Annotated in this window: 51 protein-coding genes, 2 tRNA genes and 1 pseudogene (1 of these 54 running past the window's edge); 25 read left to right on the top strand and 29 right to left on the bottom strand. The window is 65.7% G+C overall.

Annotated features, from left to right (window positions below):
* The first annotated feature begins 17 nt into the window (after positions 1-17).
* Both DB032_RS01715 and DB032_RS01710 read left to right on the top strand, forming a co-directional pair.
* Positions 18-1,196, top strand: a complete 1,179-nt coding sequence (locus DB032_RS01715; RefSeq protein ID WP_227106673.1) for a diguanylate cyclase — start codon at positions 18-20, stop codon at positions 1,194-1,196.
* 39 nt (positions 1,197-1,235) lie between these two features.
* A complete protein-coding gene (locus DB032_RS01710) occupies positions 1,236-1,784 on the top strand; it encodes a hypothetical protein (protein WP_146176553.1) in 549 nt (182 codons plus the stop codon).
* Between the two features lie 16 nt (positions 1,785-1,800).
* Here the strand turns inward: DB032_RS01710 and DB032_RS01705 are convergent, their stop codons facing one another.
* The 18 genes from DB032_RS01705 to DB032_RS01620 form a co-directional block, all read right to left on the bottom strand.
* The gene (locus tag DB032_RS01705; protein WP_107798001.1) at positions 1,801-3,690 is read right to left on the bottom strand and encodes a nucleoside-diphosphate sugar epimerase/dehydratase; all 1,890 of its coding nucleotides are present in this window, start codon (positions 3,688-3,690) and stop codon (positions 1,801-1,803) included.
* 2 nt (positions 3,691-3,692) lie between these two features.
* Positions 3,693-4,160 carry a GNAT family N-acetyltransferase gene (locus DB032_RS01700; protein WP_107798000.1) on the bottom strand — a complete coding sequence of 156 codons (468 nt, stop codon included), beginning with the start codon at positions 4,158-4,160 and terminating at the stop codon, positions 3,693-3,695.
* Positions 4,157-4,822, bottom strand: coding sequence for a sugar transferase (locus tag DB032_RS01695; protein WP_304529376.1), 666 nt, complete (start codon positions 4,820-4,822; stop codon positions 4,157-4,159). The genes DB032_RS01700 and DB032_RS01695 overlap by 4 nt, the downstream gene beginning before the upstream one ends.
* The gene (locus DB032_RS01690) at positions 4,819-5,982 is read right to left on the bottom strand and encodes a DegT/DnrJ/EryC1/StrS aminotransferase family protein (RefSeq protein ID WP_107797999.1); all 1,164 of its coding nucleotides are present in this window, start codon (positions 5,980-5,982) and stop codon (positions 4,819-4,821) included. The genes DB032_RS01695 and DB032_RS01690 overlap by 4 nt, the downstream gene beginning before the upstream one ends.
* 198 nt (positions 5,983-6,180) lie before the next feature.
* Positions 6,181-7,416, bottom strand: coding sequence for a glycosyltransferase family 4 protein (locus DB032_RS01685; protein ID WP_107797998.1), 1,236 nt, complete (start codon positions 7,414-7,416; stop codon positions 6,181-6,183).
* Positions 7,417-7,419: 3 nt separating this feature from the next.
* Complete coding sequence (locus tag DB032_RS01680; RefSeq protein ID WP_107797997.1) at positions 7,420-8,514, bottom strand: glycosyltransferase family 4 protein; 1,095 nt, start codon at positions 8,512-8,514, stop codon at positions 7,420-7,422.
* 148 nt (positions 8,515-8,662) lie between these two features.
* Entirely contained in the window at positions 8,663-9,745 is a 1,083-nt protein-coding gene (locus tag DB032_RS01675; RefSeq protein WP_107797996.1) for a glycosyltransferase family 4 protein, read from the bottom strand.
* Positions 9,738-10,319 (bottom strand): acyltransferase, encoded by a 582-nt coding sequence (locus tag DB032_RS01670; RefSeq protein ID WP_107797995.1) that lies wholly within the window; start codon positions 10,317-10,319, stop codon positions 9,738-9,740. Before DB032_RS01670 ends, DB032_RS01675 begins: the two co-directional genes overlap by 8 nt.
* Positions 10,316-11,584, bottom strand: a complete 1,269-nt coding sequence (locus tag DB032_RS01665; protein WP_107797994.1) for a lipopolysaccharide biosynthesis protein — start codon at positions 11,582-11,584, stop codon at positions 10,316-10,318. Before DB032_RS01665 ends, DB032_RS01670 begins: the two co-directional genes overlap by 4 nt.
* Before the next feature lie 4 nt (positions 11,585-11,588).
* Complete coding sequence (locus DB032_RS01660) at positions 11,589-12,686, bottom strand: DegT/DnrJ/EryC1/StrS aminotransferase family protein (RefSeq protein ID WP_107797993.1); 1,098 nt, start codon at positions 12,684-12,686, stop codon at positions 11,589-11,591.
* A gap of 102 nt (positions 12,687-12,788) precedes the next feature.
* Positions 12,789-13,364, bottom strand: coding sequence for an acyltransferase (locus DB032_RS01655; RefSeq protein WP_107797992.1), 576 nt, complete (start codon positions 13,362-13,364; stop codon positions 12,789-12,791).
* A 59-nt stretch (positions 13,365-13,423) separates the two neighbouring features.
* Entirely contained in the window at positions 13,424-13,795 is a 372-nt protein-coding gene (locus tag DB032_RS01650) for a GxxExxY protein (RefSeq protein ID WP_107797991.1), read from the bottom strand.
* 83 nt (positions 13,796-13,878) lie between these two features.
* Positions 13,879-14,943: a Gfo/Idh/MocA family protein gene (locus DB032_RS01645; RefSeq protein WP_107797990.1), complete on the bottom strand. Its 1,065-nt coding sequence runs from the start codon at positions 14,941-14,943 to the stop codon at positions 13,879-13,881.
* A 154-nt stretch (positions 14,944-15,097) separates the two neighbouring features.
* Entirely contained in the window at positions 15,098-16,402 is a 1,305-nt protein-coding gene (locus DB032_RS01640) for a nucleotide sugar dehydrogenase (protein WP_107801603.1), read from the bottom strand.
* Between the two features lie 313 nt (positions 16,403-16,715).
* Entirely contained in the window at positions 16,716-17,459 is a 744-nt protein-coding gene (locus DB032_RS01635) for a polyamine aminopropyltransferase (protein WP_233246777.1), read from the bottom strand.
* A 46-nt stretch (positions 17,460-17,505) separates the two neighbouring features.
* Positions 17,506-18,483, bottom strand: coding sequence for a tRNA 2-thiocytidine(32) synthetase TtcA (ttcA, locus tag DB032_RS01630; protein WP_107797988.1), 978 nt, complete (start codon positions 18,481-18,483; stop codon positions 17,506-17,508).
* Positions 18,484-18,585: 102 nt separating this feature from the next.
* On the bottom strand, positions 18,586-19,347 hold the full coding sequence (locus tag DB032_RS01625; RefSeq protein ID WP_107797987.1) for a pteridine reductase: 762 nt from the start codon (positions 19,345-19,347) through the stop codon (positions 18,586-18,588).
* Positions 19,348-19,425: 78 nt separating this feature from the next.
* Complete coding sequence (locus tag DB032_RS01620) at positions 19,426-19,974, bottom strand: hypothetical protein (protein ID WP_146176552.1); 549 nt, start codon at positions 19,972-19,974, stop codon at positions 19,426-19,428.
* Positions 19,975-20,035: 61 nt separating this feature from the next.
* Between DB032_RS01620 and DB032_RS01615 the strand changes: the two genes are divergently transcribed.
* The 4 genes from DB032_RS01615 to DB032_RS01600 all read left to right on the top strand — a co-directional run bounded on the left by DB032_RS01615 (position 20,036) and on the right by DB032_RS01600 (position 22,431).
* Positions 20,036-21,187 carry a class I SAM-dependent methyltransferase gene (locus DB032_RS01615; protein WP_107797985.1) on the top strand — a complete coding sequence of 384 codons (1,152 nt, stop codon included), beginning with the start codon at positions 20,036-20,038 and terminating at the stop codon, positions 21,185-21,187.
* 85 nt (positions 21,188-21,272) lie between these two features.
* Positions 21,273-21,349 (top strand) — tRNA-Met (locus tag DB032_RS01610).
* 35 nt (positions 21,350-21,384) lie between these two features.
* Positions 21,385-21,461, top strand: a tRNA-Met gene (locus tag DB032_RS01605).
* A 148-nt stretch (positions 21,462-21,609) separates the two neighbouring features.
* Entirely contained in the window at positions 21,610-22,431 is an 822-nt protein-coding gene (locus DB032_RS01600) for an ABC transporter substrate-binding protein (protein WP_107797984.1), read from the top strand.
* A 16-nt stretch (positions 22,432-22,447) separates the two neighbouring features.
* Here DB032_RS01600 and recC read toward each other — a convergent pair whose 3' ends face one another.
* Positions 22,448-25,657 (bottom strand): exodeoxyribonuclease V subunit gamma, encoded by a 3,210-nt coding sequence (recC, locus tag DB032_RS01595; RefSeq protein ID WP_107797983.1) that lies wholly within the window; start codon positions 25,655-25,657, stop codon positions 22,448-22,450.
* Between the two features lie 212 nt (positions 25,658-25,869).
* On the opposite strand from recC, the gene DB032_RS01590 reads away from it, so the two are divergent.
* The 10 genes from DB032_RS01590 (at position 25,870) to DB032_RS01545 (ending at position 33,859) form a co-directional block, all read left to right on the top strand.
* Positions 25,870-26,301: a type IV pilin protein gene (locus DB032_RS01590; protein WP_107797982.1), complete on the top strand. Its 432-nt coding sequence runs from the start codon at positions 25,870-25,872 to the stop codon at positions 26,299-26,301.
* Positions 26,298-26,798, top strand: a complete 501-nt coding sequence (locus DB032_RS01585) for a prepilin-type N-terminal cleavage/methylation domain-containing protein (RefSeq protein WP_146176551.1) — start codon at positions 26,298-26,300, stop codon at positions 26,796-26,798. The genes DB032_RS01590 and DB032_RS01585 overlap by 4 nt, the downstream gene beginning before the upstream one ends.
* A complete protein-coding gene (locus tag DB032_RS01580; protein WP_107797980.1) occupies positions 26,788-27,177 on the top strand; it encodes a hypothetical protein in 390 nt (129 codons plus the stop codon). Before DB032_RS01585 ends, DB032_RS01580 begins: the two co-directional genes overlap by 11 nt.
* Entirely contained in the window at positions 27,170-27,865 is a 696-nt protein-coding gene (locus tag DB032_RS01575) for a hypothetical protein (RefSeq protein ID WP_107797979.1), read from the top strand. Before DB032_RS01580 ends, DB032_RS01575 begins: the two co-directional genes overlap by 8 nt.
* On the top strand, positions 27,862-29,865 hold the full coding sequence (locus DB032_RS01570; RefSeq protein WP_107797978.1) for a hypothetical protein: 2,004 nt from the start codon (positions 27,862-27,864) through the stop codon (positions 29,863-29,865). Before DB032_RS01575 ends, DB032_RS01570 begins: the two co-directional genes overlap by 4 nt.
* A gap of 81 nt (positions 29,866-29,946) precedes the next feature.
* Positions 29,947-30,333 carry a SirB2 family protein gene (locus DB032_RS01565; RefSeq protein ID WP_107797977.1) on the top strand — a complete coding sequence of 129 codons (387 nt, stop codon included), beginning with the start codon at positions 29,947-29,949 and terminating at the stop codon, positions 30,331-30,333.
* An 85-nt stretch (positions 30,334-30,418) separates the two neighbouring features.
* Complete coding sequence (locus DB032_RS01560; RefSeq protein WP_107797976.1) at positions 30,419-31,435, top strand: peptidase U32 family protein; 1,017 nt, start codon at positions 30,419-30,421, stop codon at positions 31,433-31,435.
* Between the two features lie 26 nt (positions 31,436-31,461).
* Positions 31,462-32,391 (top strand): U32 family peptidase, encoded by a 930-nt coding sequence (locus tag DB032_RS01555; RefSeq protein ID WP_107797975.1) that lies wholly within the window; start codon positions 31,462-31,464, stop codon positions 32,389-32,391.
* Entirely contained in the window at positions 32,378-32,812 is a 435-nt protein-coding gene (locus DB032_RS01550; RefSeq protein WP_107797974.1) for an SCP2 domain-containing protein, read from the top strand. Before DB032_RS01555 ends, DB032_RS01550 begins: the two co-directional genes overlap by 14 nt.
* 273 nt (positions 32,813-33,085) lie before the next feature.
* Positions 33,086-33,859: a GGDEF domain-containing protein gene (locus DB032_RS01545; RefSeq protein WP_107797973.1), complete on the top strand. Its 774-nt coding sequence runs from the start codon at positions 33,086-33,088 to the stop codon at positions 33,857-33,859.
* A 1-nt stretch (position 33,860) separates the two neighbouring features.
* On the opposite strand, the gene DB032_RS01540 is transcribed toward DB032_RS01545, so the two are convergent.
* On the bottom strand, positions 33,861-35,153 hold the full coding sequence (locus DB032_RS01540) for an FAD-binding oxidoreductase (protein ID WP_107797972.1): 1,293 nt from the start codon (positions 35,151-35,153) through the stop codon (positions 33,861-33,863).
* Positions 35,154-35,326: 173 nt separating this feature from the next.
* A complete protein-coding gene (locus DB032_RS01535) occupies positions 35,327-36,292 on the bottom strand; it encodes a LysR family transcriptional regulator (RefSeq protein WP_048413744.1) in 966 nt (321 codons plus the stop codon).
* Between the two features lie 451 nt (positions 36,293-36,743).
* Between DB032_RS01535 and DB032_RS01530 the strand changes: the two are divergent.
* The 3 genes and pseudogenes from DB032_RS01530 to DB032_RS01515 all read left to right on the top strand — a co-directional run bounded on the left by DB032_RS01530 (position 36,744) and on the right by DB032_RS01515 (position 40,586).
* Positions 36,744-38,822: pseudogene (locus tag DB032_RS01530) on the top strand (ribonucleoside triphosphate reductase).
* Positions 38,803-39,510, top strand: a complete 708-nt coding sequence (locus tag DB032_RS01520) for an anaerobic ribonucleoside-triphosphate reductase activating protein (RefSeq protein WP_107797969.1) — start codon at positions 38,803-38,805, stop codon at positions 39,508-39,510. The pseudogene DB032_RS01530 and the gene DB032_RS01520 overlap by 20 nt, the downstream one beginning before the upstream one ends.
* 278 nt (positions 39,511-39,788) lie before the next feature.
* Complete coding sequence (locus DB032_RS01515) at positions 39,789-40,586, top strand: LuxR family transcriptional regulator (RefSeq protein ID WP_107797968.1); 798 nt, start codon at positions 39,789-39,791, stop codon at positions 40,584-40,586.
* Between the two features lie 16 nt (positions 40,587-40,602).
* Here the strand turns inward: DB032_RS01515 and DB032_RS01510 are convergent, their stop codons facing one another.
* Positions 40,603-41,268, bottom strand: a complete 666-nt coding sequence (locus DB032_RS01510; protein WP_158274208.1) for an acyl-homoserine-lactone synthase — start codon at positions 41,266-41,268, stop codon at positions 40,603-40,605.
* Between the two features lie 411 nt (positions 41,269-41,679).
* On the opposite strand from DB032_RS01510, the gene DB032_RS01505 reads away from it, so the two are divergent.
* A complete protein-coding gene (locus DB032_RS01505) occupies positions 41,680-42,861 on the top strand; it encodes a nitronate monooxygenase family protein (protein ID WP_107797966.1) in 1,182 nt (393 codons plus the stop codon).
* A 93-nt stretch (positions 42,862-42,954) separates the two neighbouring features.
* Here DB032_RS01505 and DB032_RS01500 read toward each other — a convergent pair whose 3' ends face one another.
* From DB032_RS01500 to DB032_RS01490, 3 genes are all read right to left on the bottom strand, one after another.
* Complete coding sequence (locus tag DB032_RS01500) at positions 42,955-43,749, bottom strand: MetQ/NlpA family ABC transporter substrate-binding protein (protein WP_107797965.1); 795 nt, start codon at positions 43,747-43,749, stop codon at positions 42,955-42,957.
* Positions 43,750-43,970: 221 nt separating this feature from the next.
* Entirely contained in the window at positions 43,971-44,648 is a 678-nt protein-coding gene (locus DB032_RS01495; RefSeq protein ID WP_107797964.1) for a methionine ABC transporter permease, read from the bottom strand.
* The gene (locus tag DB032_RS01490) at positions 44,648-45,658 is read right to left on the bottom strand and encodes a methionine ABC transporter ATP-binding protein (RefSeq protein WP_107797963.1); all 1,011 of its coding nucleotides are present in this window, start codon (positions 45,656-45,658) and stop codon (positions 44,648-44,650) included. The genes DB032_RS01495 and DB032_RS01490 overlap by 1 nt, the downstream gene beginning before the upstream one ends.
* Before the next feature lie 218 nt (positions 45,659-45,876).
* Here DB032_RS01490 and DB032_RS01485 point away from each other — a divergent pair, with 218 nt between their 5' ends.
* A complete protein-coding gene (locus DB032_RS01485; RefSeq protein WP_107797962.1) occupies positions 45,877-47,232 on the top strand; it encodes an aldehyde dehydrogenase family protein in 1,356 nt (451 codons plus the stop codon).
* 23 nt (positions 47,233-47,255) lie between these two features.
* Here the strand turns inward: DB032_RS01485 and DB032_RS01480 are convergent, their stop codons facing one another.
* Complete coding sequence (locus DB032_RS01480) at positions 47,256-49,562, bottom strand: N-6 DNA methylase (RefSeq protein WP_107797961.1); 2,307 nt, start codon at positions 49,560-49,562, stop codon at positions 47,256-47,258.
* Positions 49,563-49,742: 180 nt separating this feature from the next.
* On the opposite strand from DB032_RS01480, the gene DB032_RS01475 reads away from it, so the two are divergent.
* Together DB032_RS01475 and DB032_RS01470 are read left to right on the top strand one after the other, a co-directional pair.
* Entirely contained in the window at positions 49,743-51,386 is a 1,644-nt protein-coding gene (locus DB032_RS01475) for a methyl-accepting chemotaxis protein (protein ID WP_158274207.1), read from the top strand.
* A gap of 549 nt (positions 51,387-51,935) precedes the next feature.
* The gene (locus tag DB032_RS01470; protein WP_199225790.1) at positions 51,936-53,573 is read left to right on the top strand and encodes an APC family permease; all 1,638 of its coding nucleotides are present in this window, start codon (positions 51,936-51,938) and stop codon (positions 53,571-53,573) included.
* A gap of 61 nt (positions 53,574-53,634) precedes the next feature.
* Here the strand turns inward: DB032_RS01470 and cynR are convergent, their stop codons facing one another.
* Entirely contained in the window at positions 53,635-54,537 is a 903-nt protein-coding gene (gene cynR, locus DB032_RS01465; protein WP_107797959.1) for a transcriptional regulator CynR, read from the bottom strand.
* 109 nt (positions 54,538-54,646) lie between these two features.
* On the opposite strand from cynR, the gene DB032_RS01460 reads away from it, so the two are divergent.
* Both DB032_RS01460 and cynS read left to right on the top strand, forming a co-directional pair.
* Complete coding sequence (locus tag DB032_RS01460) at positions 54,647-55,282, top strand: carbonic anhydrase (protein ID WP_107801599.1); 636 nt, start codon at positions 54,647-54,649, stop codon at positions 55,280-55,282.
* Positions 55,283-55,321: 39 nt separating this feature from the next.
* Positions 55,322-55,792 (top strand): cyanase, encoded by a 471-nt coding sequence (cynS, locus tag DB032_RS01455; protein WP_107797958.1) that lies wholly within the window; start codon positions 55,322-55,324, stop codon positions 55,790-55,792.
* An 808-nt stretch (positions 55,793-56,600) separates the two neighbouring features.
* On the opposite strand, the gene DB032_RS01450 is transcribed toward cynS, so the two are convergent.
* Entirely contained in the window at positions 56,601-56,990 is a 390-nt protein-coding gene (locus DB032_RS01450; RefSeq protein ID WP_146176550.1) for a hypothetical protein, read from the bottom strand.
* A gap of 24 nt (positions 56,991-57,014) precedes the next feature.
* Positions 57,015-57,032 carry the final stretch of a hypothetical protein gene (locus DB032_RS01445; protein WP_146176549.1) on the bottom strand. Its footprint extends 363 nt past the window's final position, so only the last 18 of its 381 coding nucleotides appear in the window; the start codon falls outside the window, past its right edge; its stop codon occupies positions 57,015-57,017.

Here is a 57,032-nt window from a genome sequence, read left to right as displayed (position 1 = left end):
TCATAAACCGCGGTAGAATGACGCAACTACCTGGCACCATCCGCATGCATATTACTCACTTCATCTGGCAGAAGCTGCTGGGCATGGCGCCCGGCGAGATCCAGAGCGGCGATACGCTCTGGCTGCTGAGCCCTCGCCAGCACATGCCCTTGCTGGCGCAGCGACGCGCGCTGATGCTGGTCAACCGCTGCCGGCTGTTCGCCATCCTGTTTTCCGCGCTGACGCCGGCCTGGGCCTTGATCGACTTGCTGACCCTGCCCTATCCGCTGTCCCTGCAATTGGCGGCCCTGCGCCTGCTGGTGTCCGTCGCCTTCGTCGCGCTGGCGGTCTGGCAGCCTATGGACGGCCGCCTGCGCTCGGCCTATCGCGGCATCGCGCTCTTGTTCGCCATCCCCACCCTGTTCTACATCGCCTCCCACCTCTTGCTGCGTCGCTACCATCTGGAAGGCTTGTCCGCCGCCATCGGCGCCGGTTACGCCTTCCTGCCCTTCGTGCTGCTGGCCGGGCTGGCCATTTTCCCGCTGACCCTGCTGGAAAGCCTGGCTTTCGCCAGCCCGGCGCTGTTCGGCTTCGTGCTGACCAGCCTGCTGGACCTGAACGGCGACAATCTGCCCGGCTTCGGCGGGGAATTCTGGCTGCTGTCCTTGCTGGCCGGCGTCTCCGCCATTGCCGGCATCAGCCAGCTGGCCTTCATCATCGTGCTGGTCCACCAAGCGATACGCGATCCGTTGACCGGGGTCTTCTCGCGCCGCAGCGGCGAGGAAATGCTGGGCCTGCTGGAGTTGCAGGCTCAGCGCAGCCGGCAGCCGCTGAGCCTGGCCTTCATCGACCTGGACCACTTCAAGGCGATCAACGACCACTACGGCCACCTGGCCGGCGATCAGGTCTTGCGTCATTTCGCCGAGCTGATGGAAGGCAGGCTGCGACGCAGCGACGTGCTGGTGCGCTGGGGCGGCGAGGAGTTCGTGCTGCTGATGCCCGGCGCGCAGTTGGCCCACGCCGCCCAGGTCATCGCCCGGCTGCGCGCCCAGGGCCTGGGCGAGCGGCCGGAAGGCCATGCGCTGACCGCCAGCATCGGCGTGGCGGAGTTGTTTCAAGACGGCAGCGCCGACTGGCGAGCCTTGGTGGATTTGGCCGATACCCGCATGTACCGCGCCAAGCAGACCGGGCGCAATCGGGTAGTGATCTCCGGCTGAAGCTTTACCCGCCGGGCGACTTTCCTTATCGTGGGCGGCATGACCGTTCTGACCGCCCCGCTCCTTCCCCGCTCCCGCGGCGTCGCCGCCGCGCTGCTGTTCAGCCTGTTGGCCCATGGCGCGCTGCTGTGGCTGAGCAAACCCGGCGGCCGCCCGGACGCCGCCGCGGCCCCGCCGCTGCGGATACAGCTGCGTCCGCCGGCGCCGGCCGTCGTCCCGCCGCCGACGCGCCCCGCCGCGCCCGAACCCTCTGCCCGAAAATCGGCCGCGGCCCCGCGGCATTCAAACGCGGCGACGCACATCGCGGCCGCCGGCCCCGGCAAACGCAGCGTCCCAAGCGGGCGCGACGCTTCGGCGCCCGCCACGGCCTTGACCTTGGGCGGCCTGCGGCAGCAAGTGCGCGAGCAAGCCGCCGCCGCGCCGGAAAAAATCGCCCCGCTGCCGGCCGACCCCGCCAAAACGAAATTGGCCCGCTCGATCGAGCGGGCCGAAAAACCGGACTGCAAAACGCGTTACGCCGGGCTGGGCCTCTTGGCCATCCCGGTGCTGGCGGTGCAGAGCGCGCGCGAGGACGGCTGCAAATGGTGAGCCGCCCCCCGCCTCCTCAAGACGCCGCGTTCGCCCGCGTCACCCAGTCCTGAGTGGCGTCGGCGGCGCGGAACTCGCGCACGGCCTGTTGCAGCAAAGCAAACGCCGTCGGCGCGTCCAGCCGCCCGCAGGCCTCGTCCATGCTCGCCAACAGATCCCGCATCTCCGCGTCCGACAAGCAGTATTCCTGAGCGCGCATGATGCGTTCGTGATCGGTGGCCAGCACGTTGTCGCCGATCAGCAACTCCTCGTACAGCTTTTCCCCCGGCCGCAGGCCGGTGATGCGGATTTCGATGTCGCCGCCGGGACGGGCCGCGTCCTTCAGCTCCAGACCGGACAGATGCACCATGCGCCGCGCCAGATCGATGATGCGCACCGGCTGCCCCATGTCCAACACGAACACGTCGCCGCCGTCGCCCATCGCGCCGGCCTGGATCACCAGTTGCGCCGCCTCCGGAATGGTCATGAAGTAGCGGGTGATGTCGGCGTGGGTCAGCGTGATCGGCCCTCCGGCCTTGATCTGGGCGCGGAACAGCGGCACCACCGAGCCGGAGCTGCCCAGCACATTGCCGAAGCGCACCATCACGAAGCGGGTGGCGCTGCCGCGCGCATGCCGGGTCTGCAGCGTCAGTTCCGCCATGCGCTTGGTGGCGCCCATCACATTGGTGGGGCGCACCGCCTTGTCGGTGGAGATCAGCACGAAGGTGTCCACGCCGCAATCCTCGGCCGCGCGCGCGGTGGTGTCGGTGCCGAACACATTGTTGACGATGCCGGCCACCGGATTGTGCTCCACCATGGGCACATGCTTGTAGGCGGCGGCGTGATAGACGGTGTCCACCTTGAAGGCCCGCATCACCTGGACCAGCCGCTGGTAGTCGGTGACCGAGCCCAGCACCGGGGTGCGCGCCGGCGCCGCGGCGGCGCGGCCCAGTTCCTGGTCTATCGCGTACAGCGCGTATTCGGACTGCTCGAACAGGATGATACGCGCCGGCTGGTTCTTGGCGATCTGGCGCACCAGTTCCGAGCCGATGGAACCGCCGGCACCGGTGACCATCACCACCTTGCCGCGGATATTGCGCGCCAGCAGTTCGGGCTTGGGCGGCACCGGGTCGCGGCCCAGCAGGTCTTCGATCTCGACCTCTTTCAGCTCCTCCACCCGCGCCTCGCCGGACACCAGGTCCGCCATGCCCGGCAGCCGCTTGATCGGCACCCGCAGCAGTTCCAGGGTTTCCAGTATCTCGCGCTGGCGGCTGCGGCTGACCGAGGGCATGGCCAAGAGAATGCATTTAGCCTCCAGGTCCTTGACCAGCTGCGGCAGATCCCGCGGCGGATGCACCGCCACGCCGCGGAAGGTGCGGCGATGCAGTTCGGGGCTGTCGTCGACGAAGGCCATCGGCCGATATTCGCGGCCGGCCTGCAGGGCCAGCATCAGTTGCACGCCGGCATGGCCGGCGCCGTAGATGATCACGTGCTCGCGCGGCGCGTCCACCGCGTCGATGCGGCGCACCAGGCCACGCAGCAGAAAGCGGCTGCCGCCGATATAGGCCATGGCGAACACCCAGAAGATGATCACCGAGGTGCGCGGCATCGCCCAGATGTGAGCCATCTGCAGCACCGCCTGCAACACCAGCACCGACAAGGTCACGCCGGAGAACACGGTCAGGATGATCTTGTCGTCCAGATATTTGAGCACTGCGCGGTACAGGCCCAGCTTGATGAAGATGGGGATGGCCCACAGCGGCGGCACAATGAAGATCCACAAATGCGGGTTGAGCTTGGGATCCCAGTATCCGCCCAGGCGCAGGAAGACCGCGCTCCACAGCGCCAGCGGCAGCAGCAGCGCGTCCATCAGCGCCAGCATCGCCATCTTGTTGTGGCGGGAGAAGGCGAGCAGTTTTTCAAACATGGTCATTCTTTCGCGTCCGACGGCCGTTGATACAGCGCGTCCGGACAACATTCCTCATTATCTTGGCCGTCGCCCAGGCTCAGCAGCGCGAAGCCGTGCGCCTCGTAGAAGCGGCGCGCGCCCGCATTGGCCTGGAACACCCACAGCCGGCAGGCCGGCGCCGGCGGCGTCAGCACCCGATCCAGCAAAGCCGCGCCCACTCCGACACCGCGATGCTCGGCGCCGACATAAAGCTGATCCAGCCATAACACGCCGTCTTGCAGCGATGCGGCGGCGAAGCCGGCGATATCGCCATGCCGCTCCGCCAGCCAGACATCGCCCGCCGGCAGCAGCGCATTGGCGAACCAGGCCTGCACCGCCGCATCACTATGCGCCAGCGGCGCGTAGCTCATCTCACGGCGGCAGGCCAGATAAATGTCCGTTAAAGCGACGGCATCGCCGGGTTCGGTCAAGCGGATGGAAATCGTCATCGGCTGACGATCTTCATCAGCGTGGCGACGATGATGCGGATATCCTCCGCCAGGCTGTGGCTTTCGGCATAGCGCACGTAATAGGCCAGTTTTTCCGGCAACACCTGCTCGATGTAGGCGCGCTCCGGGTCCTCGGCCCGACCCAGGATTTCGTTCTCGTCTATCATCTTGATCGACGCCCAATCGGTGATGCCGGGGCGCACCGACAATACGATGTCGCGGACTTCGTCCGGGTAGTGGGCGACGTATTTGGGCACCTCCGGCCGCGGGCCGACCAAGCTCATATCGCCGAACAACACATCGATCAACTGCGGCAGTTCGTCCAGCTTGGTCTTGCGCAGCAAGCGCCCGGCGCCAGTGACGCGCGCGTCGGCGCCCACGGTCAGCTGGCCGTGGCGCTCGGTGTCCACTTGCATGGTGCGGAATTTGTGGATGCGGAACAGCGTGCCGTTCCGCCCTACCCGCACCTGGCGGAAAAACACCGGCCCCGGCGAATCCAGCTTCACCCACAGCGCCACCGCGAGCAGCGGCAGCGCCAGTGCGGCCAAGCCCAGGCCCGCGGCGACGATGTCGAAGCCGCGCTTCAGCAGCCGCGAACCGTGGCGACGCGGACGGCAGCACGGCGGCAGCAAGCCGCCGCTGTCTGAACCCCGCTCGCTCATGCGCTCAGGATCTCGCGCACAGCGGCGATCACCCGGCTCTGGTCATCGTCCGTCATCCGGGTGTATAGCGGCAGGGTCACTTCGGCCTCGAAGGCGGCGTCGGTCACCGGGAACTGTTCGCGCGTCAGCTGATAGCCGTCGCGCCACACCGGCTGGCGATGCAAGGGAATGAAGTGCACCGAACAACCGATGCCCTTTTCCGCCATCCGGGCGATGAAGTCGTCGCGGCTGACGCCGGCCTCGGGCTTGATGCGCACCGGATACAGATGCCAGGCGTGGTTGCTGCCCGCGTCCTTCGGCCGCGCCGGCAGGATCAGCGGCAGGTCGGCCAGCTCGCGGTCGAAACGCTGGGCCATCGCCTCGCGCAATTCCTGGAAGCGGCGGATCTTCTTCAACTGGTGGATGCCCATCGCCGCGGCGGTGTCCGGCATATTGTATTTGAAGCCCGGGGCCACCACTTCGTAGAACCAGGCCGGTGTCTTGGACACATAGCGGTCGAAGGCGTCGCGGCTGATGCCGTGCAGACGCATCACCTTGCAACGCGCGATGATGTCCTTGTTCTTGGACACCACCATGCCGCCCTCGCCGGTGGTCATGGTCTTGTTGGCGTAGAAGCTGAACACGGTGACGTCGGAGTCCAGGGTCCCAACCAGCTTGCCCTTGTAATAAGTGGGCAACGCATGGGCGGCGTCTTCAACGACCTTCAGCCCGTGCTCGCGGGCAATGGCGATGATCTCGTCCATCTCGCAGGCGAGGCCGGCGAAATGCACCGGCATGATCGCCTTGGTCTTGGCGGTGATCGCCGCGCGGATCGCGTCCGGGCTGATGTTGAAGGTGGCCGCGTCCATATCCACGCATACCGGGTGCGCGCCCAGGTAGCGCACCACTTCGGCGGTGGCGGTGAAGGTGTAGCTGGGCACGATGACTTCGTCGCCGGGGCCGATGCCTATCGCTTCCAGCGCCAGGTGCAAGCCGGCGGTGGCGGAGTTGACCGCGATCGCCTCGACGCCGTCGCCGATGAACTGCGCGAAGTCGGCCTCGAACTGCTTGGTCTTGGGACCGGTGGTGACCCAGCCGGAGCGCAGCGCGTCGACCACTTCGTTGATTTCGTCCTCGCCGATGTCCGGCAGGGCGAAGGGCAGGAATTTTGTTTCGCTCATAGTATTCTTCGCTATCAGTTAAGCGCGCGGACTCGTCCAGACTTGTCCAAGCGACCTTGCAAACCCGGTAGGATGGACAAGTTCAAGAGCTTGCCCACGCACCATGCTCATTCCCCAAACACACCATCTCTCTCGCCCCCTGCCCAGTCCAACGGCAGACGGCCTTCACACACCCCGCGATGAAAAAACGCTGATCACTCACTCGCGAGCAAGCACCGCCTGCAAAAACCGCCGCGCCAGCACTGCGTAATCATGATGCTCCAGCACATAGGCCTGACCCGCCGCGCCCATGTGCGCGCGTTCCTCGGCCGGCGTCGCCGCCATCCGCCGCGCCGCGTCGGCAATCGCGGCCGGGTCCTCGGCGCCCACGCTGATGCCGGCGCCGGCGTCCTTCACCATATCGTTGCCGGCCTCCACCGAATGGATCACCGGCTTGGCGGCCATCAGGTAGTCGAACAGTTTATTGGGGTTGATGCCAAAGCGATAGATAGGCAGTTTGCGCCAGCCTATGAACAAAGCATCCATTTCGGCGAGGAAGCCCGGCACCGCGCGTTTGGCGATGGATGGCAGGAAGATGACGTTATCCAGCCCTAGCTCGGCCGCGCGCGCCGCCAAAGCCTCCTTGTCCGGACCGTCGCCGACCAGAACGAAAGTCACCGGCGCGTCCCGCATCAGCGCCGCCGCCTCCAGCAGGTAATCCAGCGCATTGGCCAGGCCGTGCCCGCCGGCGTAGCCGATCAGGAAGCGCCCCTGCGCTTTCAGCTCCGCCAGCCGCATCCGGTGCTCGGCCGGCAGGGCCTCGGCCTCGCCGCGCCATTCGGCGACGTCGACGCCGTTGGGGATCACCGCGTACTTGGCCGGATCCATGCCGTGCGCCACCATATAGTCCTTGGCGCAGGGCAACATGGACACCACGGTGTCGGCCTTGCGGTAGCCGAAATCCTCGGCCCATTGCAGCAGGCGGATGAAGGGATGTTTGGGCGACATACCGCCCACCTCCACCGGCGTCAGCGGCCACAGATCATGCACCTCGTACACCAGCCGCGCGCCGGTCTTGGCGGCGATCCAGGCCGCCGGCACGGTGTCCAGCGGATAAGTGGAGGAGGCGATCACCACATCCGGCTTCCACTGCTTCAGATAGCGGCCGGACAAGCCCATCACCCGGGCCAGAAAGCTGAAGATATTGAGCACGCGGCCGATGCCGTTGCCCTCGTAAGGGCGGGTCTTGCACCAGGTGTAGCGGATGCCGTCTATGTCTTCGTCCCGGTATTTGCCGTCCACTTGCGGATGGGTCTGGCGCAGATGGGAGACATCGGCGGCCAGCATATTGACTTCATGGCCGGCCTGCGCCCACTCCCGCGCCAGATAGTAGGGACGGAATTCCATGCCGTGCCGGGGACTGCCGGCATAGTGGTTGATGTAAAGAATTTTCATGGTTTACAAGGTTGCGTACAGCTTGACCAGCTTGTCGGCCTCGGCCGCCCAGCTGTATTTGTTCAATACCGCCTGCTTGCCGGACTCGCCCAGCGCCCGCATGCGCGGCTCGTCGGCCATCAGTTCGTTGACGGCGGCGGCGATGGCGGCCGGGTCCTGCGGGTCCACCAGCAGGCCGCAGCCGGCGTCGTCCACGATCTCGCGCCACACCGGAAAGTCCGACGCGATCACCGGCATGCCGGCGGCCATGTATTCGAACAGCTTGATCGGCAAGGCGTCGACGTAGTTCGGCGTAGGGAACAAGGTCACCAGGCCGATCTTGCTCTTGGCCAGCACCTCGGCCACGCCCTTGCGGTCCAGCACGCCCAGGTCGTTGACCCGCGCCCAACCCGGCCGCGCCGACACGCGGGCCTTCAGATCGCTCTCGCTCCACGGCCCGGCCAGGTTCAACCGCGTCGCGGTGTCCGGCAAGGACTCGACGATGGGTTCGATGCCGCGGATGCGCGAGATGCCGCCGATATAGCACAGCTCGTTGCGGCGCTGCTCCCACGGCGTGTCGCGCACCAGTTCTTCCAGGATGGGGAAGTTGCACACGTCCAAGGCGCGCGCGCCCAGCTTCTCGAAGCGCTTGCGGATGTGCGGCGTCGAGGTCACCACCGCGTCGAAGCGGCGCGCCGCCCAATCTTCCAGCGTCTCGAAGCCGCTGGACACCAGGGGGCGCACCGCGCCGGGTATCCAGTGCTTGGCCAGGATCTGGCGCGGCACGTCTTCGTGCACGTCGTACACCACCTTGATGCCGGCCTGTTTCAGGCGCAGCGCGGCGGGAATCAGTTCCGGGTCGTGGAAGTGGACCACGTCAGGGCGCAGCTTCAGCGCCGCCTGATACACGCGCTTGACGGTGCCGGTCATCCGCGCCAGACGGCCGCCGGTTTTGGGGCCGACGTCGTGGAAACGCACGCCGCGGTTGATCTCCTCGCCCTGGCCGTCGGCCACGATCAGCGTCACCTCATGCCCGGCGGCGGCCAGGCTCGCGCACTCCTTGACGAAGATGCGGATGTCGTGACGCGGATGGGCGGAAGTGAGATGGGCAATTTTCATGGGTAAACCTTGTTTACGCCACGCAAACACACAGAAGGGACTTCGGCTTTACATCGCATCCTGCCTGCGGCAAGGCCAGCATGGCCTGGATATGGCGATGCCGTTTGGTCCCTGTCTTTCCATGTGCTTCCGCGGCTAAATTCATTCCTTAAATCAGCTCCCGGTACAACTGGGCGAAGCCGGCCATATTCGGCTGATGCAAACCCTTGTCCGCCACCAGCCGGCGGTTGAGCTCGGCGATTTCGTCCAGCCGCGCATCCTCGCCGGCCAGTTCCATCGCGCGCAGCAGTTCCTCGCCCAAACGCCCGACGTCCTCGGCGATCACGCCGTTGAGGCCGTCTATCACCCATTCGCCATTGGCCGGCAGATTGGACAATAAGGGCAGGCAGCCGTGGCCCATCGCTTCCAGCAGGCTGACGCTGGTGGCGTCCGAACGCGGCACGCTGACGAAGACCCTGGATTCGGCGTACATCCGCCCCAGGGTCGCGCTGTCGACGAAGCCGGCGAAGTCCACGCGGCTCAGGCCCAGCTCGGCGGCCAGGCGCTTCAGGGCCTCGGTCTCGCTGCCGCTGGCGGCCACGGTCAGACGCCAGTCGCCGAAACGCTCGCACAGCTCCACGCTCTGCCAGGCGCGCAGAATGGCGTCGATGCGATAGAGCGGCTTGTGCAGCCGGCAGGACAGCACCCTCTTGCCCTTGTCCGCGCTGGCCGCCGGCTCCGGCATGGCGTCCATGCCGTAATTGAGCAGGCGGATGCGGCAGCCCTCGCCGGCCAGCTCGCGGATTTTCGCCGCCATGTGCAGCGAATCCGAGGTGATCGCGTCGGCGGCGGCCAGATTGGCGCGCACCATCGCCCGCATCAGCCGGCTGCGCTCCGGCAGCAAGAGCACGTCGGAGCCCCAGGCGGTCAGCGCCATGGGCAAGTCCAGGCTGACCGCGGCGCGGCTGCCGTGCCAGGCCACGCTATTGGCCTGATGGATGTGCAGCAGCTGCGGCCGCGTTTCGCGCAGCCAGGCGCGCAGACGCGACACCGTGCCCAGCGCCGCCAGACGGAAATCCACGCGCAGGCTGCCAGCCAGCAAGGGGGCCACGTCGGCCGGAACCTCGCCGTTGCAGGCCAGGTAGAGCTGGTCCACATGCGGCGCGATGCCGCGCAGGAAACGCCAGGTGTGCACCGAGGCGGAAGCCAGCACCGCGACGCTGGCGATCTTGTCCCTCACCGGCTCAGTCATGCGCCCAGGCCTCGTACAAGGCCAGCAGCTCGGGATGTTCGTCCAGCCACTTGGCGTCCATCTCCCGGGTATCGCCCACTACCCGCGCCGGATTGCCGGACAGGATGGCGAAATCGGGATACACGCCGGCCGGCACATAGCTGTAAGCCGACACCATGCTGCCCTTGCCCAGTTCCACGCCCGGCATCAGCACCGAGTGCGGGCCGACGAAGCTGTACGGACCCAGCTTGGTGGGCTTTTTCAGATAGCCGACGTGATTGTTGCTCTCCAGGTAGCGGTCGCCGTACAGACGAATGGCCACATGGCTGGAGTGGGTCAGCAGCGACACGTAGTTGGTGATCTGACAACCTTCGCCGATGTAAAGCCCGCCGGAGGCGTCGATCAGATTGAAATGGCCGATGTAGACGTTGTCGTCCACCATCAGCTTGCCGACATGTTCGATTCGGGTCATGTTGGACACCCGGGTGCGTTTGAGGAACACCCCGTCGCCGCGGGTGAATCCATACACCATTCTGGGCTGCACCCACGCCGACAGGCGGAAACGGATGCGGCTGAATAGAGCGTGCCAATTCATCGGGCTGCCTTGTAAAGCCATGCAAAATAAGCCAGGAAATAAGCGGCCATCACCACCGACACCAGTTGGAAGGTGGGCACCGCGTCGTTCCACAGCGAAAAACCCGCCCACATCGTGCCCAGGAACAACAGGGCCTGCAGCAAGGACCACAGGAAGGCCTGACGCTGGCGGTTGATCACCGGCGGCACCATGCCCAACGGCGAGGCGACGAAGTGGAACAGGATGTAGAGCGACATCGCCTCCGCGTAGCGGCCGGCGGTGGCCCAGTTCTGGCCGAACACCAGCGAGAACAGGGGTTCCCCGGCCAGTTGTATCACCAGGAAGGGCAGCAAGGCCATGCCGCTCAAAGTCAGCATCATCTTGCGCAAAATCGGGCGCAGCGGCTGCCCTTGATTGCGGGCGTCGGCCAGCTCGCGGTAGGCCACTTGCGCCACCGCCTGGCCGATCAGGGCCGCCGGCAGCTTCAGCACCCGCATCATCAGGCCGTAAAAGCCCACCGAGGCGGTGCCGGCCAGCATGGTCAGCGCCACCAGCGTCGCCGAATCCAGCAAGGCGGTGCTCAAGGCGTGCGGCGCGTTGATCTTGGGAAACTCGATATAAGCGCGCGCCACCTCGCGCATGCCGGCGCGGCTGAGTTCGTGACGCCAGGCGAAGCGGGCCTTGAGGTCCTGCCAGGTTTGCGCCAGCAAAGAGCCGAACTGGCCGGCCAGCTGGCCCAGGATCAGGCCGGCGGCGCCCGCCCCCGCCCAACCCAAGCCGACCTGGGTGGCCGCCATGCTCAGCGACTGCAGCATGCGGCCGTTGGCGTTGGCCTGGTAGCGGCGGTGGCGGTTGTTCCAGTTGGTCCAGGCTTGCATCAAGCCCGCCAGCGCGACGGACAGCGGCAGCAGCAGCAGCCAGGGCTCCAGCTCCGGCGCGCCCAGATGGCGGGCGATATGGGCATGGCCGTCGAAGGCCACCGCCACGCCCACCAACAAGGACAAGGCCAGCGCGCAGGCGATGGACAGGCCCATCAGATTGCCGGCCCGCCTCTCCTCGGCCGGCAGCACGATGGCCATCTCGTAACGGGCGGTGGCCAGCACCGCCAGCGTGGACAGCCAGGAGACGTAGACCGCCTGCACCCCCACCTCGTGCGGGTTGTACAAGCGGGTGATCAAGGGCGACACCAGCAGCGGAATCACCTGCGCCACCGCCGCCCCGGTAATCAGGGTGACGATGTGGCGGATGAAGCCGCTCTTGGGCAGGCGGGACAGCAACAGGCCCATGCGCTCAGGCCAGAGCCTGCTTGACCGCGGCGACAATGGCGTCTTGCGTCGCCTCGTCCAGGAAGGGGTGCATGGGCAGGCTCATCACGCGGCGGCCGGCGGCCTCTGACAGCGGGAAACTACCCTCGGGCAGGTTCAGATGCGCGAAGGCCGGCTGCAGATGCAGCGGAATCGGGTAATGCACCGCGGTGGGCACGCCCAGTTCTTTCAGCTTGGCCTGCACCGCCTCGCGATCGTCCACCTCGATGGTGTACTGCGCGTAGACATGGCTGTTGCCCTCGGCGATCACCGGCACCCGCGCCACCTCGCGCAGCTGCGCGCTGTAGCGCGCGCCGATGCGTTCGCGCGCCGCCACTTCGTCGGCGAAGCTCGGCAGCTTGGCCAGCAACACCGCCGCCTGTATCGTGTCCAGCCGGCCATTGAGGCCGATGATGGGATGGTGATAGCGGCGATCCTGGCCGTGCACGCGGATCTCGCGCATTTTCTTGGCCAGCGCGTCGTCGTTGGTGAAGCAGGCGCCGCCGTCGCCGTAGCAACCCAGGGGCTTGCTCGGGAAGAAGCTGGTGCAGCCTATGGTGGACAGATTGCCGGACTTCTTGCCGCGCTGGCCGGCGCCGAAGCTCTGCGCGCCGTCCTCGATCACCGCGATGCCGTGCTTGGCGGCGATGGCGTTGATGGCGTCGAAATCGGCGCACTGGCCGTACAGGCTCACCGGCATGATGGCGCGGGTGCGCGGCGTGATCGCCGCTTCCAGCAGCGCCGGGTCCAGGTTGTAGCTGATCGGGTCGATGTCGACGAACACCGGCTTGGCGCCCAGCAGCGCGATCATCTCGCCGGTGGCGATGAAGGTGAACGGGGTGGTGATCACCTCGTCGCCGGGGCCGATGTCCAGGGCCATCATCGCGATCAGCAGCGCCTTGGTGCCGTCGCAAACGCCGATGGCGTGCTTGGCGCCGGTGTATTCCGCAAGCCCCTGCTCCACCTCCTTCACTTCCGGCCCCATGATGTACTGGCCATGGTCCAGCACCGCGTGGATGCGGGCGTCGATATCGGCTTTCAGATGCTGGTATTGCGCTTTCAGATCAATGAACTGGATGGACATAAGAGGATCAACCCCAAATCAATTTTTGAAAGATATCGCCCATATAGCGACACGCGGAACGACGGAGAAGCACCCTGAAGCCAGGCCGCATCAGGGGACTTGTCAGTCGTTCTTGAGCGGCGAGCAGTGATTGCCGCCCACCTCGTAATGCTTGGCGCAGGCCGGGCAGCTATGGGTGCCGATATCGTTGGCCAGCCGTTCGCCGCAGGAACACATCCAGCCAATGCGCTTGGCCGGCGTGCCCACCATCAGCGCGTAGGCCGGCACGTCGCGGGTCACCACGGCGCCGGCGCCGATAAACGCGTACTCGCCTATGGTGTGGCCGCACACCACGGTGGCGTTGGCCCCGATGGACGCGCCTTTTTTCACCAGGGTGCGGCGGTATTCATGCTTGCGCGCAACGTGGCTGCGCGGATTGTTGACATTGGTGAACACCATGGACGGGCCGCAGAACACGTCGTCCTCCAGCGTCACCGCGTCGTAGATGGATACATTGTTCTGCACCTTGACGTTGTCGCCGATCAGCACGTCGTTGCCGACGAACACGTTCTGGCCGAAGGAACAGCCGGCGCCGATCTGCGCGCCGTCGCAAATATGGGTCCAGTGCCAGACACGGGTGTTCTCGCCGATCTGCGCGCCGTCGTCGACGATGGCGCTGGGGTGGATGATAGGATGCATCTTAATTAAAACCTTTAGTTTAGCCACGGCACCACACGGAAAGACACGGAATAGGTCAACTACAAGACAAAGCGCCTGACCTCGGCCTTGGGGTGCCAAAAATTAATCAACAGACCCAGTCTCAAACCGCTAGTCCTCATATAGTTCAACAATTGAGCCTCATGAATGGCGGCCAGCTTTTCCTGCGCTTTCAACTCCAATACAACGCGCTCTTCAACCAGCAAATCAACACAGTACTCTCCGACCACCTGCCCTTTATAACGCACCAATAGCGGGACCTGCGACCGGGTAGCCAAGCCCGCGCTATTCAACTCCTGCAACAAAGCATTCTCATACACTTTTTCCAGGTAGCCGTGGCCCAGCTGACGGAAAACCTCAAAAACACAGCCCTGGATACGATACGTCAGATCCTCATCGATTAGAGGCGACATTGCGCGCTTCCCTTCCGTGTTTTTAGCTATGCAGAAGCTGCGTTTTCCGTGTTTTTCCGTGTGCTTCCGTGGCTAAAAATAACTCAATAATCCAGCGGCAGGCTGACGCGGCGGCCGTCGCGGGCGGACAGATACATCGCGATCAACAACTCCAGCGACTTCAGCCCTTCGCGGCCGTCGGTCTCCGGCTCGGCTTCGCCGCGCATGGTCTTGATCACATTGTCGTAGTACAGCGGGTGGCCGAAGCCGTAAACGCTGGTGGTGGCGTAGCTGGCCTGCTTGATGTCCTCGTCCATCGCGTGCGGCTCGGAAAACTCCCAGTGCTGGATTTCGTTGACGGCCATGCCGCCGACGCGCACCGAGCCCTTCTCGCCCAGGATGGTGATGCTGCCTTCCAGGTTCTTCGGGTAAGTCAGCATGGTCACGTTCATGCTGCCCAGCGCGCCGCTGCGCCATTTGACGCTGACGGTGCCGGTGTCCTCCACCTCGATATTGCGCGCCAGCGTCGCGGTGTAGGCCTGCACGCTTTCCACCGGGCCGATCAGCCAGTCCAGCAGATCCACGTAATGGCTGGCCTGGTTCATGAAGGCGCCGCCGTCGAACTCCCAGGTGCCGCGCCAGCCGGCCGCGTCGTAATACTCCTGCGGACGGGTCCAGAACACATTGACGTTGACCATGTAGACGCGGCCAAAGCGCTTCTCCTGCATCGCCCGCTTCAAGAGCTGCAAGGTGGCGTTGCGGCGGTTTTGCTTGACCACGAACAGATGCTTGTTGGCGCGGTCGGCGGCCTTGACCATTTCCAGGCCGTCTTCCCAGCGGGTGGCCATCGGCTTTTCCGTCATCACGTGGAAACCGGCTTCCGAGCAGGCGATGCTCTGGCTGGGATGCAGGCCGGACGGAGAAGTCAGGATCACGATGTCGGCGTCGGACTTGGCCAGCATGTCGGCCAGATTGGCGTGGCCGCGCGCGCCGGTGCGCTCCACCGCCGCCTTCAAGGCGGCCGGGTCGATGTCGCAGACATCCACCAGTTCGGCGCGGTCGGCGTGCTTTTCCAGCGCGCCGAAGTGGTTCTGGGCGATGCGGCCGCAGCCCACCAGCGCAAAGCGGATCTTGCGGTCGGTAATCGGGGGAAGGTGCAGAGTGTGCATGAGTTTAAACCCTAAATTCAGTGAGCCACGGAAGCACACGGAACAACACGGAAACCCCCAAATACCCAAGATGCGAGAGCGCCCTCAAGTCACCGTGATTTGCAGGCTCCGGCTTTGTCCGTGTTTTTCCGTGTGCTTCCGTGGCTAAAAACAATCAGGCCTTGACGATATTGTCCGCCGACTCCAGATACTTGCCCCGGCTATCCACCACCAGCTGCGCGTGCGCCTTGATCTGCGCGTAGTCGAACTTGTCGTGGTCGGTGGCCAGCAGCACGCAGTCGTAGCCGGCGATGGCTTCATTGCTCAGCGCCACGCTGGACAGCTCGAAACGGTGCTCGCGCATCTTGGGGAACACCGGCACGTGCGGATCGCTGTAAGCCACTTCCGCGCCCAGATCGCGCAGCTTTTCCATCAGGAACACCGACGGGCTTTCGCGCATATCGTCGACGTTCTTCTTGTAGGCGATGCCCAGCACCAGCACGCGGCTGCCATTGATCGCCTTCTTGCGCAGGTTCAGCGCGGCGGCTACTTTGGACACCACGTAGTCCGGCATATTGCTGTTCACTTCGCCGGCCAGTTCGATGAAGCGGGTGTTGACCCCGTATTCGCGCGCCTTCCAGGTCAGGTAGAACGGGTCGATCGGAATGCAATGGCCGCCCAGGCCCGGGCCCGGATAATAGGGCACGAAGCCGAAAGGCTTGGTGGCGGCGGCGCGGATCACTTCGTGGATGTCGATGCCCATCTTGTCGGCGACGATCTTCATCTCGTTGACCAGGCCGATGTTTACCGCGCGGTGGATGTTCTCCAGCAGCTTGGTCATTTCCGCGGCGCGGGTGGAGGACACCGGCACCACCTTGTCGATCACCGCGCTGTACAACGCCACGCCGATTTCCTGGCAGGCCGGGGTTACGCCGCCGCATACCTTGGGAATGGTGCGGGTAGTGAAGTTGGGGTTGCCCGGATCTTCGCGCTCCGGCGAGAACACCAGGAAGGCGTTGTCGCCCGCCTTCAGGCCGCGCGACTCCATGCGCGGCAGCAGTTCTTCATCGGTGGTGCCCGGATAGGTGGTGGACTCCAGCGACACCAGCTGACCTTCGCGCAGATAGGGCACCAGGCTGTCCATGGTGTCCAGCACGAAGGACAGGTCCGGTTCGCGGTATTTGTTCAGCGGCGTCGGCACGCACAGAATCAGGGTATCGGCTTCCGGCACGCGGCTGAAGTCGGTGGTAGCCTCGAAGCCGCGCTCCAGCGCGGTGGCGATGCTGTCGGCGGAGATATGTTCGATATAGCTTTGGCCGGCCATCAGGGCATCCACCTTGCCCTGGTCGATGTCGAAGCCCAGCACTTTGTAGCCGACTTCAGCGAAACGCAGCATCAGCGGCAGGCCGACATAGCCCAGGCCCACGATGCCGATGACGGCGGATTTGTCTGCAATCCGATTGAGCAGTTGCTGCTTGATCACGGTGTAAGTCCCAACAGTATGTAAATACGATAGCGGCGGACCGGACATTCAGAACGAGCGGCGCGGAAGCGAAATCGCCCGCGCCGCGCCTGTCCTAAACTGTCCGGTCCACCGCCATAAAGTTCATTCAACGGCAAGCCAGCTTGCCGTTTTCCGTTTCTGTCCGTACTGATCTGCCTCAGAGCTCTCTGCATCCGAACTCGTTTCGCGCAGCGCGCCATCCGTCCCAAGCCGGCGTGGCCGTAATGCCGGCATTATACGCCTCTTCCCGCGCGTCATTGGGTAAGCAAATGTACGCAGACGCCCCGCTTCAGACCAGTAAATGCCCCGCCGTGTGCTGATTGGTCATTTTCAAACGGCTGACGAAATCGACGAACTCCAGACCGAAGCGCCCCTCCAGTTCGTCGGCCCGTTTTTTCAAGGCCTCCCACTGCGTCAGCGTCGGGCTCTGGCGGAAAGCCATCACCGCCACATTGCCGTGGCTGGCCGCCGGCAGTTCCAACACCCGGCCCTCGAACACGTTCAACAGGCGCTCGATGAAGGACTGATAACGCTTGTCCCCGCTCCACCAATTGGTGACGAACACGCCCTTGGGGCTGAGCGCGCGCTTGCAGTCCTCGAAAAAGTCCTCGGTGGTCAGCGCGTCGACGATCTGCAGGCCGTCGAAGCCGTCCACCAGGATGGCGTCGGTGGAGCCGCGGAAGATCTTCACGTAATCGGCGCCGTCGGCCTCGACGATCTCGAAGAAATCGCCCTCCTCCGGCAGCTGGAAAAAGGCGCGCGCCACCGCGATCACCTGCGGATTGATGTCCACCGCCACGCTGACCGCGTCCGGCAGGTATTCATCGATGAAGCGGGCGAAGGAGCCGCCGCCCAGGCCGATCTGCAAGATGTGCTGCGGCGCGTCGTTCCACAGCAGAAAACCCATCATCGCCCGGCTGTAACTGAGCACCAGGTCGGCTGGATCGTCCAGATCCATGGAACTCTGTATCGTTTCCGAACCCAGGTGCAAAGAACGGATATTGTCCGCCTCCGAGATCTCCACCTCCGGCATTTCCTCCACCGCGGGGCGCACGCGGCGGCGGAACGGATGCAAGGCCCTACGCGCCACAGCCCGAGTCCTCTCCCGCCGGTTTGCGCGAATCCAGAATGCTGATGGTGCGTTTCTTCGGCACCGCGTCGGCCTCGTCGTCCTGCGGCGGCGGCGGATCGCGGAATTCTTCCTTGTCGAAAGCGGTGTCGCCGTCCTCGAACGGCGCGTCGCCGGTCTTCAGGCCGGCGAAGTCGAACAGGCCGGTGTCGGCCAGATGGGATGGCACCACGTTCTGCAACGCGCGGAACATGCTCTCCAGACGGCCGGGGAAGCGGCGGTCCCAGTCATTGACCATATCCTTGACCACCTGGCGCTGCAAATTGGGTTGCGAGCCGCACAGATTGCAAGGAATGATGGGGAATTCGCGCAGCGCGGCGTAGCGCTCGATATCCTTTTCGCGGCAGTAAGCCAGCGGGCGTATCACCATGTGGCGGCCGTCGTCGGACACCAGCTTGGGCGGCATGGACTTCAGCTTGCCGCCGTAGAACATATTCAGGAACAGGGTGTGCAGAATGTCGTCGCGGTGGTGGCCCAGCGCGATCTTGGTCGCGCCCAGTTCGTCGGCCACGCGGTAGAGAATGCCGCGGCGCAGCCGCGAACACAGGCTGCAAGTGGTCTTGCCTTCCGGCACCAGGCGCTTGACGATGGAATAGGTGTCTTCTTCGACGATGCGGTATTCGACGCCGATGGAATCCAGGTATTCCGGCAGCACGTGCTCGGGGAAGCCCGGCTGTTTCTGGTCCAGATTGACCGCCACGATGGAGAAATCGATAGGCGCGGACTTCTGCAAACCGCGCAGAATGTCCAGCAAGGTGTAGCTGTCCTTGCCGCCGGACAGGCAGACCATCACGCGGTCGCCCTCTTCTATCATATTGAAGTCATTGATGGCGTCACCCACATGGTGGCGCAGGCGCTTGGCCAGTTTATTGCCTTCAAACACGGCCTTTTTGGCCTTGTCGTCGAGGACGCTGCTTGCTTCGGACATGGAGTACGGCTAAGAAATTGAAAAACAGGCGATTTTACTTTTTTTCCGCGGCGAAATCCACGACGGCGAACAAGGCGCGCGTGCGGCCCGCCCGCGCAGCGGCTACAACACCACGCTGCGGCCGCCGTCCACCGCCAGAATCTGACCGGTGACGTAGCCGGCGTCCAGCAGCAGAAAGGCCACCGCCCGGGCGATGTCCTCCGGCACTCCGGTGCGGCGCAAGGGAATGCTGGCCTCGATCTCCGCGCGCTCCGCCGCGTCGAATGACGCGTCGTCCTCCGGCCACAGATTCACTCCGGGCGAGACCCCGTTGACCCGCACCGCCGGCGCCAGCTCTATCGCCAGGCTGCGGATCAGCTGCGCGTGGCCGGCCTTGGCCAGGTTGTACACCACATGGCGGGCCATCGGCCGCTCCACGTGGATGTCGGCGATGCCGACAATGGCGCCGCGACGCTTGGCCAGCTCAGGCGCCAGCGCCTGGGACAGGAATAGCGGCGCCTTCAGATTGCTGCCCATCAGATCGTGCCAGGCCGCCTCGTCGATCCGGCCCACCTCGGTGGGGAAGAAGCTAGACGCGTTGTTGACCAGGCCGTCCAGCCGGCCGAACGCCGCCACCGCCCGCGCCGCCAGCGCCGGCAAGGCCGCCGTGTCCAGCAAATCGCCCTGCAGCAAGCGCGCGGAATCCGGCCGCGCCGCGTTCAGTTCCGCCGCCAAGGCCTCCGCCTCGCCGCGCGAACCGCGATAGTGCAACACCACCCGCAGGCCGCGCGCGTGCAAATGCCGGGCGATGCCCGCGCCCACACGCCGCGCCGCGCCGCTGATCAGCGCCACCCGCTGCTCTCCTGTCGTCCCCTGATCCGCCATTTCCGCTCCTCTGAATCTTCGCCCGCCGCCGCAGGCTCCCACACGCGCCTTACGCCGCGATGACGCCGGCCGCGCGCTCTATTTCTTGCCCATGCACGGCTGGGCCGCCGCCAAGGCCGCCTGGCTGGACGGCGGCAAGACGAAACGCGCCACCAGCTTGCCGTGCTTGCGGCTGGCGCCGTCTATCGTCACCAGCAGTTCCTTGTGCGCGGCGGACTGCCAGGCGAAGAACTCGCCCCGCGACGGCCACTCGAACACGAAGCGGCCGCTCGCCTCGTACCAGCCGGCGAAATGACTGTCCACGCCGCGGCGCAAACCGGCCAGGTTCAGCTTGAGCTTGCGCCGCTCGCCCAGGCCGCCCGGCCCCTCGTACGGACGCACGTCCCAGCCGCCCAATTGATCCGACACGTGCAAGGACAGCCGCAAGGGCGGGCTGTCCGCGCGGCAAGCCACGTCCAAACGCGCCGGAAAGCGGCTGCGTCCCACCGTCGCCTCACCGTCCAGGCTGGCCACTTGCAAAGGATTGTCCGGATACGGCTTCGACACCGCCCACTGCGGCGCCGCCAGCGCCGGCCCCAGCAACAGGCCGCCCGCGCAGCCGGCCATCCAACGGTAAAATCCGCTCACCCTCTTCTCCTGTCCGTCAGTTTCCACCACAATCGCGGCACATTGTAGCAGGATGACCGCCATGACCACCTTACCCGCCGCCAGCGCCGACGCGCTGGCCACCAGCCAAAGCCTTGTCCACGCCATTCAGGCGGAAATCCGCCAGCAGGGCGGCTGGATGCCGTTCTCCCGCTACATGGAGCTGGCGCTGTACGCGCCCGGCCTGGGCTATTACGCCGCCGGCAGCCGCAAACTGGGCGCAGCCGGCGACTTCACCACCGCGCCGGAAATGAGCGCCTTGTTCGGCCGCGCGCTGGCGCGCCAGCTGGCGGAGCTGCTGCCGCAAACCGCCAATGTGGTCTATGAGTTCGGCGCCGGCACCGGCAAGCTGGCCATCGACATTCTCAGCGAACTGCAAGCGCTAGACGCGCTGCCGGAACGCTATTGCATCGTCGATCTGTCGCCAGACCTGATCGAACGCCAGCAAAGCAATATCCGCCAGGCGCTGCCGCAACTGGCCGAGCGCGTGCAGTGGCTGAGCCAGCTGCCGGAGCGGCTGGACGGCGTGATCATCGGCAACGAAGTGCTGGACGCCATGCCCTGCGAGCTGATCCACTGGACCCCCGAAGCCCAACGGCGCGGCGTGGCGCTGGACGGCGAGCGCTTCGTCTGGGAAGACCGCGCCATTCAGGACCCGCGGCTGCTGCAACTGGCCCAGGCCATCCAGCCGCGGCACGACGACTATGTTTCCGAAATCAGCCCGGCCAATATCGGCTTCCTCCACACCCTGGCGCAAAAACTGGATCGCGGCGCCGTGCTGCTGCTGGACTACGGCTTCCCCGCCGCCGAGTACTATCACCCGCAGCGCCATATGGGCACGCTGATCGGTCATTACCGCCACCACACCGTGGACGATCCCTTCTTCCTGCCCGGCCTGATGGACTTGACCTGCCACGTCGATTTCAGCGCGGTGGCCCAGGCCGGCATAGACGCCGGTCTGGACCTGATCGGCTACACCACCCAGGCTCAATTCCTGATCAACGCCGGCATCACCCAGTTGCTGGAGCAGCTGGACCCGGCCGACGCCGCCGGCTATCTGCCGCAGGCCGCCGCGGTGCAGAAGCTGCTGTCGCCGTCGGAAATGGGCGAGTTGTTCAAGGCCATAGGCTTCGGCAAGGGGGTAAGCATAGACTGGAGCGGTTTCCTGCGCGGCGACCGCTGCTACACCCTGTAAGCCGGCGGCCGCGAGAATCTTGTTGACAGCCGGCTTTCGGCTGCGTATATTTCGCGTCTCGGTGCACTCGTGCATCGAAAAACGTGGCGAATTAGCTCAGTCGGTTAGAGCGACGGAATCATAATCCGCAGGTCCGGGGTTCGAGTCCCTGATTCGCCACCACAGTTTGCGAAGAGTTGTTTTCGACAAGTCTTCACGGCGAATTAGCTCAGTCGGTTAGAGCGACGGAATCATAATCCGCAGGTCCGGGGTTCGAGTCCCTGATTCGCCACCAAAATGAAAAGGGTCAGCGCAAGCTGACCCTTTTCGCATTCCCGCCGCCTTCGGCCCCTTCCCGTTTATCCACAGACCCGCACGGCTACGCGAAGTTATCCCCAGCCTCCGCCCGGCTATAGTAAAGCATCCCCTGCCGGAGCCTCGCCATGCGCCGACTTTTCCGCCTAGCCGTCCACGGCCTGGCCTCTGCCGCGGCGCTATGCGCCGGACCGGTCCCGGCCGCGCCTCAGCCGGCCGTCAGCGCCTGCGTCCGGGAATTAAGCGTCGGCTGGGACAGTTGGCCTCCTTACCACTATCTATCCGCGCGCCAGCAACTGGACGGCTACGCCGTCGCCGTGCTCAACGAAGCCGCGCACCGGACCGGCTGCCGGCTCCACTACCAGCAAATGCCCTGGCCGCGGACCTTGCTGAGCCTGAAAAACGGTCTGGTGGACGTGGCGATGGAGGCGCTGAAAACGCCGGAGCGCGAGCCCTTCGCCCACTTCGTCTGGGCCTACAGCCCCACCACCGTGCGCTTGTGGAGCTTGCGCGGCCGCGCGGCGCAATGGCCGACGCACCGGCTGGAAGATTTGGGCAAGCACGGCAAGCTCATCCTGGGCGTCACCCGCGGCGACAGCTACGGGGCCAGCCTGGACGCCTGGCTGAAACTCCCGCCGCCAAGCGTCGCCGTGGACATCGGGCCGACGCTGGACATCAATATCCAAAAGCTGCGAGCCAGGCGGCTGGACCTGTTGCTGGCCAACAGCGCCACCCTGCGCGCGGCGCTGCAGGCCGAACCGACGGGAGCGGAGATCGTGCCGCTCGCGCCGGTCTGGAATATCGGCGGCGCGTATTTCATCTTCAGCAAAAGCAGCGTGCCGCAGCCGGTGGCGGACGCTTTCCGGCAAGCCCTGACCGGCATGCGGCGCGACGGCTCGATCCAGACCTTGTATCAGCGCTACTTCGAAGCGCCGTATCCGGAGGAATGAGCCGGCGCCGGCCGCCTCACTCCGCGCCGCCGCCCTGCAGCCGCTCCGCCAGCGGCGACAGCAGGGTTTCCGCCAGTTGCGCGAACAGAGGATCGTCCAGAGGCTGTTGATTGCGGAAGGCCAGCGCGATCGCCGCCTCGTCCTTTTGCGCCATGCCGCCTTCGCGGACAAAGCCGGGGTCCCATTTTTCCAGCGCTTTCCGCATCGCCTTGTCGCGCCGCTCCGGCTCCGCCGCCAAAGCTTCGGCATACGCCCAGCTAGTGCGGCCGAACCAGGGCAAGGCTTGATCCTGGCCCTGACGCCAGCGCGCCAGCCACGGCTCCAGCAAGGCCAAGGCCTCCGGCTCGTCCTCCAGCAGCAGGCTGCCCGTGTCGTCGTAGCAGGCGGTGCGGCAGACCACGCCCGGCGGCCGCGCCGCGCACAGAATCAGATGGCTCAGCCACAGAGCCACGCGCTGGGCGGCGTTGATCTTGCCGACGACGAAATCCAGCTGGCCTTCGGGGCGCAGCCCGGTGAGCTCGCCCACCAGGGTGAGGCCGGCCGCATGCAGATGAACCGGCTGCGGCGGCAGAACGTCACGGCTCAGCGCGGCCGGCAGCCGCGCCGCCAGCTTGACGCTGGAACGCGCCTCCTCCACCAGCCAAGCCCGGCCCAGCGCGGCCGGCGGCAGCAGGCCGGCGGCGGCGACGCGCTCGCGCACCGGCGCTTGCGGACGGCGATGCAACATGGCGTCCACCAACTGCCTGCGCACCGCCTGGCTGGCGTCGCCGTCCACGGCGAAAGGCTCGCGCACCGGCAGCTCCTCGTCGCCGCCGAACAAACGGATGGCGAGCCGGTCCGCCAGCCAGGCGCGCACCGGATTGCGCCAGAAACGGATGAAGTCGTGCAAATTGACCACGCCGCTGAGCGCCGCCGGCGGCAAGGCTTCGGCGAACGGCCGCGGCGCGGCCTCCGGCTGCGACAGGGCGGCGGCGAAAGTGGGCTCGAAGCTGGCCAGCCGCGGGTCCGCGCCGTCGTAGGCGGCGGGCGAGAACGGCTGCAGCGGGTGGCGCACCGTCAGCGCCCGGCCAAGATCCTCGCCGCACATGGCGGAGAAGCAATCCAGCAATTCGGCGATCAGCGGCGAGGGCGGCAGGGTTTCGCCGCTGCGGGCGGACTGGCCCACATAGGACAGATAGAGCTTTTCCCGCGCGGAGAGAATGGCCTCCAGGAAGAGATAGCGGTCGTCGAAACGGCGCGAGCGGTCGCCGCGGCGCGGATGGCGCGCCACCAGGTCGAAGCTGACCGGGCGTTCGTCGCGCGGATAAGCGCCGTCGTTCATGCCGATCAGGCACAACACGCGGAAGGGAATAGAGCGCATCGGCACCATCGCGCAGAAGGTGACGCCGCCGGACAGAAAGCCCAGCGGCGAGGCCAGGGTCAGTTTGCGTTTGAGCCAATCCCGCACCGCCGGCAGGCCCACCTCTTGCTCGAAGCCGGCCAGCTCGGCGTCCTCCGCCAGTTCCGCCAACGCGGCGCGCAATACCTCCAGCGCTTTCTCATCGTCGGCGTCCGCGTCGAACAGCCGCTCGCAAGCCTGTTGCAAGCGCTCCGCCCACCGAGCCGGAGCGGCCGGACGCGCCCACTCCTCCGCCACGCGCTCCAGTTCGCGATAGCAGGCGGAAAAGCGCCCCAGCGCTTCCGCCAACTGGCCCTGAGCGCTGCTGTGCGGCAGCAGGCCGGCGTACAGGCCGCTGTCGTCGCCGGCCAAGGCCGGCGGCAGCACCGCGCCCAGCAACAGCCGGTCCAGGCCCCAGCGCCAGGTGAACAGCGGATCCGCCGGCAAACCCAGCGCCGCCTTGTGCGCGGCGTCCCGTCCCCAGCGGATGCCGGCCTCGCGCACCCATTGCTGCACAAAGGGCACGTCGGCGTCGTCCAGGCCGAAGCGGCGCAACAAGGCCGGCGCGTCCAGCAAGGCCAGCACCTGATCGGCGGCGAAGCGGGAGTCGGCCAGGTCCAGCAAGGCCGCGTAGCTGGCCAGCAGCGGTTCTTCGCGCGCGATGCGGCGGTCGGCGATGCTGTAGGGAATGTCCGGCGCCGCGTCCTCCTGCGGACGAGCGCCGAACACCGCGTCGATATAAGGCGCGTAGCTATTGATGTCCGGGGTCAGCACGGCCACGTCCGCGGGATTGAGGCCGGGGTCCTCGCGGAACATCGTCAGCAAGCGGTCTTTCAATACTTCCAGTTCGCGCATCGGCCCGTGGGCGGCGTGGATCTGCACCGAATCGTCGTCCGCCGCCAGCGGACGCGGCGCGTCCTTGGGATCGTTCAATTGCAGGATGTCGCGCTGCAAGCGCGCCAGCAGCGCGTCGCCGCGGGGAATGTCGAATAGGGGCCGCGCGTCCAGCTCGCTGTCTTCGGCGATCAGTTCGAAGAAATCGCGGCCCTGCTTGCCCAGCGAGGCCAACAAGGGATGGCCCTCGGTGGCGAACAAATCCCCCTTCTGCTGCAGCTTGAGCTTGCGGCGGGCGTCGACGATGTCGCCCCAGTAAGCTTCGCAGGGATTGAGGGTGAACAGGCAGACGTCGGTAAGCTGGGACAGGCGCTTGACCAGGGCCAGATACATCGGCGCCAGGCTGGCGATGCCGAACAGCGTCACCCGCTCCGGCAGATGCTCGGCCCTGAGTTCGGCGAAGAACTCGTCCAGCATGCGCACGCGGTGGCGGCTGGGATCGCTGTCGGCCAGCCGCCGCCACAAGGCGGCCTGCCAGGCCTCGTCGTCGCCCAGGCCCAGCAACTGGCCAGCCTCCCAGGCGCGGATCCAATCCGGCCGGAACACCAGATATTGGTCGAAGATGTCGGCCACCTTGCCGGCCAGCTCGAAACAGGCGGCCTCGCCGCCCTCCAGATAGCGCGACAAAGCGAGAAAAGGCTCGCCCTCCAGCGTGGGCAGCAGCTCCATCAGCCGCCAGCTCAGCACTTCCGGCGCGAACGAGGATTTGCGCGGCAGATCCGGCATCACCCGCTGCATCAGCCGCCAGGCGAAGGCGGCCGGCAGCACGAAGTCCAGATTGGCGGCCACGCCGTTGCTGCGGGCCAGGTCCAGCGTGATCCAGCGCCCCATGCCGCGGCTCTGCACGATCACGGTTTCCGGCGCGAACGAGTCGGACAGCGGCAGGCTCTGGCTCATGCCGCAAAACAGCTGACCCAATTGCTCCAAGCGGTTGGACTGGTAAAGAAGCAGCATGCGGGGATAGGCGGTAGGTGAAATCAGCCCAAGTGTAGCATCCGCGGCCCGGATCGGCCGCATGCGCCGCGCGCGGCAGATTATGCCGCTAGGCGGCGCTCAGACGGCGGCTTGCTTCTCGCCAAGATATTTACAAAGCATATTGATGCCAATCAATACCAATGTGAGTCCAATAACGCTAAAATATGACGTTTATTTAGCAAGGCGATGTCGTGAGCGCATCCGTCCGGCCGCAAGGCCATTCCGGCTTCACCCTGATCGAGATGATGGTGGTGGCCGCCATCGTCGGCATCCTGCTCTTGGTGGCGGTGCCGTCTTATCAGCGCCATGTGCAGGCGGCCAAGGCCAATACCGCCAAGAGCGATCTGATGGCCCTGAGCCTGGCGCTGGAAAACCACAAACTGCTGCACCTGGCCTATCCCGCCTCCAGCGCGGACAACGCCAGCGCCATCCGCGCCGCTTTGGGCAATAACAGCTGGCAGCCGGCGCAAGCGGAATTCAGCTACCGCTACCAGCCGCAGGGCGCGTCCTTCCTGCTCACCGCCAGCGGCGTCAGCTCTCAGTTGTCCGGCTGCGTGCTGAAGCTCGACGGCGCGGATCAAAGCGCCAACACCAGCAGCGCCGACTGCCGGACCCAATGGTGACCCCGCCCCGCCGCCAGCGCGGCCTGACCCTGATGGAGCTGTGCGCGACGCTGGCGCTGATCGGCCTGTTGACGCTGCTCAGCGTGCCGCTGGCGCAAGGCTGGAGCGACGCCCACAAACTGGCGCTGGGCCGCAGCCAACTGGCGCGGGCCTACGCCCAAACCCAGGCCGCGGCGCTGAGCAATCCGCTGGCGGCCGCGCCGGACCAGCCCGCCGCGGTGCTGATGTCCAGCGCTGAAGGCCAGCTGTGCGTCTTCGCCGGCGCGCCGGCCAGCGGCAGCCAGGGCGAGCGTTGCCACGGCGCGGCGCTGTGGCGCGCCGCCGCGCCGCGCCCGGTGAGCCTGGGAAAAAGCTGCCTGGCGACCCCGGCCGCGCAATGCCTGGCCCTGAACAACCAGGGCCAGCCGCTGGCGGCGCAGGCGGCCGGCGTCGCCTGCGGCACGCGGCCGGCCTACTGCATCCGCGGCGCGCAGCAGGAGCTCAGCGGTGATTTGTAAAACGCAAAGCGGCCTCAGCCTGCTGGAAAGCCTGATCGCCATGTTGCTGCTGATGCTGACCGGCCTCGGCATTGTTTTCGTCAACGCGCGCAGCCTGGGCAGTCAACAGCAGCTGCAACAGCACGCGCTGGCCCTGAGCAAGGCGCGGGAACAACTGCAACAGGGCGGCTTGCCCTGCGACAGCGCCAACGACTGGCCGCTGGCCAGCGGCGTCAGCGCCACCGCGCGGCTGAGCTGCAGTTCCGCGCCCGCGGTGACCCTGCGCGGACAGCCGCAGAACGGCGGCGCGGACATCAGCGCCAAGGCCGCGCTGAGCGGCCGGACCTTGCAGCTGCGGGACGCGGCCTCCTCCACCCTCAGTCTGAGCAATCATGAATAAGCGCGCCGCCGGCTTCAGTCTGCTGGAGCTCTTGATCGGCATGCTGCTGGCGCTGATCACCACGCTGGCGATGCTGACCCTCTACCGCCAGACCGCGCACAGCGTGTTCGATCCGGACCAGGGCAGCGCCAAGCTGGCGCAGCGGGACGGCCAATTGATGGCGGCGCTGCTCAGCGTGCAGCAGCAGGCGCAGGAAGCCGGTTTCGGCGCCGCCGGCGGCCGCGAACAAAACCTGCAACTGCTGTCGATAAGCGATTTGAACGTCGACGCCGACGGCGCCGTCTCCGCGCTGAGCGCCGCGCCGGCGGCTTCCGGCGCCGCCAACGCGGCGGTCTGGCGTTACCGTCCACAATTGGACGCCGGCGCTTACGCCTGCCGCGGCGTGGCCAGCGTGGACGGCGCCGGCCAGAGCAGCGTGTTGTACCAGTTGCAGGCGGACGACTGCGCGGCCATCGCCGACGCGCTGACCCAGCCCTCGCAATGGCGGGCGCGGGCGCTGACCGGCCCGCTGCCGCCGCGGCACAAGCTCGGCATGGCCTTGCGGCTGGAACAAACCTGCTGGCCCTACGCCGTCGCCGCGGCGGCGAGCCAGACCTTTCCGCAGCTGCTGCTCAACTACGACAACACGCTGCAAGGCGAGAGCCGCAGCTTCGCCAGCTGTCTGACCAATCTGGCGGCCCCCGCATGAAGGCCCGTTCCCTCCCGCCGCGCCGGCAGCGCGGCGTCGCCGCGGTGCTGATGGTGCTGCTCACCGGCATGGCCCTGACCGCGCTGGCGCTGGGCGGCATGCATCATCTGCGCGGCCAGCAGGAACTGACCCGCTCGCTGCGCGGCAATAGCGAGGCGCAATGGCGCGCCTGGACCGGTGCGGAACTGGCGCGGCAATACCTGTCGGCGCTGACACCGGCGCAAATCAAGGCGCTGGAGCTGGACGGCGCGGCGCTGAATCTGGAGCGCGCCAGCTTGCCGCCGGAAAGCCAGGCGCTGGCCGACGCCCTCCAGATCAAGCTGCTGCCGGCGCCCCGCGCCGCCGGCGCCGTGATCGAGGACGACAAGGTCGCCGCCTGGATCACCGCCCGCAGCGGCGACGCCACGGTGACGCTGGAGGTGGTCTACCAATTGAACGGCGCGCCGACGCCGCCGGCCGCCAACGCCGCGGCGCAAATCCGCGGCGGCCTGTCCACCAGCGGCAATATTGTGGTCACCGGCGCCAAGGACGCGCTCTTGCAAGTGGAAGGCGCGGTGGACACCAGCGGCAGCCTGAGCGGCGTCAGCGCGATCCAGGCCACCGGCGACATCCTGTTCCAGGGCAATCCGGCCCGCGGCGACGGCCAGGCCCCGCTCAGCCTGTGGAGCAACGGCGACATCCGCGTCAACAGCGGCCAGTTCCTGACGCTGAAAGCGCGCGGCAACATCGTCATGGGCAGCGGCAGCGACGTGGAGACCGCCGCCGCCAACGGCTCGGTCGGCAGCAGCGGCGAACGAGTGGGCCGGCTGTCCGCCATCGGCGACGTGACCCTGGCCGGCAACGTCGCCGTTTCCGCGCAATTGCTGAGCCAGGGCGATGTGCGCACCAGCAGCAGCAACCGGCTGAACGCCTTGCGCGCCCAGGGCCTGCTGGACAGCCGCGGCAACGCCAATATCGACGACGGCCTCATCGGCGGCGCCTTCACCCACAACGGCGCGCAGATCTTCGACGCCGCCGGCCAGGCGCGCCAGCCGCCGCCGAACACCGTGCGGGTGCGCCATCAGGCCGGGCTGAAAGTGCCGCTGGAGCCGGTGCCGGAGTTCCGCCTGGGCGCGACCCGCGTCAACGCCAACGATTACCGCGACGCCGCCAACCTCATCGTCTACTGGGATGCGGCGGACCGTTCCGCCGACGCGCTGCAGCGCATCCGCGTCCGGCTGCAACATGTGGCCGGCGTACCGAACGGCGCGGTCTACCGGCTGGGCCGGCAGCGGGCCGACGACTGGCAGCGCAACGATCTGTGCCCGGCCTTGCAGGCCGACGGCAGGCGCTGCGCCCCGGTGGCCGGCCAGCCGGCCTTGCGACTGTGCGAGAGCGACGCGGAGAGCTGCTTGTCCGGCAGCACCGCGCAGCAATGGCTGCTGCGCCTCAAGCCGCCGCAAGGCATGCTGCCCGGCGTGGCGCTGTTCGAAGGCAATCTGTCCTTGTACGGCCGGCTGGACAACGCCATTCTCGCCACCGGCCACATCGAAACCAGCAGCAATGTGGAACTGTGGAGCCTGCGCCAGGCCGGCGCGGCGCGCGTGTGCCGCAGCCCGGACTTCCCGGACGTCTATCCGCTGAACCACTGCGCCGCGGACCGGAACTCGCTGCGCGAATCCCCGCTGCTCGGCATCGCCCTGCTGGCCGGCGGCTACGACGCCGCCCAGGCCTTCGGCGGCGGCAAGATCCGGCTGGGCGCCAGCAACCGCATCCACGGCGCGGTGCTGGCCGGCGACACCCTGGACACCGCCGGCAGCACCCATATCTTCGGCCCGGTCAGCGCGGGGCTGCAAAGCCGCCCGCCCGGCGCGCCGCCGCCCTCCCGGCCGCTGAACAGCCTGGGCGCGGAAACCGTGATCGACATCAGCGGTCAGAACGGATTGCCGGGCGAAGGCGGCGGCGGCACGCCGAACCCGCAAACGGGCGCGGCCCGGGTATTATGGGCGCGCTATCGTTAAGCGCCGTCTAAGAACCTGTTTACGATCCGCCATGCCTTGCCAGAGCGTAAACCCGTTCTCACTCCTCAACTTTGGACGCCTATGTACCCTTATCTGATCGTCAAACACGCCCATATGGGCTTCGCCTATCTATCGATCCTGCTGTTCGCCGTGCGCGGCGGCCTGATGCTGGGCGGCAAGCAACACATCCTGGCGCTGAAACCGGTGCGTATCCTGCCCCACGTCGTCGACACCCTGCTGCTGGGCTGTGCCATCGCCCTGGTGGTCATGGGCGGCTGGCCCATTCTGCAAAGCCCCTGGCTGCTGGCCAAGATCGTCGGCCTGGTGCTGTACGTGGCGCTGGGCACCATCGCGCTGCGCCGCGGCAAAACCCCGCAAACCCGCTTGATCGCCTTCCTCTGCGCGCTGGCGACGGTGTTCTACATTGTGCTGGTGGCCAAGACCAAGCTGGTCTTCCCTTTCTTCTAGGCCCTCCGCCTGCGCTTGACCCAGAACAAGGCCCCGCGACGCGGGGCTTGTTATCGTCGGCGGGTTTTGAACCGGACCGACCAAGATGGCTCTGCACACATTCCTGCCCGAGCTGGTCTGCCCCGCCGGCAGCCTGCCGGCGCTCAAGGCCGCGGTGGACAACGGCGCCGACACCGTTTACCTGGGCCTTAAAAACCAGACCAACGCCCGCAACTTCGCCGGGTTGAATTTCGACGACGCCAGCGCGCGCGAAGGCATCGCCTACGCGCACCGCCACGGCCGCAAAGTGCTGATGGCGATCAACACCTTCGCCCAGGGCGGCGACTCCAGCCGCTGGCGCGCGGCGGTGGACCAGGGCGCGGCGCTGGGCGCCGACGCGCTGATCCTGGCCGACCTGGGCCTGATGGCCTACGCCGCCGAGCGCCATCCGCAGCTGCGCCTGCACATGTCGGTGCAAAGCTCGGCCACCAATTACGAAGCCATCAACCTGGCGCGCGACATGTTCGGCATCCGCCGCGCGGTGCTGCCGCGGGTGCTGACCCTGGACCAGGTGCGCCATGTGATCGAGCACACCGACGTCGAGATTGAAGTCTTCGGCTTCGGCAGCCTGTGCGTGATGGTGGAAGGCCGCTGCCAGCTGTCCAGCTACGCCACCGGCGAATCGCCCAATACCCACGGCGTGTGCTCGCCGGCCAAATTCGTACGCTGGGAACCGGGCGAGCGGCGCATGAACGCCCGCCTCAACCACATCCTGATCGACAGCTACCGCGACGACGAACCCGCCGGCTACCCGACGCTGTGCAAGGGCCGCTTCCAGGTGCGCGACGAAACCTATTACGCGCTGGAAGAACCCACCAGCCTCAATGTGCTGGACATGCTGCCGCAAATCATCGCCAGCGGCGTGGCCGCGATCAAGGTGGAAGGCCGCCAGCGCAGCCCGGCCTACGTGGCCCAGGTGACGCGCGCGCTGCGCGAAGCGCTGGACGCCGCCGCCCGCGACGGCGCGCGCTTCCAGCCGCGTCCGGCCTGGCACCAGGCGCTGAACAAAGTGTCGGAAGGGCAGCAGCAGACGCTGGGTGCCTACAACCGGCCGTGGAAATGAGCGCCGCCCCCGATGGAAAACCGCCAATGACAAGCCTTAATCTGCAATTGACGCTGGGCCCGGTGCTGTTCTTCTGGCCGCGCGACACCCTGCTGGACTTCTACGCCGCCGCCGCCGACTGGCCGCTGGACCGGATCTACCTGGGCGAGGTGGTGTGCTCCCGCCGCCAGCAAATGCGGCCGCAAGACTGGATTTCGCTGGCGCGCGATCTGGCCGCCGCCGGCAAGCGCGTCACGCTCAGCTGCCAGGCGCTGCTGGAGAGCGAATCCGATCTGCGCCGCGCGCGCCAGTTGGCCGCCAACGGCGATATCGCGCTGGAAGCCAACGACCTGGGCGCGATCAAGCTGGCGCGGGAACACGGCCTGCCCTTCGTCGCCGGCCCGCATCTGAACATCTACAACGCCGACACCCTGAAGCTGATCCGCGACTGGGGCGCCGAACGCTGGGTGCCCCCGGTGGAAATGGACCGCGCCACGCTGGCCGAGCTCTTGGCGCGCTACGCCGAGATCGGCGCGCCCATCGCCACCGAGCTGTTCGCCTGGGGCAAGCTGCCCCTGGCCCTGTCCGCGCGCTGCTTCACCGCCCGTCATTACAATCTGAGCAAGGACGATTGCCAGTTCCGCTGCCTGGAACACCCGGACGGCCTCGCCATGCGCACCCAGGACCAGCAGGACTTCCTCACCCTCAACGGCATCCAGACCCTGTCCGCCGGCTGCCACAGCCTGCTGCCGCATTTGCGCGAGCTGGCCGCCATCGGCGTCGACGCCGTGCGCGTCAGTCCGCAGTCCCGCGCCACCGGCGATATCGTCGCCCTGTTCCGCCAAGCGCTGGACGGCGCCGACCCGGCGGCGCTGCAAGCCGCCAGCGGCCGGCACGCCGACGCCGAACTGGTGGACGGCTATTGGCGCGGCCAGGCCGGCAACCAAGCCATAGGAGCCCCCCATGCGCATTCCTGATCTCGCCCTGCCCGCCGCCGCCGCCGCGCTGCTGTCCCGGCTGCCCGCCGCGCCGCCGGCCTGGCTGCTGGTCGCCAGCCTCAATCAATTGGCGCGGCGCGGCGTGCTGCCGGCCGACATGGCGCTACTGGCCGGCCGCCGCTTCGCCATCCGCATGCTGGACGCCGGCCTGACCCTGCGCTTCCGCGCCGACGAACAAGGCTTCCACCGCGACCGGGACGACGGCGCCGCCGATTTGCAGCTCTCCGCCACGCTGGCCGACTTCGCCCGGATGATGCTGCGCGAGGAAGACCCGGACACGCTGTTTTTCCACCGCAAGCTGCTGATTGAAGGCGACACCGAGCTGGGGCTCATCGTCAAGAACCTGCTGGACAGCGTGGACTGGAGCGCCACGCCGCTGGCGCGCTTCATGGCCGTGTAATCCCCTGTTCAAGCTTTCGCGGCCGGGGACGAGGCAAGGCCGAAACTGCCGAGCAAGCAGGAGGCGCGGATGGCGCGCAAGCCTTTCCAAGGCGTTTTCAAGGCCCTTTTCCATCCATCCCGCCGGCGCGCGGCGGACTTTGACGCGCTGCTTGGAGCGCCTCGTCGGCGCTCGCCCCTTGTGGCTGAGCCAAGTTTGGGCTAATCCGAAAAGAATCAACGCAATCAAGCCGCCTCCCGGCGGCCTGCACTCATCGGAAACGGCCCAAGCCCCATGAAGCCACGCCTGTTCAGCCTGCGGCAGATCTTGTTCGACTTGGCCATCCTGCTCATGGCCAATCTGCTGCTGCTCTGGCTGGCCCAGCGCTACCAACTGCTGTCCGCGCTGGGGACGGGCCCCGGCGACGGCAATGCGCAAACCATGGCGCTGGCGTTGCTGCTATGCGTGAACCTGGCCGTGTCGCTGGCGCTGTTCGCCTACCGCCGGGCCCGCGAATCCCACGCCATGCTGCAAGAGCTCAACACCATCGCCGGCCAGGACGCGGTCACCGGTCTGGCCAACCGCCGCCAGGCCAACACCATACTGGAGCGCGAAACCGAGCGCTCCTACCGTACCCGGCGGCCGTTTTCGGTGCTGCTGCTGGACATCGACCACTTCAAGGACGTCAACGACAACTACGGCCATCTGGCCGGCGACCAGGTGCTGGCCGCTTTTGGCCAACTGCTGCAAAAACGCGCGCGCCAGCTGGACACGGTGGCGCGCTGGGGCGGCGACGAATTCCTGGTGATTTGCCCTGAGACCGAGCAAAGCGGCGCGCTGGCGCTGGCCGACGATATCCGCCAGCGGCTGGCTCAGACCGAGCTGCCGGCGGTGAAACGCCTGAGCGCCAGCATAGGCGTGGCCACCCAGACCGTGGACGATATGCCGGAAACCTTGCTGCACCGCGCCGACATGTATCTGTACGCAGCCAAGAACGCGGGCCGCAACCGGGCGGTGGGCGAAGCCGGCAGCGCCAGCCGCGAACGCCGCCTCGCCCCCGACGAATAACTCACAGCCCCAGACGGTCCCGGAGCCCGTACCACCACGCCCCCATGCTCAGCATCGGCACGCGGAGCGCGCGTCCGCCGGGGAAGGGATAGTGCGGCAGACCGGCGAATTGATCGAAGCGCCGGCTGTCGCCGTGGATGGCCTCCGCCAGCAAGCGACCGGCCAAATGGGTATACGTGACGCCGTGGCCGCTGCAACCCTGAGAGTAATAGACATTGTCGCCGATGCGCCCGGCCTGCGGCAGCCGCGACAGGGTCAGCGAGAAATTGCCGGTCCAGCCGAACTCGATCTTGTAATCCGCCAACTGCGGAAAGGTTTTCAGCATCTTGGGACGGATCAGCCGCTCCACCTCGCCCGGATCGCGCGCGCCGTACACGGTGCCGCCGCCGTACAACAGCCGGTTGTCGGCGGTCAGCCGGTAATAATCCAGCAGGAAGTTGCAATCCTCGACGCAGTGATCGCCCGGCAGCAAGCTCTTGGCCAGCGCCTCCGGCAAACGCTCGGAGGTCACCACCTGAGTGCCGCAGGGCAGGCTCTTCTCCGCCAGCGCCGGCAGCAACTCGCCCAGATAAGCGTTGCCGGCCACCACCAGGAAGCGGCAACTGACCTCGCCGCCGGCGGTCTCCACCCGCACCCGGCCGCCCGGATGAATCTTCAAGACCGCCGACTGCTCGAAAATCCGCCCGCCCAGCGACTCCAGCGCCGCCGCCTCGCCCAAGACCAGGTTAAGCGGATGGATATGCCCGCCCCAATTGTCCAGCAAGGCGCCGGCGTACTGGTCCGACGCCACGATGCCGCGCATGCCCTCTCGATCCACCAGTTGCAGGCCGGTATGGCCGTAGCGCTCCCACAGCCGCTTCTTGGCCGCCAGCTCGTCCAGCTGCTTCTGGGTGAAGGCGGCGAACACATTGCCGGTTTTCAGATCGCACTGAATGCCGTATTGCGCGATGCGCTCGCGGATGATGCGGCCGCCCTCGAAAGCCATCGCGCCCAGCGCCTCGGCCGCCGCCCTGCCGTGCCGCCGCTCGATCACGTCCATGTCGCGGCTATAGCTGTTGACGATCTGCCCGCCGTTGCGGCCCGACGCGCCCCAGCCCACCCGCGCCGCCTCCAGCACCGCCACCTGATAACCGCGCTCCGCCAGATGCAGCGCCGCGGACACCCCGGTGTAGCCGGCGCCGATCACGCAGACGTCCACCTGCTCCGCCCCTTGCAAAGATGGACGCTCCGGCGACGGATGGGCGGATGCGGCGTAATAAGAGCTCGTGTGTTCCAGTCTGGCCGGCGCGTTCATGGCTGTCTCCTTGGCGAAGCGAACGCGGAGCGTCCGTTCATGATTGGTATAAAAATACAATACACGCGCTCATTATATTTAACAACACCTGGGAGAAAGGATGGGTCGCGGCGGCGAAAAGACATGAAAAAAGCCAGCGCAAGCGCTGGCTTCGGGTTCAGGCGGAGATGGGATCAGATCGCGTTTTTCTGGGCCGCCTTGCGCTTGGCGCTCAAGTCCAGGCCCGGCAGATCCGCCATGATGTCCGGATGGTCGGCCAACTTCTCCACCACGAAATCAACGAAGACCCGGGTACGCGGCGCGATGTGGTCGCGATGCGGGAAACAGATGTAGATAGAGCGCTCCAGCGACACCATATCAGTCAGCACCGGCTCCAGCTCGCCGGAGCGGATCAGATGCACCACCTCATGGCCCGGCAACTGGGCCACGCCCATGCCCAGCCGTGCCAGCTCGGCCACCGCCTCCATCTCGTTCAGCGTATACGTGCCGTTGACCTCCAGCGGAATCCGCTCGCCCTTGCGGTCGAACTCCCACTTGAACAGACGGCCGGACGTGGGGAACTGGAAGTTGATGCAATCGTGGTTGCTCAACTCCTCCGGCGCGCTCGGGCGGCCGTGCAAATCCCAGTAGCCGGGCGAGGCCACCACATAGAGCGGCATCTGCGCCAGATTGCGCGCCACCATGCGGCTGTCCGGCATCATGCCGGAACGCACGCCCACATCGTAACCGTCCTCGATCAGATCGCTGAAATGATCGTCCAGGCCGAAGAAGACCCGCACCTTGGGATAGCGCTCGCAGAACTCGCCCATGATGGGCAGGATGAAACGCCGGCCAAAGGAGTTCGGCATGCTGACCCGCAGATGGCCGGCCGGCTCGTCGCGGCTGGCTTTCAACTGATTGATCGCCGAATCCAGATTGTTCACCGGCCCGCGGCACTGGGCGTAGAAACGGCGCCCGTCCTCGGTCAGCGTCAATTGGCGCGTGGTGCGGTTGAACAGGCGAACCTCCAGTTCCTGCTCCAGCCGGGCGATGCTCTGGCTGATAGCGGCCGGCGATACGCCCAGCTTGCGCGCGGCGTCGGAGAAACTGCCGTTTTCCGCCGTGGTCATGAAGACCATCAATGCTTTTAAGGTGTCCATAATCAGGGATGTTCCAGGCTCGGCATCGCCTACCCTTCACGCCCGGACGGACGCCCTGGATTTGACAATGCTGATAACATTATTAAGTAGTATCTCTTTAAAAAGGGTACACCATACCCTTTGATGATTAAAGAAGAACTTGCAAATTGTTGTGAATGCATCTTCATGGACAAATCCACGCCAGGAACAGAACCGACCGCAGCTTCCCCACTGCACCGCTCGCGGAGCGTACTTTGTCATATAGTTTTACAGCTTAGTTGAAAATACATTGCCCTATTTTCTATGCAATCCAAGTATGCACCTGATTCGGTCTGAATGCCATGAGTTTGTTGCAACAGACTCAATGAAACAGCATCAAGTTGGCAACAATATGCCGCAGCCCCGCCCGCGTCGCCCTTGAACGCCACAGCCGGCCCCAATCCAGCATAAGTCATGCGCTGTCGCAAACAACATGACATTGCGCTCCCAATGGCCAGGTTTTCGCCCCGGAATCCAGCCTTCGCCGTCGTCAAAAGCGCCTCGCTTGATCCGCGTCAAGTTATCGCCACCTCAGCCACACAGCGCACAAAACACAATTTATAGTGGCGCTCATTCGATAACTTCACTAGATATAGAAATGAGCACAGCCTCCGCGCCCACCGCCATGGTGGATGCCATCTCCGCGATCGACGAATATCTGGACCGGGCCGACTGGCGGGTCAACGCCAACGCCAATCAGGGCTACAGCCTGGGCGGCCTGATTCTCAACATCGCCGGTAAACTCACCGCCAATTACTGGCTGGAGCGGGTGCTGGCGCCGGAAGCCGCCCTCGCCCACCGCCAAGGCGATCTTCACATCCACGATCTGGACATGCTGTCCGGCTACTGCGCCGGCTGGTCGCTGCGCACCCTGTTGCAAAATGGCTTCAACGGCATTCCCGGCAAGGTGGAATCCGCGCCGCCGCGTCACTTGTCCTCCGCCTGCGGCCAGATCGTCAACTTCCTCGGCACCTTGCAAAACGAGTGGGCCGGCGCCCAGGCCTTCAGCTCCTTCGACACCTATCTGGCCCCCTTCGTCAAAAAAGACGGACTGAGCTACGCGGACGTGCGCCAGTGCGTCCAGGAACTGATCTACAACCTCAACGTGCCCAGCCGCTGGGGCACCCAGACCCCGTTCACCAATCTGACCTTCGACTGGACCTGCCCGGACGACATCGCCGAGCAGATTCCAGTGATAGGCGGCGAGGAAATGAGCTTCCGCTACGGCGATTGCGCGCGCGAAATGGCGATGATCAACCGCGCCTACATCGAAGTGATGCTGGCCGGCGACGCCAAGGGCCGCTCCTTCACCTTCCCGATTCCCACCTACAACATCACCCGCGACTTCGACTGGCACGGCGAAAACACCGATCTCTTGTTCGAAATGACCGCCAAATACGGTCTGCCCTATTTCCAGAACTTCGTGAACTCCGACCTGGAGCCGCAGATGGTGCGCAGTATGTGCTGCCGGCTGCAACTGGACTTGCGGGAACTGCTCAAGCGCGGCAACGGCCTGTTCGGCAGCGCCGAACAAACCGGCTCCGTCGGCGTGATCACCGTCAATTGCGCGCGTCTGGGCCACCGCTTCGCCGGCGACTACGCCGCGCTGCTGGCCGAAACCGACCGCTTGCTGGAATTGTCCCGCGACGCGCTGGAGAAAAAACGCGGCGAAGTGCAAGCGCGGATAGACGACGGCCTCTACCCCTACACCCGTCACTTCCTGGGCTCGCTGCGCAATCATTTCAGCACCATAGGCGTCAACGGCATCAATGAAATGATCCGCAACTTCAGCGGCGACCGCATCGACATCACCAGCGAGGAAGGCCACCAACTGGCCTGCGACTACCTGGATCACATCCGCCAGCGCATGGTGGAGTTCCAGGAAAGCACCGGCCACCTGTACAACCTGGAAGCCACCCCGGCGGAAGGCACCACCTACCGCTTCGCCAAGGAAGACCGCAAACGCTACCCCGGCATCCTGCAGGCCGGCAGCGACGCCCATCCTTATTACACCAACTCCAGCCAATTGCCGGTGGGCTTCACCGACGACCCCTTCGAGGCCCTGCAGCGCCAGGAACAGCTGCAGCGCAAATACACCGGCGGCACCGTGCTGCACCTTTATATGACCGAGGCGGTCAGCAGCGCCGACGCCTGCCGCGAACTGGTGCGCCGCTCGCTATCCCGCTTCCGCCTGCCCTATATCACGGTCACCCCGACCTTCTCGATCTGCCCCAAGCACGGCTATCTGTCCGGTCACCACGAATTCTGCCCGCGCTGCGACGCGGAACTGCTGGCGCGCCAGCCTTCATAAGCCCTTAAGAAAGGAAAGCTCATGACTCCCCCCACCCGCATCCCCGGCCAAGACGCCGCCCCGCTCAACGACGAACAGCGCACCCGCTGCGAAGTCTGGACCCGCGTAATGGGTTATCACCGCCCGGTGCAGTCTTTCAATATCGGCAAACGCGGAGAATTCGACGAACGGGTCTGCTTCAGTGAACACGCCGCCCGCTGACCCCGCAGCAGCCCGCATCGGCGGGCTGACGCCGTTCTCCAGCTGCGACTGGCCGGGCAAACTGTGCGCCGTGGTCTTTCTCGCCGGCTGCCCCTGGCGTTGCGGCTATTGCCACAATCCCCACCTGCTGCGGCGCCAAAACGGCGAAACCCGCTGGCCGGACACCCTGCGCTGGCTGCAAAGCCGGGTCGGCCTGCTCGACGGCGTGGTGTTCTCCGGCGGCGAACCGCTGCAGGAGCCGGCGCTGCCGGCGCTGCTGGAACAGACCCGGGCGCTGGGCTTCGCCACCGGCCTGCATACCGGCGGCGCGTACCCGCAGCGCTTGCGGCGGGTGCTGCCGTTGCTGGATTGGGTCGGCCTGGACATCAAGACCGATTTCGGCGCCTATCCGGCGCTGACCGGCTTGCCCCGCAGCGGCGAGCAGACCGAGGCCTCGCTGCACTGTTTGTTGCAAAACAACAGCAATTTTGAATGTCGCAGCAGCATACATCCGCACTGGCACAATGAGATCCAACTGGCCGCGCTGGCGCGGCGGCTGGCGGCGCTGGGCGTCGCCGACTATCACTGGCAGCAACTGCGTCCGCCGCCCTCCTTCGCCCTGCCTCCGGCCCCCGCCGGCTGGCCCGCGCCGCAACTGATAGAAGAGATCGCGCCTTTGTTCCAGCGCTTCAGTTATCGGGAACACTGACAGAAGGTCCAGTTTTCCAAGCTTGTCCCGGCGCCATCCTTATGACGCCCCAACTTCCCGCCTAGTTTGTCCCCCGCCAAATAGCACCAAATAAGTCATTGATCAATATAATTATTTCTACTTACGGATTTTTGGACAGGCAATTTGTTATAATGTCGGCGACGAATGCAACAGTCGCTGTTCTTGGCACCAGAACAAGGAGTTAGCGCTTCCCATGCCTTTTGCATGTGGGCTACTATCCAGCAGCGTAAAACCACAAGATCAAGAAAGATTTGCTCATGGTCATCTCAAATTCCGCGATAGCACGGCCGCTGCCCAGCGGCTTGTCCGCGAGTCAGCAATGGACGTTGCTGGAATGGATTCACCTTGCCGGACAAATCGAAACCGAAGCCGAGCTCAGGGGGTTTCTGGACATGTTGCTCAGCCAGGCGCCTTCCGAGCACATGGTGCTGGCGCTGGGTCGCATCAACCAGCACCAGCAGATTCAGCGGCTGGAGCGGGTCTTGAATGTCAGCTATCCCACGGAATGGCTGAAGCATTACATGGAGGAAAACTACGCCCAGCACGATCCCATCTTGAAGATCCATCTGGGCAGCGGACCGGTGCAGTGGCAAGAGCGCTTCAGCCGTGCCAAGGGCAAGGAAGAACGCAAGTTCATCGCCGAGGCCGCCACCGTAGGATTGGAAAGCGGCGTCACCTTCAGCGCCGCCTCCAAACGCAATAATCTGGGTTGCATTTTCTCCGTCAGCGGCAAAGACGCCAGCTCCGACCCCAATCTGGTCGCCATGCTGGAATGTCTGACGCCCCACTTGCACCAGGCTGCGGTGCGCATCGCCAATCTGGCCCCGGCCACACCCAGTTCCATGCCGCTATCGCAGCGTGAATACGATATTTTCCACTGGATGAGCCGCGGCAAGACCAATTGGGAAATCGCCACCATCCTGGACATCAGCGAACGAACGGTGAAGTTCCACGTCGCCAACGTCATCCGCAAGCTGAACGCCAACAATCGCACTCACGCCATCGTGCTGGGCATGCACTTGTTGCCGCCTCCCGGACTCCAGGTCAGCGATTAGCTGCGGGCCGGCCAGCTTAAGCCCACGCGGGAGCATGCGCACGGTCGTATTCCAACCAGGAACGGACGCACTCTCTTGGCGCAGCGACTTCCCGTCGCAGCGACTTGATGAACTCCGGATCAGCCTGCTCCCAGTCAAAGCAGCCCGCAACCGACATCACTCCGCCGTCCAGCGGTCTTGGCACGCCCACCGGCTGTATCGGAAACCCCATTCGGGACAGATGCCGATAAAAAGACGGCTCCACCACGAAATAAAGCCAGCGCACCTCGTTGGCGCGCGACCACTCCCATAAGCTCAGATACAACAAGCGCGCAATCGCTCTCGTCTCACGGCCGGAAATCGTCTTGCCCACCGCGAAGCGAGTGATTTCCCCACAACCCGCGCCTTTGCGGATGCGCTCCCCAGGCGCCAGCAAACGGGCAAACTCCCGCTCGATCATGAAGGGCTGATCGCCTGGCGTGAAACGCGCCGACCCCACCACTTGCTGCTGCGCAATCACCGCCAGATTGTCGGAGAACGCGTCGTAATCATCCAGGTCCAGGCCGTCCGGCCGCGGTGGCACCCAACCCAGTTGCACGCGAAACACCTGGTGGCGGAACTTCAGCAAATCAATTTCATAAGACGTCGCGTTGACCTTCTCCATCTGCAAGCCATCCAACTCCAGTGGAAAGAAATGAGCCATTTTATTTTCTCCAATCATCAAGTTACCGGCACGGGCACTGTAAGAGCAGGACTGAACCGGGAAATCTGACCAAATGGACAGGAGCTGATTTTTAGGAATGTGCTAAGGCCAACGATGGCAAAAAGTCTTTACCCTGGATTTGCCGGGACTTTCGCCGCGCGATTTCTTTTCACAAAAAATACCAAAGACATATTTGAACACATCACAATGGCTTAGCTAAAAATATCCTCACTAAAATCAAAAGTTTGCGTGCCATACCCGGCAGAGGCAAGCGCTCAAGTCATTGAAGCGTCAATAGTTTTTCCGAGTTAAAAAGCGAGCCATCCTTAGTTTTTTGCTCTAGAGCAAAGACTCTTAAGGCCGCCATGCCTAAGATCGCCTTTTATTCATCCGCCCCGGCATCGTTGCTAAATGACCACAAATTTCCCGCTCTACGCTCCCTTGCAGATAGGACAACGCGTCCTGCTTCCCATCGTGCAGGGCGGCATGGGCATAGGCGTCTCAGCCAAAAGCCTGGCCGGCCATGTCGCGCGCGAAGGCGCGCTGGGCACGGTCGCCAGCGTCGACCTGCGTCATCTGCACGCCGATCTGGTCGAGCAGTCGCAATACGCGCGCGGCCAGGCCGAGCTGGACCGCCTCAACCTGATCGCGCTGGATCGCGAAGTGAAGGGCGCGCTGTGCTACGCCCAGGGCCGCGGCATGGTGGCGGTCAATGTGATGAAGGCCGTGGCCTCCTATCCGGACTATGTCCGCCAGGCTTGCGAATCCGGCGCCGACGCGGTGGTGATGGGCGCCGGCCTGCCGCTGGATCTGCCGGACATGACCGCGGGCTTTCCCAAGGTGGCCCTGATTCCCATCCTGTCCGAGGCGCGCGGCATCGGCATCGTGCTCAAGCGCTGGATGAAAAAGGGACGGCTGCCGGACGCCATCGTGATCGAGCATCCCAAGCACGCCGGCGGCCACCTGGGCGCGGCCAGCCTCGCCGAACTGGACGCCGAGCGCTTCAGCTTCCAGAAAGTGCTGGACGACACCCGCCAGCTGTTCAAAAGCCTGCAACTGGAGAGCGAGCGGATTCCGCTGATCGTCGCCGGCGGCGTCAACAGCTTCGAAAAGATGAAGGCCTGCATCCAGGACTTCGGCGCGTCCGCGGTGCAGATAGGCACCGCCTTCGCCGTCACCCGCGAGGGCGACGCCCACGACAACTTCAAGCGCACGCTGGCCGAGGCCAAGCCGGAAGACATCGCGGAATTCATGAGCGTGGCCGGCCTGCCGGCGCGCGGCGTGCTGACGCCCTTCCTGAAAAGCTATCTGAAGCGCGAGGCCAAGCTGCAGGCCAACGCCAAGGCCGATCCGGCGCGCTGCACCCAAAGCCTCAACTGCCTGAGCGCCTGCGGCCTGCGCGACGGCGTGGCCAAGATGGGTCAGTTCTGCATCGACCTCAAACTGGCGGCCGCTTTCCGCGGCGAAGTGGGCAAGGGCCTGTTCTTCCGCGGCGCCGATCCGCTGCCCTTCGGTAGTTCGATGCGCAGCGTCAGCGAAACCATCCGCTACTTCCTGACCGGGGAGAAGCCGGCCGATCTCGCCGCGTCATGAGCCGGCGCGGAAGACGCCGACAAGACAAAGCCCCGCTCTGCGGGGCTTTGTCGTTCAAACCCAGGCATGCCGGGCGCCTCCTAAACAAGAGGCTCAGAAAGCGGGGATCACCGCGCCCTGATACTTGCTCTCGATGAACTTGCGCGCTTCCGGGCTGGCCAGCGCGGCGGCCAGCTTCTTCACGCCGACGCTGTCCTTGTTGTCGGCGCGCGCCACCAGCAGGTTGGCGTACGGCGAAGTGGTCTCGATGAACAGCGCGTCGCGCTTGGGATTGAGCTTGGCTTCCAAGGCGTAGTTGGCGTTGATCAGCGCCAGATCCACCTGCGGCAGCACGCGCGGCAGCGTGGCGGCTTCCAGTTCCTTGATCTTCACCTGCTTGGCATTGGCCGCGATGTCCTTCACCGTCGGATACAGATTGTTGCGGTCCTTCAGCTTGATCACGCCGCCCTGGTCCAGCAGCAGCAAGGCGCGGCCGGCGTTGGTCGGATCGTTGGGAATGGCCACGGTCGCGCCCTTGGGCAGGTCGGCCACTTTCTTGAACTTGCTGGAATAAGCGCCGAACGGCTCGATGTGCACCGGCTTGCTGGCCACGACCAACTTGGTGCCGCGGTCCTTGTTGAACTTGTCCAGATAGGGGATGTGCTGGAAGAAGTTGGCGTCCAGACGCTTCTCGGACACTTGCAGATTGGGCTGCACGTAGTCGTTGAACACCTTCACCTCCAGCTTGACCCCTTGCTTGGCCAGGGTGGGCTTCAAGGCTTCCAGGATTTCCGCGTGCGGCACCGGGGACGCTGCCACGGTGACGGTCACCGGATCGGCGGCCAGCGCCTGCGCGCCCCACAGCGCGGCGACGGCGGTAAAGGCGAAGCGAGCGATATTCTTTTTCATGATGCGATTTCCTCTATTCAACACAATGTTGGGTTCAAATCTCTTGGGTTTCCGATGCGGCCGCAGCGCCGGGCGCTCAGAGCCAACTCACGATCTCGCGAGCTAAGGCGAGACAAGGCGTTGCGGCTGAGAAAGCGGAATGTACACACGGTACATGAGCATTTCGAAGCGGCACTCACCGTGTGACGTCTCACGACGCGCAGCAGATCGTGAACAGGTTCTCAGCCGCGTTGACAGCGCAGCACCAGCCGGTCGCCAAAACTCTGGATCAACTGCACCAGCAACAGCAGCAACACCACGGTCACCACCATCACCTCGGTCTGGAAGCGCTGGTAGCCGTAGCGCACCGCCAAGTCTCCCAGGCCGCCGCCGCCGATGACGCCGGACATCGCGGTGTAGGACACCAGCGCCACCGTGGTCACCGTCGCCGCGCCCACCAGGCCGGGCAAGGCCTCGGGCAGCAAGACATGGCGCACGATCTGCCACAGGCTGGCGCCCATGGATTGGCTGGCTTCTATCACTCCGCGGTCCACTTCGCGCAGCACGTTTTCCACCAGCCGCGCGAAGAAGGGCGAAGCGCCGGCCACCAGCGGCGGAATCGCGCCGGCCACGCCAATCGAGGTGCCCACCAGCTTCAAGGTCAGCGGGATCATCACGATCAGCAGAATCACAAAGGGCAAGGAGCGGAACACATTCACCAGGAAGGACAGCGTCGCGTACAGGCGCGGCCGCGACAGCAATTGCCCCGGCGAGCTGACGTACAGCACCACGCCCAGCGGCAGGCCGAACAGCACGGTGAACAGCAGCGAGGCGCCCAGCATGGTCAAGGTGTCCAGCGCGGCCTGGCCTATCTCCAGCCAGTCCATGCTCAATAATTGGGCCCAGTCGAAACCTTCCATCACAGCACCTCGCAACGCACGCCCAGACGGGCGAATAACTCGGGCAGGCTCTCCAGCGGGGCCTCCGATTCGATCACGCCGGCCACCAATTGGCCGAACGGCGTGCCCTTGATCTCGGACAGCGTGCCGCTGACCAGATTGAAGCGAGCGCCCGCCTGCTTGCCCACCACGTCCAGCACCGGCTGCAAGGTGGGATCGCCGACGAAGGTCAGCTTGATCAGCGGCGCGCCCACGCGCTGCTGCCAAGTCTGGCGCGCCTCTTCTTGATACAGCCCGGTTTCCGCCAGCAGGCCGCGGGTCACCTCGTGCTGCGGATGCAGGAACACGTCCAGCACCGGCCCCTGCTCCACCACGCGGCCGTGCTCCAGCACCGCCACCTGATCGCACAGCTGGCGGATCACGCGCATTTCATGGGTGATCAGCACAATGGTCAGCCCCAGCTGACGGTTGATGTCCGCCAGCAAGGTCAGAATGGAATCCGTGGTTTCCGGATCCAGCGCCGAGGTCGCCTCGTCGCACAGCAATAATTCCGGGTGATTGGCCAGCGCGCGGGCGATGCCGACGCGCTGCTTCTGGCCGCCGGACAGCTGCGCCGGGTATTTGTCGCGGTGGCCGGCCAGGCCCACCAAGGCCAGCAGTTCTTCAACGCGGGCGTCCATCTCGGCCGCGGACGCGCCGCCGGCCAGCTCCAGCGGAAAACGCACATTGGCGGCCACGGTGCGCGACTTCAGCAAATTGAAATGCTGAAACACCATGCCGATGCGCTGACGGCGCAATTGCAATTGCCGGCCGTCCAGCGCGGTCAGGTCAGTGTCGCCCAGGCGCACCGCGCCGCGGTCCGGACGTTCCAGCAGGTTCAGGCAGCGCACCAGGGTGCTCTTGCCCGCGCCGGAGCGGCCGATGATGCCGAACACCTCGCCCTTGGCCACGCGCAGGCTGACATTGTCCAGCGCCGGCACGTCGCGGCCGTCCACCCGGTAATGCTTGTATAAGTTCTCTATTTCAATCATGCCTTGCCTCTGAATCCCGCCGTCCGTCAACGCCACTGCCTGGCGATTGCGAATCAGTCTATAAGCAAGTCACATAAAACCTAAAGAACTATAAATTTAATCATTTATTCAAATTAGAAATATAAGGACAAATCGCCGCGGAATTGACCCCGCTCACCCCCGTCCCCGGGGATTTTTGCTACATTGTGTCTTTGCTTGCCAACCGAATACAGCACGTCATGACCGCCTTTACCAGCTGCAACCCCGCCACAGGAGAAGTCGTCTACACCCGCGCCGCCTGGCCGGAATCCCAACTGCCCGCCGCCCTGGCGCAGCTGCGCCAGGCCCAGCGCCATTGGCGCGAGCTGAGCGTGGCCGAGCGCGCCGCGCAACTGCTGCGTCTGGCCGACCAATTGCAGGCCCATCGCGAAGAACTGGCCGGCCTGGTCACGCTGGAAGTGGGCAAGCGCACCGCGGAATGTCTGGCGGAAATAGACAAATCCGCCCAGCTGATCCGCTACTACGCCCAACTGGCGCCGGAACTGCTGGCCTCGCTGGAGATTCCCACCCAGGCCAGCCGCAGCGGCGTGGCCTTCGAACCGCTGGGCACGGTGCTGGCGGTGATGCCGTGGAATTATCCGATCTGGCAGGTGCTGCGCTTCGCGGTGCCGGCGCTGATGGCCGGCAACGCCTGCCTGGTCAAGCCGGCGCCTTCGGTGCCGCAATCCACCCAAGGCCTGCTGGAGCTGGCGCGCGCCGCCGGCCTGGCGGTGCTGGACGTGGCCTGGATCGACCATGATCAAGTGGAAGAAGCCGTCCGCCAGTGCGACGCGGTGGCCTTCACCGGCTCCACCCAGACCGGGCGCGCCATCGCGGCGCTGGCCGGCCGCCATCTGAAAAAAACCGTGCTGGAGTTGGGCGGCAGCAATCCCTTCATCGTGCTGGCCGACGCCGATGTCGCCGCCGCGGCACAGGACGCCGCCAACTCCCGTTTCCGCGACGCCGGCCAGAGTTGCAACGCCGCCAAGCGCATGATCGTGGCGCCGGAAATCGCCGACGCCTTCATCGAGGCCTTCTGCGCCGAAGCCGCCAAGCTGCGCGCCGGCGATCCGCGCCACCCGGCCACCACCTTGTCGCCGCTGACCCGCGCCGACCTGCGCGAAGCGCTGCACGCCCAGGTGCTGGACGCCGTCGCCCACGGCGCGGAACTGCGGCTGGGCGGGCAGATGCCGGCCAGCCCCGGCTTCTTCTATCCGGCCACGGTGCTGGACCGGGTCAATCCGGACTGTCGCGTCTACCACGAGGAAGTGTTCGGCCCGGTGGCCAGCATTTTGCGCGCGCGCGACGAGGCCGACGCGCTGCGGCTGGCCAACGACACCCCCTTCGGCCTGGGCGCCAGCATTTACAGCGCGGACAAGGAACGCGCCTGGACGCTGGCGCGGCAGATCGAAGCCGGCAGCGTCTTCATCAACCGCCATACCAGCTCGGACCTGCGCCTGCCCTTCGGCGGCGTCAAATCCTCGGGCTATGGCCGCGAGCTGTCCGAGTTCGGCCTGTACGAGTTCGTCAACGTCAAGACCTACTGGCAGAAATAAGCCCGACGGCGGCCGACCGGCCCTCAGTCTTCCGCCGGGAAGCGCGCCACCAAGGCGTCGCGACGCGCCTGCCATTGCAGCAGGCGCTGTTGCAGGGCGAGCAAGGCTTCGTCCTGGCGCGCCCATTCCTCCACCAGCTTGCGTTGCTCGCTCATCGGCGGCACGGGCAGCGGCATTTCCGCCAGCGCCTCGAAGCCGAACTCGACGCCTTCCACCGCCGCGCCCAGCCGCTCCAGGCAAAAGCGCCAGCCTTCCGACTGCCGGTAACACTCCAGGAAAGCCGGCGAGATCCGCGCCTCGTCCAGCGCGAAAGCCTGCTGATCCGCCGCGGCCAGCGCCGGGGCCTCCCCGACGTGCCGCGCCAGCGCGCCCTGATACAAGCGCGCCGGATCATAGGCGAAAGCATTGGGCGGCAAGGCCGTGCCCAGGCCCGCGCCGGCGCGGCGCCAGCTGCCGCCCACGGTGGCCTCCAATAATTCGCCCTCGGCGGCGGCGGCCAGCGGCGCGGCCAGTTCGCCCAGCTTGCACACCTCCCAGTTGCCGGGAATCACCCCCAGCGCGCTGGGTTTGAACGATTGATGCGGGCTCCACTTGCCCATGCGCCGGGTGCCGTAGCCGCGATTGAGCAAGGCCTGGATGCGGCTGGGGCGCAGCTTGCGCTCGGCCGCGTATTGGCTGGACAGCAATTCCAGCTTTTCGTCCGTCAAGGCCAGGCAGCCCTCCAGCTCGCCCTCCTCCGCCCGCCAGCCCTCTTCTTCGCTGAAGAAGGCCGCCAGCCGCGCGTCCAGCGCCTGCTCCTGCTCCGTCAAGGCGGCCAGCTCGGTGGCCAGCGCCTCCGCGTCCACCACCTCGGCCGCCTCGTCCTGGGCGAAGTAGCGCTGCACGTTCAGATTGCCCCGGTGGCCTTGCTTGATCTCGCGCAGCCCCACCAGGCGCAGATAGTCCGGCTCTTCCGTTTCCTCATCCACCGCGGCGCGGTAAGCGCGCAGGATATGTTCGATGTCCTCCTGCCGCAGCGTGTTTTGCACCCGGCCGCGGCCGTACTCCTTGCTGGCGTCGACGATGATCACCTTGTTGCGCAGGCCCGCCGGCTTGTTCTTGTTCAACACCACCACGCAGGTGGGCATGCCCGAGCCGTAGAACAGCGCCGGCGGCAAGGCGATCACCGCCTCGATGCGGTCGCCGGACTGGCCCTGGCTGCCAAACAGCAGGCCGTTGCGGATGCGGCCCTCGTCGCCGTCGCGGAACAACACGTCGTGCGGCATCACCAGCGCGGCGCGGCCGTCCTCCTTCAACGTGGCCAGCACATGCTGGACGAAGGCGTAATCGCCGAAACTGCGCGGCGGAATGCCATAGCCGAAGCGCTGGTGTTCATCCACCAGCTTCTTGTAATTGGGCTCGGCCGGGCGCTTGCGGCGGCGCTTCTTGCCGTCGGCCGGCGGCGGCTCCGCCGCCTCGGCCTCCAGCGGCGTCCACCAGTTTTTCACCGTGAACGGCAGTTGCGCCACGATGCGGTCGAAGCGCGGCAGCAGGCCCTCCGGGCTCAAATGCCTGGGCTCCACCAAGGTGTCCCCCAGTTCCAGACTCATGTCCACGCCGTGGAAATAAGCGCACAGCTTGGCCATCGCCCAGGTGGCCGGCAGCTTTTCCTGGCCGAACAGCGCCGCGCCACCGTCCGGCTGCCCGCCCAGCATGCGCCAGGCGTCCAGCAAGGTGCCGGCCGCGCCGCAGCTGGGATCGTACAGGCTGTGGCCCGGCAGCGGCTCCGCCAGCCGCAGCAGCAACTGGCTGACCGGTCCCGGCGTGGAAAAGGCCCCGCCGCGCTTGCCGGACTCCGCCGCGTAGCGGCGCACCAGCCCTTCGCAGACCTCGCCCAGCCGGGACGGCGCCTCCAGATCGGCGTCGCCCAGCTTCAGCGCGCCGATATGGTTCATCAAGGGATGCAGCACCTCGTCGCTCAAGCGCTTGTGGCCCTGGTATTGCGCCACGCTGAGCACCCCGGCCAGCGCCGGTTGATGCTCCTCGACGGCGGCCACCGCCTTGTCCAGCGCCTCGCCTATGCCCTTCTTGCGCTCCTGCAGGCCGGGCCAGCGCGCCGTCTGCGGATAGATCCCGTATTGCTCCTGCACCACACCGTCGGCGCGCTTGCGGCTCATGCCCTCGGCCGCCACCAAGGCCTGTACCCGCTCCACGAACACATCGTGCAGGCGCTTGAGCACAAACAGGCCGAACACGTGGTTCTTGTAGTCGTACAGGTCCACTTGCTCGCGCAGCAGTTCCGTGGACGCCCACAGCGCCTGTTCCAACTGGTCCGGGGATAGCAAAGTCATAAGCCGACAACCAAATTAAATGACAAACCCGGCCATTTTAGCCGCATCGCCGCCCAGCGTCGGCAAAGAATGGTCGCGCCGAGACGCTTCATGACAAGACAATTCATCTCCATGTCATCCGCCCGTCATCCCGCGCGCCTAGACTGCGGCACTTCCCGCATCGCAACGTACGACACCATCATGACATTGGCCAAACGTCTGTGGCTGACCATCCTCGTCACTCTCGCCAGCCTGGCGCTGGCCCTCATCCTCACCGGACAACAGTTGAGCGGCCTGACCCGCGCGGTGGACCGCCACAGCGCGCGTCAACAATTAAGCGCCGGCCTGTACCAACTCAAGGCCGGCGTGCTGCAGCTGTCGCGGCTGGACCCGCTGCTGCCGGACAGCCCGGCGCGGCTGCGGGAAACCAGCCTGACCGTCGCGCGGCTGACCGGCGAGATCGCCGCCGGCCTGCCCGCCAGTGAAGCCGCCGCCTTCCGTCAGGCCGTGGGCCGGCTGTGGCAGGATTACGAGCGCAATCTGAGCAGCGCGCTGGCCATCGCCGAGACCGCGCCGCAGGACGCGCTGTCCATACCGGAACAGGCTTGGCAGCAAAGCCTGCAGCCGCTGGCGGCCCTGCTGGACCGCCAGCAGGCGCAGGAGCAAAACCGGCTGGCCCAGGAAACCGCGCAACTGCAGGACACGCTGCAGGGCCTGGCCTGGCTGACCCTGGGGCCGCTGGCGCTGGCCAGCCTGGTGGTGACGGCGATGCAGCTGACGCTGGCGCGGCGGCTGAAACGGCAGTTGCAAGCGATGGCCGCCTCCGCCGACGCGCTGGGGGAAGGCAATCTGGCGATGCGGCTGCCGGCCCAGGGCCGCGACGAGCTGGCCGCCACCGCCGGCCGCCTGAATCAGTTCCTGAACAAGCTGAGCGATTTGCTGCGCCGGGTGGAGGCCGACGCCCGCCGCAGCGGCGCCGATTGCCAACGGCTGCAATTGCTGACCTTGCAAGCGGCCGACGCCAGCCGCCAGCAAAGCGCCAAGGCCAAGCTGAGCAACGAGGCCGCCCACGCGGTGGCCGGCAGCGCCCAGATCGTGGCCGGCCATCTGCAACAGGCGGACGTCCATACCCGGCAGGCGGCGGACGACACCGGACGCGCGCGCGAACTGGGCCGGCTCAACGCCGAGTCGATGCGGACGCTGGCCGACAATATGGGCTGCGCGCAGACGGAAATGCGCCAGCTCCAGCACAGCCTGGACGACATCGCCGGCGTCAGCGGCCTGATCCGCGACGTGGCCGAACAGACCAATCTGCTGGCGCTCAACGCCGCGATCGAAGCCGCGCGCGCCGGCGAAAGCGGCCGCGGCTTCGCCGTGGTGGCCGACGAGGTGCGCAAATTGTCGGAGCGCACCCGCGCCGCCACCGGCAGCATCTTCGACGCGCTGGGCCGGGTGGAAGGCGCCACCGGCTCGCTGCACGCCGCGCTGGAGCAGGCCGGCGGCGCCTGCGCCGACAAGCTGGATTCGCAGCAGGCGCTGGATCAGGCGCTGCTGCAAGTGGACGCCGGGCTGGAGCGCTTGAACCGCTTGATGGCCGACATCCGCGAACACAGCGCCGCCCAGGCCCGCGCCGGCGGCGACATCCGCCAGCACGGCCACGAGGTCGCGCATCTGGCCGCCTCCATCGATCAACAGATGCAGCAAGCCGCGCCGGTGATGCAGCACTTGGCCGCCGCGGCCCAGGACTTGAACCAGACCCTGAGCTGGTTCCGCATCGACGCGCCGGACCCCGCCCCTTCCCCCGCCGCGGCGCCGGATTGGCCGCTGCGGCAGCAGCCGGCCTAGCCGCCGCGCCGGCGGCAATTAGGCAGGAAATTGCCGCCGGATCAAACATAGAGCATTTATTCAACGCAAACGCTTGCCATTGGCCTAAGCGCGCAATAGATCGCCCTTTGATTCGCCATTTTCAATCTTTTGTCATGTTTGAAATAAGCTAGCGAGTACATTTCGTTACATACTGTAATGAAAAGCAAAGGTAGATTAGCCCCCTCTTATAAAAGAGCACATCAGACCGGGCCCACCCGGCACCCGGGACAAGCTCGCCGACGCCCTCCGCGCCGGCGTCTCCAGCGCACCGACACCGCCCCGCTCCGCCCCCGTCCGCACAAGGACGGCGGAGCCGCCGCGCCGTGGCCGGAACTTGTCCCCATCGCTTGCCCGCCGCGTCCGGAGCTGACTCCGCCGGACCGTCGGGTTTTCAGAAGCTGTTTACGATCTCGCGAGCCAGGGCGGGACAGGGCGAAAGCGGCTTCAGCATTCTGAAGCGGTACTCGCCGTGTGACGCCTCACGACGCGCAGCGGATCGTCAGCAGGTTCTTTTGACAGGAGATACCTTTGACACAGCAACACTCCCGCCATATCGGCCCCATCGCCCTGATGCTGACCGGTCTGGGCTCCATCATCGGTTCCGGCTGGCTGTTCGGCGCCGCCCACGCCGCCCAGATCGCCGGCCCGGCCGCCATCGTCGCCTGGATAGTCGGCATGGTGATCATTCTCTCCATCGCGCTGAGCTACGCGGAACTGGGCGCCATGTTCCCGGAAAGCGGCGGCATGGTGCGTTACGCCCGTTACTCCCACGGCTCTCTGCTCGGCTTCATCGCCGGCTGGGCCAACTGGATCGCCATTGTCTCGGTGATCCCGATCGAGGCCGAAGCCTCGGTGCAATACATGAGCTCCTGGCCGTATCCCTGGGCCCAGCAGCTGTTCTCCAACGGCGAACTGACCCCGCCTGGCCTGATGCTGTCCGCGCTGCTTGTCATCGTCTACTTCATGCTCAACTACTGGGGCGTGCGCCTGTTCGCCAAGGCCAATAGCGCCATCACCATCTTCAAGGTGATCGTGCCGGCGCTGACCGTGGGCGCGCTGATCTACAGCGGCTTCCATCCCGGCAATCTGGGCGGGGACACCCCGGGCGGCTTCGCGCCCTTTGGCTGGGCCAGCGTGATGACGGCGGTGGCCACCAGCGGCATCGTGTTCAGCTTCAACGGCTTCCAAAGCCCGATCAACCTGGCCGGCGAGGCCCGCAACCCGGGCAAGAGCGTGCCCTTCGGCGTGGTGGGCTCCATCCTGCTGGCGGCGGTGATCTATGTGGCGCTGCAAGTGGCCTTCATCGGCGCGCTGTCGCCGGCGGACCTGGCCCACGGCTGGCAAGGCCTGAACTTCAGCTCCCCCTTCGCCCAACTGGCGATGGCGCTGGGCCTGAACTGGCTGATGCTGCTGCTGTACTTCGACGCCTTCGTCAGCCCCAGCGGCACCGGCGCCACCTATATGGCCACCACCTCGCGCATGATTTACGGCATGCAGCGCAACGGCACCATGCCGGAGATCTTCGGCCGCATCCACCCGCTGTACCAGATCCCGCGTCCGGCGATGTGGTTCAACCTGGCGATCTCCTTCGTGTTCCTGTTCTTCTTCCGCGGCTGGGGCACGCTGGCGGCGGTGATCTCGGTGGCCACGGTGATTTCCTACCTGACCGGCCCCATCAGCGTGGCCTCGCTGCGCCGCTGCGCGTCCGACCTGCCGCGCCCGCTGCGCCTGGCCGGCCTCGGCGTGATCGCGCCCTTCGCCTTCGTCTGCGCGTCCCTGGTGCTGTACTGGGCGCGCTGGCCGCTGACCGGCGAGATCATCTTCCTGATCGTGGCCGCCTTGCCGGTGTACTTCTGGTATCAGGCCCGCGCCGGCTGGCCGGAATTCGGCCGCGAGCTGAAAGGCGCGCTGTGGATGGTGCTCTACCTGCCGACGATGGCCCTCATGTCCTATATCGGCAGCCGGGACTTCGGCGGCATCGGCCTCTTGCCCTACGGCCCCGACATGGCGGTGGTGGCGGTGATCTCGCTGGGCTTCTACTACTGGGGCGTCAACAGCGGCTGGCGCACCCGCTATCTGGACGCCGAGCACGACGCCGGCGCGGTGGCCGATATGGCGGCCGCCGAGAGCGCGCCGCGCGGCAAGCTGGCCGGCCAGCAAGCCTAAATCCTACCGGGGGCCGCTCCGTCGGCCCCACAGCGGGCGGCTCCACGCCGCCCGCGCCGTCTTATTCCCTATCGTCTTCCGCTCCCAACTCCTCCCCCAAGGCATCCAGCAAAGGCATCAGCGCGCGCGCCGCAGCGCTGCGATACGCGTCTTTGCGCGTCAGCGCCGCCGCCGTGCGCGCCGGCAAGGGCGTACTCAAACCCACCGCGCTCAGCGCCGGATGCTGCCGCGTGATCGCTCGCGGCAAAATGGTGGCGCAATCGCCGTGGCGGACGATTTCCATCACCGCGCTGATGCTGTTGGCCTGGACCGCGATCCGCGGCTTCAGACCCAGCGCCAGGAAGTAACGATCGATATGGCCGCGGGTGGCGAAGTCCGCGCTCAACAGCGCCAAGGGCGCCTGCGCCAGCGCTTCCGCGCCTATCGCCCCCGCCCGACGCCACGGATGGCCGTCGCCCACCACCACGGCCAGGGTTTCCCGAAACAAGGGCCGCGCGTCTATCTCCGCCGAGCGCGCCTGATCGAAAGCGATCCCGACATCGATCTCGTCCTCCAGCAAGGCCCGTTCAATCGCGTCCAGCGTCGCCTCGCGCACGCATAGCTCTATGCCCGGATAGAGCCGGCGCAGCCGCGCCGCCAGCGGCCCCAGCAGATAACTGGCGAAGGTCGGCGTCATCGCCAGCCGCAAGCTGCCGCGCGACAGATCGCCCACGTCCCGGGTGGCCCGCTGCGCCGCCTCCAGCTCGCGCAGCGCGCGGCGCGCGTATTCCAGATAGGCGGCCCCGGCGTCGGTGGGCCGCACCGTCCGCCCGCTGCGGTCCAGCAACTGCGCGCCCACCGTCTCTTCCAATTGCTTGATCTGCTGCGACAACGTGGGCTGCGACACATGCAGCGCCTCCGCCGCCCGGGTGAAATTGCCGTGTTCGGCCACCGCTTGCAGATAACGGATATGTCGAAGAATCATGCGTCCAAACTATAGGAAATAATTATGGAAATCATTCTATATCGGTCTTGGACCCTATGATGAAAAAGCTTCATCCTTGGCGCATCCCTTCCCCGCCAAGGAGCAAGCCATGCAAGCCCTCATCGACGGTTTTCTGAAATTCCAACAGGAAGCCTACCCCCAGCGTTCGGCGCTGTTTCGCCAACTGGCCGACAGCCAGGCCCCCGGCGCGCTGTTCATCACCTGCTCGGACAGCCGCGTGGTGCCGGAGCTGCTGACACAGCAAGAGCCCGGCGAACTGTTCGTGATCCGCAACGCCGGCAACATCGTCCCCAGCTACGGGCCGGAACCGGGCGGCGTCACCGCCTCCGTGGAGTACGCGGTGGCGGCGCTGGGCGTCGCCGACATCGTGGTCTGCGGCCATTCCGACTGCGGCGCGATGACGGCGATCGCCAACGGCCGCTGCCTGGACCATCTGCCAGCGGTGGCCGGCTGGCTGCGCCATGCCGACTCCGCCAAAGTGGTGAACGCGGCGCGCCATCACGACGACGCCCGCCAGCGGCTGGACGACATGGTCAAGGAAAACGTCGTCGCCCAGCTGGCCAACCTCAAGACCCACCCCTCGGTGGCGCTGGCGATGCGCCAGGGCCGGCTGACCCTGCACGGCTGGGTCTACGACATTGAAACCGGCGCTGTCCTGGCCCTGGACCATGCCAGCCAGCGCTTCGTTTCCCTAGCGGATTTTCCGCTGACCCGCGCCGCCTGAAACCGGCGCCTCCCGCAAACCTGAAGAAAGGACCACACCATGCAACACGCCAATATCCACCAAGACCCCCGCCTGGAATTGACCGCCCGCGCCCTGGCCGCCAAGGCCTTGAAAGACCTGAGCTGGGAGCAGTTGGCCGCCGGCACCGGCCTCAGCCTGGCCTATGTGACCGCCGCCGTGCTGGGCCAGCACGCGCTGTCCAAGCTCGCGGCGGAGCTGGTCTGCGAACGGCTGGGCCTGAACGCCGCGGACGCTCTGCAGCTGCAAACCATTCCGCTGCGCGGCAGCATTCCCGGCGGCATTCCCACCGACCCCACCATTTACCGCTTCTATGAAATGATCCAGATCTACGGCACCACGTTGAAGGCCTTGGTGCACGAAAAGTTTGGCGACGGCATCATCAGCGCCATCAACTTCAAGCTGGACATCCGCAAAGTGGAAGACCCGGACGGCGGCGAGCGCGCGGTGATCACCCTGGACGGCAAGTTCCTGCCCAATAAGCCCTATTAAGCACCCGTTCACGCCCGCAAGGGCGTGAACACCTTCTGACGGCTTCCCCCTACCCAACGCGGCCTCAACCGTAGGGTGGGAGGAGCCCAGCGATACCCACGCGGAAACGGGTGCGACGCCACAGGCCGCCGGATAGCCACCTGTTTGGTGGGTATCGCCTGACGGCTCCACCCACCCTACCCAAACGCGGCTCCAAACACGCCCCCAACCGTAGGGTGGGGGCGCGCAGCGATACCCACGCGGAAACGGTTTAACGCCACAGGCCGCCAGACAGCCGCCTGTTTGGTGGGTATCGCCTGACGGCTCCACCCACCCTACCCAAACGCGGCTCCAAACACGCCCCCAACCGTAGGGTGGGAGGAGCGTAGCGATACCCACGCGGAAACGAGTTCGACGCCATAAACCGCCGGACAGCCGCCGATTTGGTGGGTATCGCCTGACGGCTCCACCCATCCTACCCAAGCGCGGCCCCAACCGTAGGGTGGGGGCGCGCAGCGATACCCGCGCGGAAACGGTTCGACGCGATAGGCTGCCGGACAGCCGCCGATTTGGTGGGTATCGCCTGAGGGCTCCACCCACCCTACCCAAATGCGGCCCCAACGCGGCTCCAACCGTAGGGAGGAAGGAGCGCAGCGATACCCACGCGGAAACGGATTCAACGCCACAGGCTGCCGGACAGCCACCGATTTGGTGGGTATCGCCTGACGGCTCCACCCTCCCTACCCAAACGCGGCCCCAACGCGGCCTCAACCGTAGGGTGGGAGGAGCGCAGCGATACCCACGCGGAAACGGGTGCAAGGATAGCCGGCTACGGCGTTTCCCACGCGGCGCGTTGGCGTTGGACGGCGTCAGGGTCCGGTATCGGCGCGCCCACCAGCGCCAGACGGGCGGTAGTTACGTTGCGGAAGCCCGCCAAGAGATAACATCGCTGCGCGCAGAGATCACGGCTGCTCCACTTCCCGGACGCCCACATCGCCAATAAGGCGGCGCGGGCCGGCTCGTGCTTGCCCTGCCACCGGCTCCAATAATAAAAATCCGCCAGCGCCCGCTTGATCTGCCGCTGAACCGCCGCGGTGTTGTCCGGATGGAGCGGGTTGCTGTCCTTCAGCGCAATCACTCCCAGGCGCATCTCGTAATCGACGATTAAACGCGCCGCGCCTTTGAGCGCCTCATTGTGTTGGATCAGCAGCTTCATCATGGCCATGCCCTCCCTGTCCAAGCGTCACAGCACGCCGTTGAC

The organism is Chromobacterium sp. Panama (genome assembly GCF_003052555.1).
Taxonomy (GTDB): Bacteria; Pseudomonadota; Gammaproteobacteria; order Burkholderiales; family Chromobacteriaceae; genus Chromobacterium.
This window is presented reverse-complemented; position numbering and strand designations above follow the sequence as displayed.

Coding starts and splice junctions, on each gene's coding strand:
- DB032_RS01645 (WP_107797990.1), bottom strand. CDS start 14,943: ATGCACACTCTGCACCTTCCCCCGATTACCGACCGCAAGATCCGCTTT.
- DB032_RS01665 (WP_107797994.1), bottom strand. CDS start 11,584: ATGGGCCTGTTGCTGTCCCGCCTGCCCAAGAGCGGCTTCATCCGCCAC.
- DB032_RS01660 (WP_107797993.1), bottom strand. CDS start 12,686: ATGTCCATCCAGTTCATTGATCTGAAAGCGCAATACCAGCATCTGAAA.
- DB032_RS01670 (WP_107797995.1), bottom strand. CDS start 10,319: ATGAATTGGCACGCTCTATTCAGCCGCATCCGTTTCCGCCTGTCGGCG.
- DB032_RS01575 (WP_107797979.1), top strand. CDS start 27,170: ATGAATAAGCGCGCCGCCGGCTTCAGTCTGCTGGAGCTCTTGATCGGC.
- DB032_RS01510 (WP_158274208.1), bottom strand. CDS start 41,268: ATGGCTCATTTCTTTCCACTGGAGTTGGATGGCTTGCAGATGGAGAAG.
- DB032_RS01550 (WP_107797974.1), top strand. CDS start 32,378: ATGCGCATTCCTGATCTCGCCCTGCCCGCCGCCGCCGCCGCGCTGCTG.
- DB032_RS01485 (WP_107797962.1), top strand. CDS start 45,877: ATGACCGCCTTTACCAGCTGCAACCCCGCCACAGGAGAAGTCGTCTAC.
- DB032_RS01535 (WP_048413744.1), bottom strand. CDS start 36,292: ATGGACACCTTAAAAGCATTGATGGTCTTCATGACCACGGCGGAAAAC.
- DB032_RS01565 (WP_107797977.1), top strand. CDS start 29,947: ATGTACCCTTATCTGATCGTCAAACACGCCCATATGGGCTTCGCCTAT.
- DB032_RS01570 (WP_107797978.1), top strand. CDS start 27,862: ATGAAGGCCCGTTCCCTCCCGCCGCGCCGGCAGCGCGGCGTCGCCGCG.
- DB032_RS01695 (WP_304529376.1), bottom strand. CDS start 4,822: ATGAGCGAGCGGGGTTCAGACAGCGGCGGCTTGCTGCCGCCGTGCTGC.
- DB032_RS01655 (WP_107797992.1), bottom strand. CDS start 13,364: ATGCATCCTATCATCCACCCCAGCGCCATCGTCGACGACGGCGCGCAG.
- DB032_RS01705 (WP_107798001.1), bottom strand. CDS start 3,690: ATGTTTGAAAAACTGCTCGCCTTCTCCCGCCACAACAAGATGGCGATG.
- DB032_RS01625 (WP_107797987.1), bottom strand. CDS start 19,347: ATGGCGGATCAGGGGACGACAGGAGAGCAGCGGGTGGCGCTGATCAGC.
- DB032_RS01710 (WP_146176553.1), top strand. CDS start 1,236: ATGACCGTTCTGACCGCCCCGCTCCTTCCCCGCTCCCGCGGCGTCGCC.
- DB032_RS01555 (WP_107797975.1), top strand. CDS start 31,462: ATGACAAGCCTTAATCTGCAATTGACGCTGGGCCCGGTGCTGTTCTTC.
- DB032_RS01715 (WP_227106673.1), top strand. CDS start 18: ATGACGCAACTACCTGGCACCATCCGCATGCATATTACTCACTTCATC.
- DB032_RS01475 (WP_158274207.1), top strand. CDS start 49,743: ATGACATTGGCCAAACGTCTGTGGCTGACCATCCTCGTCACTCTCGCC.
- DB032_RS01690 (WP_107797999.1), bottom strand. CDS start 5,982: ATGAGCGAAACAAAATTCCTGCCCTTCGCCCTGCCGGACATCGGCGAG.
- DB032_RS01495 (WP_107797964.1), bottom strand. CDS start 44,648: ATGGAAGGTTTCGACTGGGCCCAATTATTGAGCATGGACTGGCTGGAG.
- DB032_RS01615 (WP_107797985.1), top strand. CDS start 20,036: ATGACCACCTTACCCGCCGCCAGCGCCGACGCGCTGGCCACCAGCCAA.
- DB032_RS01650 (WP_107797991.1), bottom strand. CDS start 13,795: ATGTCGCCTCTAATCGATGAGGATCTGACGTATCGTATCCAGGGCTGT.
- DB032_RS01490 (WP_107797963.1), bottom strand. CDS start 45,658: ATGATTGAAATAGAGAACTTATACAAGCATTACCGGGTGGACGGCCGC.
- DB032_RS01600 (WP_107797984.1), top strand. CDS start 21,610: ATGCGCCGACTTTTCCGCCTAGCCGTCCACGGCCTGGCCTCTGCCGCG.
- DB032_RS01680 (WP_107797997.1), bottom strand. CDS start 8,514: ATGAAAATTGCCCATCTCACTTCCGCCCATCCGCGTCACGACATCCGC.
- DB032_RS01515 (WP_107797968.1), top strand. CDS start 39,789: ATGGTCATCTCAAATTCCGCGATAGCACGGCCGCTGCCCAGCGGCTTG.
- DB032_RS01545 (WP_107797973.1), top strand. CDS start 33,086: ATGAAGCCACGCCTGTTCAGCCTGCGGCAGATCTTGTTCGACTTGGCC.
- DB032_RS01505 (WP_107797966.1), top strand. CDS start 41,680: ATGACCACAAATTTCCCGCTCTACGCTCCCTTGCAGATAGGACAACGC.
- DB032_RS01540 (WP_107797972.1), bottom strand. CDS start 35,153: ATGAACGCGCCGGCCAGACTGGAACACACGAGCTCTTATTACGCCGCA.
- DB032_RS01500 (WP_107797965.1), bottom strand. CDS start 43,749: ATGAAAAAGAATATCGCTCGCTTCGCCTTTACCGCCGTCGCCGCGCTG.
- DB032_RS01560 (WP_107797976.1), top strand. CDS start 30,419: ATGGCTCTGCACACATTCCTGCCCGAGCTGGTCTGCCCCGCCGGCAGC.
- DB032_RS01635 (WP_233246777.1), bottom strand. CDS start 17,459: ATGCCGGAGGTGGAGATCTCGGAGGCGGACAATATCCGTTCTTTGCAC.
- cynS (WP_107797958.1), top strand. CDS start 55,322: ATGCAACACGCCAATATCCACCAAGACCCCCGCCTGGAATTGACCGCC.
- DB032_RS01460 (WP_107801599.1), top strand. CDS start 54,647: ATGCAAGCCCTCATCGACGGTTTTCTGAAATTCCAACAGGAAGCCTAC.
- DB032_RS01450 (WP_146176550.1), bottom strand. CDS start 56,990: ATGATGAAGCTGCTGATCCAACACAATGAGGCGCTCAAAGGCGCGGCG.
- DB032_RS01700 (WP_107798000.1), bottom strand. CDS start 4,160: ATGACGATTTCCATCCGCTTGACCGAACCCGGCGATGCCGTCGCTTTA.
- DB032_RS01685 (WP_107797998.1), bottom strand. CDS start 7,416: ATGAAAATTCTTTACATCAACCACTATGCCGGCAGTCCCCGGCACGGC.
- DB032_RS01480 (WP_107797961.1), bottom strand. CDS start 49,562: ATGACTTTGCTATCCCCGGACCAGTTGGAACAGGCGCTGTGGGCGTCC.
- cynR (WP_107797959.1), bottom strand. CDS start 54,537: ATGATTCTTCGACATATCCGTTATCTGCAAGCGGTGGCCGAACACGGC.
- recC (WP_107797983.1), bottom strand. CDS start 25,657: ATGCTGCTTCTTTACCAGTCCAACCGCTTGGAGCAATTGGGTCAGCTG.
- DB032_RS01675 (WP_107797996.1), bottom strand. CDS start 9,745: ATGACTGAGCCGGTGAGGGACAAGATCGCCAGCGTCGCGGTGCTGGCT.
- ttcA (WP_107797988.1), bottom strand. CDS start 18,483: ATGTCCGAAGCAAGCAGCGTCCTCGACGACAAGGCCAAAAAGGCCGTG.